Below are 54,174 nucleotides of genomic sequence, written 5' to 3'. Positions count from 1 at the left end.
TGGCTACGCGGCTTATGATGGTCTGCATCAAGTCACTAATGTGGGGTGCTTAGCGCATGCTCGGCGCAAGTTCATGGATGCGAAGAAGCTTCAAGGGAAAGGTAAATCGGGCAAGGCTGATAAGGCGCTGGCTAAAATCCAAAAACTCTACGGGATAGAATCACGCTTAAAAGGTGCGCCTGCCGAAGAGCGAAAAGCAGAGCGTCAAGCGTATGCCAAGCCGATACTGGATGAGCTTTATCAATGGATGACAACCCAGAAGGTGATAGGCTCTAGCCCACTAGGCAAAGCGATAAAATACACGCTCGGGCAGTGGTCAAAGCTCATTCGTTATATCGACGATGGTCACTTATCTATTGATAATAATCGCGCTGAACGCGCAATTAAACCACTGGTCATTGGCAGGAAGAACTGGCTGTTCTCTAATACACCAAACGGTGCTGATGCGAGCGCGATGCTTTACAGCATCATCGAGACCGCGAAAGCCAACGGCCTTATTCTTTACGACTACATGGTCAAGTGCATGAAAGAGTTGGCGAAAGCAGAGCCTGATATCGACGCACTCCTACCTTGGAACTTCAAACACTGACAAGTCGCCCCGTGGGTTCGTGGGGCGGATACCTTGTTTTGGTCAATTTTATCGTAATGACGTATTAGGTTTTCCCGAGAACACTGACCATCAAAATATTCGTAACTTCATGACTCATGGCTGGAGCGGAGTACAGTTTTCTCAGCCTGCGCTGATTGCAAAATCGAAGTAACCACTAACTAGATAACTATTAGTAAGTAGTAGGTCGAAACTTAATGTCGTATCTTGAAGCGAGAGACCAACCTCTCGCTTTTTTGTATATGATGAACAGGCTCGCAAACTCTTGACTAGCTTCGTAAGCTACTGAATAGGCAAGGCAGACAGGCATTTACGGCACATGCAAGCACCAGTTTTTGGAATATTGCTAGTATCACGCTTCTCTAACTCAAAGCACCAACACGTCTCTTTACCCGCACTAATATCGCATTGAGCTGGCTCATGACACTGCGGACATTGGTGAGTCGAACTCTCGCCACTAAGGTTATCCATGACTGACGTTCGTTCGTCTTCAGATAAGCCTTTCCAACCTATAATTTCATCCATTGTTCGAAAGCAGCCACTGCACATTCCGCCATTATTTTTACAAGCCGCTCGGCAAGGTGTTTTCATCTATCTAACCTATGATTCATTTGGGCTGAAATGTAGCATATTTGTTTCCTTTTTAAGAGTCATCAAACCAAAAACACAAGGGTCTGTTGATCTTTCGAGCTGATTTTTGCAGCACTTTGTGGGAAATTTCTACAAGGCAGAGGCTTTGAAGTGTAGCTAGCCTACATGAGAAGCCGATAACACAGTAGAAATGAACCACAAAGGCTGCCCGAAGGGTTCGGTTAGAATCGTTTTATACTTTGTTAAGATGTATTTACTTAGAATGACTAGGCTACATACATCTTGCCGCGCCTAAAACGATTCTATCTCGAACAAAAATTTAACCACGAAAGGTCAACAGACCCTAAGTAAAATCGACAAATGACCTCGTAATTTAAAGGCTTTTCATGTAGCATCTCGCCCCTTTTGTTGAGTGGGGGATATTATGTTTATTGGGTTTGATTATGGAACAGCGAACTGTTCTGTCGCGGCGATGGTTGATGGAGAACCAAGCCTGTTACCATTAGAAGGTAGCAACCATTATATTCCCTCAACGGTATTTGCACCTACTCGTGAGAGCGTTTCTGAGCACCTATTTCGCCATTTGAATATCAAACCGAGTGATGCGATTGGTGAGCAGGTGTTGCGACGTGCTATCGCTCTGAACCGAGAAGAGAGTATCGACCTAGTGCCAGAAGACATGGCATTTGGTCAGGCTGCATTGGACCTTTATTTGGAAGACCCTCGTGACGTTTATTACGTTAAGTCCCCTAAGTCTTTCCTTGGTGCCAGTGGATTGCATGATGTTCAGGTGAGTTTCTTCGAAGATTTAGTGTGCGCCATGATGGCGAATATCAAGCATCAAGCTGAAATCACGACTCAAGAGCCGATCAAACAAGTTGTTATTGGGCGACCAATTAACTTCCACGGTCGTGGTGGTGAAGAAGCAAACCGACAAGCCGAAGATATACTCTCACGTGCAGCCAAACGTGCAGGTTTCCTTGATATCGCTTTTCAGTTTGAACCGGTCGCTGCAGGCCTTGATTACGAAAGTACTCTGACTGAGAACCAAACGGTATTGGTTGTCGATATTGGTGGTGGTACCACCGATTGCTCATTGTTAGAAATGGGGCCAAGTTGGTCTGGTAAAGCGAACCGCACCCAAAGCTTGTTAGCACACAGTGGACAAAGGGTAGGGGGTAATGATCTTGATATTTACCTTGCCTTCAAACAATTGATGTCACCTTTCGGTATGGGTAGTAAGGGTATTTCGGGTATCGATATGCCGTTGACTCAATTCTGGAATCCAATTGCGATAAACAATGTAGAAGCTCAAAAAAACTTCTATTCAAGGGAAAACCTAGCCGCGTTAAAGTTACTTCGTAAAGAAGCTTCAGAGCCTCAAAAGTTAGACCGTTTAATGAAGGTCTATCACGATACTTTAGGTTACAGCATTGTGCGTCGGGCGGAAGAAGCCAAGATTGCATTGGCAGAATCCTCCCAATATCGAACAGCAATCAATGTTGCATCAGAGCTGATTGAAGTGGATATCTCCGTTGATCAGATGATAGAAGCGATTGACACGCCAAAATCTAAGATGATTGAATTGGTTAAAGAAGCGATTCAACAAGGTCAGAAAAAGCCAGATGTCATCTACATGACGGGCGGTTCTGCCCGTTCTCCTATTCTTCGAGAAGCAGTACAACAAGCCGTACCGAATGTGCCAATTGTGAGTGGTAACTATTTTGGTTCCGTAACTTCAGGCCTAGCACGTTGGGCTGAGGTTTGCTTCAAATAAGAATGTACTAACTTGTATTAGGGCAACCAGTCACGGATTGGTTGCCCTTTTTTTGTATTTTCTCTAGTGAACTTTCAATAAAGCAATAGCCAATAATTAATAAAGCAACTTATCCTAGTTCAAATTGGGAATTGTTTCACAAGGCTAAATATTTCAGTACGGCTCATTATGTTACAGGATGTTTCTAAGTTAATGGTATGTCGCAGAATGGTCTGGAAAGTCGTTTGTAGCTTAAGTGTCTAATGCTGTTTTTATGATTGGAAAATCAAAAAATCAAAGGTTTTTATATCAAAGAATACCAAAAATTAGCTTGAGGTTTGTTTTTAATTCTTTGTTTTTAATGGTATTTTTTGTTTTTATAGCACGATTTTTTTTATTTTATATATTTTAATGCAACTTTTTTGTCAGTCGTATATTAGTGTTTTCCCACTTGTTAAATGCAGGTAACAACCTCTTCGTAAGTACGAGGTTGTTATGGAATCACTCTCCCAGTTACAAATGGATATGACAATGAATAAGAAACTTTTAGCGCTAGCAATTTCTGGTGCAGTATTTGGTACACAGGCAGTTGCGGTAGAGCTTTATAACGAAGACGGTACAGCCTTCTCTGTTGGTGGTCACGTTTCTGTAAACCTGAATGGTTCAGAGAAAGGCGATACGGATGTTGGTACAAACTCACCACGTATCAACTTTAATGCTACGCAAGAATTAGGTAATGGCTTCACAGCTGACGCTAAAGGCGAATGGGCGCTTAATTACCTAAACGGTGGTGATGAGTCGTTTACTACTCGTCTTGGTTACGTAGGTTTAACTCATGATGAGCTAGGTCGTGCTGTTGCAGGTACGCAGTGGGCGCCATACTACGATGTAGCTTCAGCTACTGATATGCCGATCGCTTTCGCGAACGATTTCTTATACGACAACCACGGTGCGCTAGGTACTGGTCGTGCAGACAAAATGGCAAGTTACCGCAACGGATTTGATTTTGGTGAAGCGGGTGAGCTTAGCTTTGGTCTAGGTTGGCAGGGTAGTAACACAGTAACGACAGACGTTTACGATGACACAGATATCAACGATATCATTCACTCTCGTACAACAGTTGCGTACGATGATCGTATTCAAGCGACTCTTGGTTACTCAATCGCTGGTGTTAAATTGGGTTATGCCTTCAACACTGGTGACTTCAAAGAGGGTGGTGTTTCTAAGACGGCTGAATCTCACCTAGTTTCTGCTGCATACGGTTCTTACGGTTCAGGTTTATACCTAGCAGGTATCTACGCTTCAAACGAAAACATGAACGTAGGTCTTGAAGAAAGTGATGCATATGAATTGCTAGCGGCTTACGCTTTAGCGAACAGCTTAAACTTAAGCGTTAACTACGAAGTTGTTGAAGGCGAAGCGACGAAAGGCGCGGCAACACAAACTGACCGTGAAGAGCTAGCTCTACAAGCTGAATACAACTTTACTAGCAATGTTGTTGGCTACACTGGCTATCAGTTTGATCTAAACGATGCAGACAACAGAAAAACTGACGACAAGTGGACTATTGGTGCTCGTTTCTACCTATAAGTCGCGACTCATTTAGTTTGACCACTATTATGCATAGTGTTTACTCCTTAAATTTACCTTTTTGGATACTGTCCTAGACACCATGCTAAGCCCTCTCAAGCCTTTTGGTTTGAGAGGGCTGCTTTCGTTCTATACGCATCTTTTTTAGCTTTTCCTTCATGTTACCCAGCCATTCATTTCATCTACGTAGCTATGGCTCTTGTCATCAGTTCTTATACGTCGCGATCTTCGGATAAAAGTATTTAAATCATTTAATTGAGCTAAAGATCAGAATTTAGATATTGATAACCATCTTGTCGAAGATTCTCTTTTAATGATGCGGTAAACTCTGCGCTCCAAAAAACAGTTTAGGGACAAACTATGAGCAGCGTTGTAGATCAGGAGCAATTGATGAATTCGAAACGAACAGCAACACCCAGCAAAGTACTGTGTATTGGGCGCAATTATGTTGATCACATCGAAGAGCTTAATAATGTTATCCCTGACTCTATGGTGGTGTTTAATAAGCCGAGCACTAGCGTTACGTCTTCTCTATCATCTTTCCATCAAGAAACGTTACATTATGAAGCTGAAATCTGCTTCATTGTTGAAAACGGTGAATACTCTGCCGTGGGGCTAGGTTTAGACCTTACCAAACGCGAGTTACAAAGTAGTTTGAAGGCAAAAGGTCTGCCTTGGGAACGTGCTAAAGCTTTTGATGGTTCTGCTGTTTTTAGTCGCTTTGTTCCCATAGATAACTTGGACCTCTCTGACTTAAACATAGAGTTATTTATTAACTGTGTCCGCGTTCAAAAAGGGCATGTTGAACAGATGCTTTATTCCCCACAGACCATCCTCGAAGAGTTATCTTCTTATACGACTTTGCTTGACGGTGATGTTGTGATGACGGGCACTCCGAAAGGTGTTGGAGAGGTACATCAAGGTGATATTTTCCTTGGTCGTCTAAAGTGTGGCGAAACCACTGTGATTGAGATCGAGTGGGTTGCACGTTAATTAGTCTTTTGTATTTAGTTAATAAATTGGTTTTACTGTTCATTGATGGTGTTTAATTCGATCAATTTAACACCTAGCAACTGATTGCATCTGGAAGGGTGTTAGTAATTGATATAAAATTCGCCTCCATTTTTATCAATACTGAAACCCATGATCGATTTAACCATCCTACCTGTTTACCTGACGGCCGTTGTAGCTCTTCTCCTTTTACCAGGCCCTGATATGTTACTCATCGCAAGCTCAAGCATGAGCTATGGCCGTAAAGTCGGTGTGTTTGCGAGCTTAGGTAATGCGACTTCTGGAATTATCCTGACAGTATTGGCAGCAATGGGCGTTTCAGCATTGATTGCGATGAGTCCAGTGGCTTTAAAAGCCCTTCATCTATTAGGCGGTGCATACTTATTAAAGATGGGGTGGGATTGTCTTCGAACAGAACAGGGCAATGCGCCTGAGTTAAGCGACAACCGTGCTGCAAAAGCGTACTACCAACGAGCACTTATTAGTAACCTGCTTAATCCTAAAGCGTTGGTTTTTTTCGTGATGTTCTTACCGCAGTTTGTATCGACGAGTATTGAAGCGACTTCGGGTGAGCAGATGCTCGTTCTGGGTTTATTGCTGAATGTGCTAGGTTTGACGTTCAACTTTTTACTTGTGGCATTAGTGGGTACTATTGGTAAATCTTTGGTAGAAAATGCTAAGTTTCGTACCTATCAGCAAAAAGTGATGGGCGGAGTTTTTATCGTGCTAGCGGTGTGGATGTTGTCTTCTTTCTTTACCTCGTAGACTGCAACTCAAACAGTTTGTCGCGGTTAGCCGCCGATACAAAAATGGACGCTTCGAGCGTCCATTTTTTATGTCTATCAGTTACATATTGCACTTCATGGAACTGATTTTTTGAAAGAATGATGATCTAAGAGTTCAACTCCTTCTGGTGTTGTTCGATGAGCCTATCCATGTACTCTTCACCGCGCTTGCGAGTATCGTCATAGGTTTCTGTCCCTTCGAACTTTGTTACCGTCTCATAATAAACCTTAACTTTTGGTTCTGTTCCTGAAGGGCGGACGATAATGCGTGAACCATCCTCGAGATGATAGATGAGTACGTCACTTGCTGGCAGGTTAATCGCCTCGGTAGCCCCACCGACAATAAAGCGCAAAGAAGACTGCAGATCTTCAATCACAGAGATAGTGACACCGTTTATTACTTTTGGTTGTGCCGAGCGGAGTTTAGAACCAATCGATGGTGAATCTGGGTCTAGGGCAATACTTCGTTGCGCGTTGGTATGAACCCCATGTTCAAATGAAATTTGAGCGAGAAGATCCCAAACGGTTCGCCCTTGAGATTTTAACTCCTCAACCAGTTGAGCAAACACGACGATAGCAGACAGTCCATCTTTGTCTCGTACCTGAGTGCCAATTGTGTAGCCTAACGCTTCTTCATAGGCGAACAAGAACTCGTTTTTCTCATCTTCTAATTGCATGCCAATATTCGCTAACCATTTAAAGCCAGTTAGTGTTTGGAAGTAAGTCGCACCGTGAGAATTAGCCACTTTCTCAAGTAGAGTTGAAGATACGATACTGTTACCAACTAACTGGTTTTTAGTGTGTGGCTTTGATAGCAAGTAGTGCGCGAATAACACACCCACTTGGTCACCTGTTAGCATTTTGTAGGAAGCATCTTCAGTTCTGACTTTATCATCGGTTCGAACGGCAACGGCAAATCGGTCTGCATCTGGGTCATTAGCGCAAGCGATGTCGGCATCGACACTTTTTGCTAAGTTAACCACAAGATCCATCGCGCCTTTTTCTTCCGGGTTGGGGAAGTTTACGGTTGGGAAGTGACCATCTGGTTCTCTCTGTTCGGCAACACTGAACACCTTATGGAATCCAGAATCATGAAGTAGATCTTCCGCCATTTGTGCGCCGACACCATGCATAGCGGTATAGGTGATGGTGGTGTTCGCCGATTCGATCTCTTTACTCACGTGTGGGCTCTGGTTGATCGCAGCGCGGTACGTTTGATAATAGCCTTCAGTTAACCATACCAACTTACCCTGTGTTTCAGCGTCACTAAGGCTCATCAATGGGATGGCCTTGGTCGATGCGATGTCTATTTCAGCAGCAATGCCTGCATCATGAGGGGGAATGATTTGAGCGCCATTCTCCCAGTACACTTTGAAGCCATTGTACTCCGGCGGGTTGTGGCTGGCCGTCACGACAACCGCCGCTGCCGCGTTGAAGTGCTCAATACCAAAGGCAACGATAGGTGTCGCAGCAACATTCGAAGTTAGGTAAACCTTAATACCTAAAGCGGTGAGTACAGAAGCTGTATCAATTGCGAATTGCTTTGAATCTAAACGGCCGTCGTAGCCAACCACTACACCACGCATAGAGGCATTTGCGACATGTTCAATTAAATAGTGGCCAAGGCCTGTGGCCGTTTCTTGTATGACCAGGCAGTTCATTCTATTTGGGCCGCATCCGACTTTGCCGCGCAGTCCCGCTGTTCCGAATTCTAATCGTTGAATAAAGCGGTCTTCAAGTTCGTCGTGCATTCCCTCATCGATAAGGTATTGAAGCTCTTCACGAGTTCTTGGGTCTGGGTCTCTCGCTAACCAGTTCATTGCATCTTGCATAATCACTAAACCTTTTAATATCGGGGTGTCTTTCTGTTGATTTAATTTAAATGATACTGATTATCATTTCTATGAAAGCAATCGTAAAACTCGATTTAAAATAAATTCCAACAGCAAGGGAAAGGCATATGGGTAAAGCCACTTCAAATAATTGACTGTTTAATAAGTAAACTTACCTTGAACAATTGGATATCACTAACTAGCCTTTTACATAAATATAACAAAACTTAACAAGTTCGTCGTTTTTGAATCTTTAGTGGAAACTTACAACGCTTATGATCCGTATAGGTTCTTAAGTTCAGATGATGTCAGCAGCCCGTTTACAGGCTAGCTCCATGTGAGTTGTAGATTGAGATTCAGCTTTTCATGTTCAGCTGGAATAACAATGAATGTTGTCTGGCTCGGAATGACACATAGCTCGTAATGACATGTAGTTCGTAATGAAACGTAGCTCGCAACGAATATAGCTCGTAACGAAACACAGCTCGCAACGACATTTAGGTCGCAAGTATCCAATTAGGAAGGATAAGGAGAGATCTTTTGAAAAGATTACTGGTTAGGCTAGCGTGGCTTTTGAAAAGTTTTGTTGTGGTTTTGGTGTCGCCTTTGGTGCATGCAAGCAGTGAATACAACATGACTCAAGGTGTCACTGAGATCAGCGGTAAGGTATACGAGCTTCATATGCTGATCTTCTATATCTGCTGTGCGATTGCCTTTGTTGTTTTTGGAGTGATGTTCTATTCGATTCTGAGGCACAGAAAGTCGAAGGGTGCGGTTGCTGCCCATTTTCACGAAAGCACGAAAGTAGAAATTCTTTGGACCATCATTCCTATTATTATCCTTATCGCTATGGCGATACCCGCCACTAAAACCTTAATAGCGATGGAAGACACCTCCCAATCAGATCTGACCGTAAAAATCACAGGGTCACAATGGAAATGGCACTACAGCTATTTTGGTGAAGACGTTGAGTTTTTCAGCCTCCTAGCAACCAGTGACAAAGAGATTGAAGGCATCGAAGTGAAAGGCGCGCATTACCTGCTAGAAGTTGATAAGCCACTTGTACTGCCTATCAATCGTAAAGTCCGCTTTTTGATGACTTCCGATGATGTGATTCACTCATGGTGGGTGCCAGCATTCGCCGTTAAGAAAGATACCATTCCAGGTTTTATTAATGAGGCTTGGACAAAGATAGATGAGCCCGGCGTCTACCGCGGGCAGTGTGCAGAGTTGTGTGGCCGCGCTCATGGTTTCATGCCGATAGTGGTGCATGCCATGGAAGAAGACGAGTTTGACGCATGGCTAGCAGAACAGAAAGAGTTGGCGATAGCCGAACAACAAGCCGCGAAAGATGCATTAGATGCGTCACTTTCTTTGGAAGAGTTGAATACCATCGGTGAAGAGGTTTACAAAACTCGTTGTGCGGTGTGTCACCAAGTTAACGGCGAAGGTATTCCCGGAGCATTTCCTGCCATAAAAGGAAGCCCTATTGCGCTTGGCGATGTGGATGTTCATATCGACACTATTGTTTATGGTCGTGGCGGGACGGCGATGCAAGCATTCGATAATCAGTTAACTGAGAAAGAGATCGCAGCGGTAGTGACTTATCAACGAAACGCTTGGGGTAATGACACTGGCGATATTGTTCAGGCTTCAGATGTGAACGCTTATAAAGCCAAGCAAGAAGGCGGGGAACAAGCTTCTGACGAACAAGGTTCAACGGATGAAACGAAAGGCTCAACGGATGGAACGCAAGGTTCAACGGATCAAGCACAAAACGATGCTAAGGAGTAGTTATGAGTTCACCAATCAATAAGCCGGTGAAATCGGCTCCAGCAGAAGACCAAGCACTGAGCCATTCTACGGAAGGTACACTAGGCAATAATGATTTTCCTGTTGATGATCACGACTCACATGCGGCACCCAAAGGTTGGGCGCGTTGGCTGTACTCAACCAATCATAAAGACATTGGTACATTATATCTTTGGTTCAGTTTTGCGATGTTCTTAACGGGTGGTGCGATGGCGATGGTCATCCGTGCTGAGCTATTCCAACCGGGTTTGCAACTCGTTGAGCCCGATTTCTTTAATCAGATGACCACAGTCCACGGTTTAATCATGGTATTTGGTGCGGTGATGCCGGCATTTACGGGCTTGGCTAACTGGATGATCCCGATGATGATCGGTGCTCCAGATATGGCGCTGCCGAGAATGAACAACCTCAGTTTCTGGATTCTGCCTTTTGCATTTTTAATCTTGATCGGATCTTTGTTTACTGAGGGAGGCGGGCCGAGTTTTGGTTGGACATTTTATGCTCCGCTCTCAACAACTTATGGTCCAGACAGCACCGCGCTATTCGTATTCTCAGTTCATATTATGGGGATCAGTTCGATCATGGGGGCGATTAACGTCATCGTAACCATAGTGAACATGCGTGCGCCGGGCATGACTTGGTTCAAGCTACCGATGTTCGTATGGACTTGGTTAATTACCGCTTTCTTGCTAATAGCCGTGATGCCCGTTCTCGCGGGTGCCGTCACCATGGTACTGACCGATAAATACTTTGGGACGAGCTTCTTTGATGCCGCAGGTGGTGGGGACCCGGTGATGTTCCAGCACATATTCTGGTTCTTTGGACACCCCGAAGTGTACATCATGATCTTGCCGTCTTTTGGTATTGTCTCGGCGATCATTCCTGCATTCAGTGGCAAGCGTCTGTTTGGTTACCACTCTATGGTGTACGCGACTTGTAGTATCGCATTGTTGTCATTCTTGGTTTGGGCGCACCACATGTTCACCACAGGTATGCCAGTATTTGCCGAGCTGTTCTTCATGTATTGCACCATGCTGATTGCGGTGCCGACCGGTGTGAAAGTCTTCAACTGGGTGGCGACCATGTGGCGCGGGGCTTTGACCTTTGAGACGCCAATGCTGTTTGCGATTGCCTTCATTGTTCTGTTTACGATAGGTGGGTTATCCGGATTGATGCTCGCTATCGTGCCTGCTGATTTCCAATATCACGATACTTACTTTGTGGTGGCTCATTTCCACTATGTTCTGGTGACAGGCGCCGTGTTCTCTATTATGGCTGCTGCCTATTATTGGCTGCCTAAGTGGACTGGGCATATGTACGATCACAAGCTCAGCCTGTGGCATTTCTGGACGTCGGTGATTTCAGTCAATGTACTGTTCTTCCCTATGCACTTTTTAGGGTTAGCGGGTATGCCGCGTCGTATTCCAGATTACGCCATTCAGTTTGCTGATGTTAACCAAGTCGTGTCGATTGGTGGCTTTGCCTTTGGGTTGTCTCAGTTGATTTTCTTATGGCTAGCTATTAAGTGCGTAAGGGGCGGAGAGCCTGCACCAAGCAAGCCTTGGGATAGGGCTGAAGGGCTAGAATGGACAGTACCAAGCCCAGCGCCTCACCACACCTTTACTCATCCACCTAAAGTAGATTAGAGGGATGAGCTATGAGTGATAAGCAAAGCGATCCCAATCAAGATAAAAAGCAACCAAAGCGCCTGTCTAATAAGCGATCGATTAAAAAGCTGACGGGCTACTTGGTGTTGAGCGTGGTGGCGATGTTTGGCTTCGGTTTCGCTTTGGTGCCGCTCTACGATGTGATGTGCGAGGCCTTAGGCATTAATGGCAAAACTAATACTGTTTCAGCGGTGCAACCTCAGGGAATGCAGCCTGATTACTCTCGTACTGTTCGTGTTGAATTCATGTCGCACATTAAGCCAGATATGCCGTGGCAGTTCTCGCCTGAAGTTCGAGTGTTAGAGGTTCACCCTGGTGAAGTGGTTCAAACTAACTACATATCAAAAAACCTATCTGGAGCCTCATTGGTTGGCCAAGCCGTACCATCGGTTTCTCCAGGTATGGGGGCAACTTACTTCAATAAGATGGAATGCTTTTGCTTTAATCAGCAGCCATTGGACGGGCACAAGAGCGCAGAAATGGGTTTGATATTTTACATTGAGCCAGATATTCCAGAATCGATACATACACTCACGCTCTCATATACGCTGTTTAACATCACGAGTCAGGTGAGTGGAAAGGCAAGTAAGCCTGAAGTGAGTACATCAACATTGAGCACACTACAATCTGGCTCACCAAAAGCGAGCACACTCGCAAGTAACTAGGGATTTACAGAACCAGTATCAACATAAGGAGTTGAGCGATGAGTTCTAAAAAGGAAGTTTATTTCGTTCCACACCAAAGCCACTGGCCATTGGTGGGTGCTGTAGCACTGTTTTTGGTCGCGGTTGGCGCTGGCTTGACGGTGCAAAACATGGGCACCGACGCTGCTGGCGGCGTGTTTGGCAAAGCGGTGTTGTTAGTCGGGTTTGCTGTGCTGCTTTACATGCTCGCAGGTTGGTTTAGCAATGTGATCACAGAATCATTGAGTGGTCTCTATTCTGAGCAGATTTCTCGTTCTTTTAGACAAGGAATGAGTTGGTTTATTTTCTCTGAAATCATGTTCTTTGGCGCTTTCTTTGGCGCGCTTTTCTATGCTCGAATGATTTCTGTGCCTTGGATTGGTGGCGCGGGTAATAATGAAATGACCCATGAAGTATTGTGGCCGATGTTCCAATCAATATGGCCACTAACTACTACCCCTGATGGTGTGACGACACAAGCCATGCCTTGGCAAGGTATCCCTCTTAAGAACACCATTATTCTGCTGCTTTCCTCTGTGACGCTGCACATGGCACATATCAGTCTTGAACAAAATAAGCGTATGGCTTTGATCGTCTGGTTGGAGATAACCATTGTTCTGGCTGGCTTCTTCCTGTTCTTCCAAGTTGAAGAGTATCTTCACGCTTATCAAGAAATGGGGCTGACACTTCAGTCTGGTATCTATGGCAACACCTTCTTCTTGTTGACCGGATTCCATGGCTTGCATGTCTGTTTAGGGACGATCTTTTTGATTGTGTTACTGGCGAGAGTTGCGAAAGACCACTTCACTCCGAAAGACCACTTTGCGTTCCAAGCGGGCAGTTGGTATTGGCACTTTGTTGATGTGGTTTGGTTAGGTCTGTTCGTGTTTGTCTATGTACTTTGATGATGTACGGGGCTGCTTTAAGTCGTGTTTTGAAGAATAAATAAGTTTGAAAACTTGAATGCCTTAGTAAGGTCTTGGATTTGGAGTGATGGTGCCTGAGGCTAGGGCAAGTAACAATAATAGCACTACGATGGCAGACAGCATCACACGGCGACCTAAGAAGTGACTCAGTCTTTTGCCATTGTGTTTACCAGAGGCGATTTGAATTAGGCCTTTCATCAAATTGAAAGCGATGAAGAACAGCAAAGCGACTAACACAATTTTAAATAACAACACAAAGGTAGATGACGCCATAGTGATAACTCCAAACCGATTGATTGATGATGAACACAAGTTCCGCAGTAAAGGTTTTTGGATAGCGGTTGTTTTAACTGTGGTTTCAGTCGGCATTTTAATCAAGTTGGGTTTGTGGCAGTTAGATCGAGGTAACGAGAAATTGCGCTATGAAATGCAGCTATCAGAAAGAGCGCAGCAATCGTCTAGGTCATTGGATACGGTTATCTCTGAATGGAAGGGCTCGCGTACACAAATGCAAGGTGCATCTGAACTGCCGTCTTTAAATGGTTTGAGAGTTGACGTGGAGCTGGAAGCACCCAGTGGATTAGTGGTTTTGTTAGACAACCAGATTAACCAAGGAACGGTAGGGTATGTGATTTACATGTTGGGCGAAGTTCCAACACAAGATGGAAGAAAACAACTGTTGATCGATCTTGGGTTCGTTGCAGCGAGCCGTGACAGAAGAGAGCTACCCCAATTAGGAAGCATCACACTACCAACCAATATGTCAGGGCGTTTGTACACACGTTCGTTGAACCCTCTAAGTCATGAGTTGGGATTAGAAAATACGACACCGAATAGAATTCAAAACTTAAACATAACAGCGCTATCACAGTACACCGGGCAAGAAGTGCTGCCCTTTGTCTTCCAACCTCAGAGTTTAGATGCATGGCCCTATGAAATGTTATGGCGTCCAACGGCGATGAAATCTGAGAAGCACTTTGGTTACTCATTTCAATGGTTTGTTATGGCTGCGGTACTTTTGTTTTTGACGATGTTGATTGGCTATCGGTACCTAAAGGCAACACCTATCACGAGGAATAAGGATGGATAAATCTCAAGCACAAGTGAACAGGGAAATTACCGAGGCAAACATGGCTGAGCTCAGAAGCCGTCGTACTAAAGGGCGCTTGGTATTAATTGGACTTGTTTTAATTTTCGCTTTGCCAGCCATTATCGCCAAAGCTGTGCTGGACCAGAATTGGTATACCTCAGGTGTCACTAACTCAGGCGAATTGGTAGAACCAAGAACCACGCTTGCGGATTTCGGCGTAACGGTACCCATGGCTGGAGAGGGTTGGGTTGTGGGTTATATCGCTCCTACAGAGTGTGAAAGCTTGTGCGAACAACAACTCCATTATTTGAATCAAAGCTATTTGGCGTTAGGGAAAAACAAAGAGCGCGTGACCGCCGTTGTTTTTGTCTCAGAAGGTAATTCGTTGTCGGGTTCGTTCAACAAGCCGGATTTATCTTTGTTAGCTGGTGGTGATCAGTTAAGTACTGAGTTTTCGCCTGCTTCGATTATCATTATTGACCCACTAGGGCAGTTGGTCATGAAGTACAAAAGCGTTTCTGACCCGTCTCAGTTAGTTAGTCAATCTAAAGGCATGATTCATGATCTAAGAAAGCTGCTTAAGCTGTCACGAGTTGGGTAGTTAATCAGCTTAAGTTGATAAGCTTGAGTCACTAAGCTTGAATTGATGAGCTTTAGCAAATTGCGTTAATGCTGAGTGTTGTTAGCGAAAAGGGAATAAATATAGGGAGATAAACGATGCAGAATAGAGCCCCTGATTTACTCATACACATGATGAGATTAACGATCTTATTAACCCTTACCGTGATCGTGCTCGGCGCTTATACCCGTTTGTCGGATGCTGGCCTTGGCTGTCCTGATTGGCCAGGGTGTTACGGCAAGATAACCGTTCCTTCTGATGCCCAAGCAGTGAATCAAGCCAATCTACAATTTCCAGAACGTGTTCTCGAAGCAGACAAAGCGTGGATAGAGATGATTCATCGCTACTTTGCCGGAACATTAGGGCTGCTTATCTTTGTAGTCGTCGCTTGGTGTATTAAGAAGAACATTACTTCAGCTGGGCTACCATTACTTATCTCGGCAACCGTAATATTTCAGGCTTTGCTTGGAATGTGGACGGTGACTCTCAAGTTGATGCCCGTTGTGGTTATGGCACATTTGATGGGGGGCTTCACGCTACTGTCGCTATTGTGTCTGCTCTACTGTCGTTTGTCTCAATTTCAAAGCCGTTTTGGTGAGGCTACGTATACTTCGTCACTTAAGGCTTGGGCGCTGTTCGGGCTACTCATTGTGGTCGGGCAGATACTGCTTGGTGGTTGGACATCGTCGAACTATGCCGCGTTGGTGTGTACACAGTTACCCATATGTGAAGGTAACTGGATGAGCTATCTCGACTTCAAAAATGCGTTTGATTTTGCTCAACACGGCCATGATAACTATGAGTTTGGTGTGTTGGAATATCCCGCAAGGCTCACCATCCATGTCATGCACAGGTTCGGGGCTATTTTGGCGACGTTAACGGTGCTGATGATCGTGTACCAGCTATGGAAATTTGGCCAAGTGCCTCACCAAAAGCTGAGCGTGATTGTCGCATTAGTATTGTTTACTCAAATCAGCCTTGGGATCAGTAACGTATGGTTTCATTTACCCATTTCAGTTGCGGTTTCGCATAACCTAGTCGCAGCGATGTTGCTAATCAGCATGGTGGTGACCAATTTTGTGGTCTGGCAACGCAAACCGAGTGAGAGCTTGGTGAAGAACAGTGTATTACAAGGAGGTAATCATGGTCATTAGAACGTCAACACAACATGGAGTGGTGGTTCAAGGCGTAGCCTCAAGTCCTAAGATAGCAGCTAGCAATGACATCGCTTTAAATAACGAAACGGCTGCAAAAAACAAAGCTGTTTGGAAGGTCTATTTAACACTGACCAAGCCGAAAGTGGTGGCTTTGATGCTGCTAACTGCATTGGTTGGAATGTGTTTGGCTGTGCCGAATGGATTGCCTTTGCAACAAACTCTGTTCGGGATGATTGGGATAGGGTTAATGGCTGGTTCGGCAGCTGCGTTTAACCATTTGATCGACAAAAAGATCGATGGACAAATGACTCGAACAAATCGACGACCTTTACCATCCGGTGAACTGAGTAGTGCGCGCGTGTTCAGCTTTGCCGCGGGTATTGGCTTACTTGGTTTCGTCACGCTTGTGGTGTGGGTCAATCAACTCACCGCTTGGTTAACCTTTGCAAGCTTATTGGGCTACGCGGTGATCTATACCATGTACTTGAAGCGAGCGACGCCACAGAACATCGTAATTGCAGGGATCGCAGGCGCTATGCCTCCGCTTTTGGGCTGGACGGCAGTTACTAATGAGCTTCATTCAAACGCTTGGTTGTTGGTGATGATCATCTTTATCTGGACCCCTCCGCACTTTTGGGCGTTGGCGATTCATCGTCGTGATGAGTATGCCAAAGTAAACATCCCTATGCTGCCCGTGACCCACGGAATCGAATACACCAAGACTTCTATTTTGCTCTATACCTTGTTGCTTAGCATCGTATGTATATTGCCTGTATTGGTTGGTATGAGTAGTTGGATATATTTGAGCGCGTCCTTGATATTAAACGGTGGGTTTGTTTATCACGCTTGGGTACTTAAGTATCGTGATGAGCCTAACATGGCGATGAAGACCTTCAAGTTCTCCATTTATCATCTTATGATTTTGTTTGTTGCTTTGTTGGCGGATCATTATCTGCTCTGATAGCTCTGATAGCTCTGAACAGATCAAACAAGGTTATTCCCATATCAAAACCAAACCTTTGGTTTCCACTAACCAAACCCTGACATGTCATGTATGAAAAGCCGGACAATTGATTGGCATGAATTATATAAAGGAACCGGTAATGGAATTCACTGAGCAAGATAGAGATGCTTTGTACCAAACGTGGATGTCACAAAAATCTCGAATGCGAATTACGCAGATGGAGTTTTCAAAAAAGCTAGGGATGAACCAGTTGGATTTTTCGCGAGTGCTAAGAGGGGAGAAAGCATTAACCATGTCTTTCGTTAGTCACTTCTGTCGTTTGCTTCATTTGGAGCCAAGGAATGTGCTCCCTTCACTTAAAGAAGACAATGAATCCGGGCCCAAAGTGGTTTATCTGAAAAGTAGAATGAGTGTTGATGGTGAGATCCAAAATGCTTATATCGAAGGCAATCAGGTGATCGTAGAGTATGCACATACTGTTCAGAACCATTGATTTTAGATCGAGCTCTGAGTTTTACCTCTTTTTCTACAACTTTTAACTTAGGGTATGGCATACTTAGTTAATTCCTTGATTTACTTAAGTGCGTTATGAAACCTTTAAAAGTCCTTTTGCTTGTTGCAACCAGCATGTTTTTGTTTGGTTGTGCAGGCGGCCCAATTAAAACCGCTACTAAATTCACCAGTTATGAAGATTTTCGGCCTGGCCCTGATGGAGGCGTTGATTTAGTTTGGGCAAGGATAGGGCTGCGTGACGAACAACGTTTGAAATCCAAGTTAGACGCTTATGACTCTGTGGTGATCGACCAAATCTTTGTGTTGGCAGAAGAAGGCACAGTAGATCAGGAAGACATTCAGGAGCTCACTGACCATATGGTGAGTCGTTTGGAAGCGAAGATATCGCCTCACAAAACGATTGTCGATGAACCAACAGGGAACACGCTGCGCTTAAGCATTGCTTTGAGCAACGTTGAAACGCCTAACCCGATCTTAGCGGTGACAAGCAGTGTGCTGCCGTTTGGCCTTGCGATGTCGACCATATCTAAGGTGACGACAGGTGAGCACACCAACGTTGGGAGCGCCAGTGTTGAGCTATTGGTCAGTGATGCGCAAGACGGCACTCCGTTGTTTGCGGCCATCGACCGCGAAGCGGGTAATAAAGACTTTTCTACTATGATTGATTCGTTAGATGATGCCAAAGATGCGATCAACTATTGGGTTGAACGTTTAGGTGATACTCTACAGAGCATCGACGACGTCTAGAAAGAGCTTGTAATGCTAGAGAAAGAGAACCTAATTAAGCTAGCCAGAATGCAAATGCCATTTGGCAAATACGCTGGCCGCACCTTGATTGACCTGCCTGAAGAATACTTGCTGTGGTTCGATAAAAAGGGCTTCCCACAAGGTGAGTTGGGCGATCTAATGCAGCTATGTTTAGCTCTCAAGATTGAGGGCTTAGATTCTGTGGTGCAACCGCTTAAATATGACTATTAGCCCTAGTCGCATCCCACACTTAGTAACTAAAATCCCATCCAAATAAGTGACGAGTAGTGGTGATTTTCTGAGGAACACTCAATACAGAGGCAAGAACTGAATCTTGCCTTTTGAATGTTTATGAACCCAGATTCGCCGTAACTTTAATATTACTCCCAACACCTCCCTCAAAGAGCCCGTCTTAATTGTTAATAATTATTAGTCATCCACTATGTTCATTAATGACGAGTTCAGAATCGACTAGCTTTAGCTTCCCCTCAGTGACCTGTACACACAGACAGTTTATTACTTATTGAATCAATCATGGCTTAAAGAAGAGTGGTTTTGAACTCTGAATGAGCACGGGTTTAACGAGAGTTTGATTTTAAGTTTCTGATTAATAGATAAATTGGTGGGTGGTTAAAAATGATAACGAGCGTTACATAGGCGGCAATGTGTGCTTGCACGATATTAAAATGTTATCTGATGTTAATGTTGGGCGCATTGCCCAACACTAATTATTTATTGTCAGTTTTAGAAAATCGCATTGTGTTAGAGTTGACCAATTCGAAATAATCAAGGCGCTCTATTTCAAGCCAACATTCTCGTTCTTGACCGTATAGCTCCTGAATAATCGCTGAATCTTCAATTTGACACATAAATTCTGAGCTGATCAAATGTACGCTCTTGGACTCTCCCGGTGATAGAATTAAAGTGTCAGTTACTTTTTCTGTTTCAATATCAAACATGCTTGCTGAAATTGTTAAATTTTTATCGATTCTGTTCGAAAATTTTCGGCCATCTATTTCATTAATTGATTCATAGCCTTCTGACTTAAGATGTAGTTTTGCCAGCCCCTTAAGTGAAATTGCAGTCTTTCCTGAGTTTGTAATGGTTGCAGTGACAATCAAATCTTTGAAACGCTCAATTTCTTTGTCCACCAAATCCAGTATCAAGTCAATTTCAGAATCGCTCCAATCAATACTTTCAATATAACTAGTAATCGCTTTTAAGTTATCAGTGTGAGTTGTTGAAAACGAAAGAGCGATCAGGTGGCATTTTTCTTCTAATTTTTTTTGTAGCTCTTTGTGTCGAGACCAGTTAAATGCTAATCGTCTCGAACCGACAGCTACGACAGGACCGCGATCAGTTATATCTTGGTAATGTTTTTTGTCTGTGTCATCGTCAATATCTTCGAGCTCTAACATTTTACAGTCGTTATCGATCATTTCGTTCAGTATTTGTGACCAAAATGTCGAGTGAAGCCTATGCCAAAGGGTATAGAACTCGTCTATCATCCCTGAATATAATAATGACTTAAGCTCCGGAAGTGTTTGGCGAATATCTTTTCTGAGTAAAGATTCCTGCTTTAGTCTTTTTGAGGTTTCAATCAAATATTCAACGTAGTCACGATGATTTTGGTAAAAACGACTTGGAGACTTAATTAGCCGACAGTTACTTAGTGAATGGTATACGTCACTAGGTGTTCTCAATACGTCAGTACTTACCGTGTGATATGCTTCCTTTTCTTTGTTAATTAGCGCAATAGAAACGGAAGTCAATAAAATTTTAGGTTTCCCTTGCATAAAGCGTACGGTAGCATAGCTACTGCACAGCCCACCCAATATGGTTCCGCCTATGCCTCCTAACCCAATCAATGTTGCTGTATCCATTAGTCTCTCTATAACGTTTAATTATACTGTGCACATGGTAACATACGCGCACTAAATCATATATACAATAAGGACTAAGGTGTTGCGCAGTCAACACTAAATCCCGAGTGTTGAACAAGCCCGAAGCCACTTTGTTAAGTAAAAATTGTACGATTGCATTTGAAGGGCACATCGCTTTGAGGCTTTTCTCAAGGCGAGCGAGGTCAAGATAAGGTTGCGATAGCAATCTTATCAACCGGTTAGCTGTTTTTCGTTTCTTTCGTCGTCACATCTCCTCTGTTTTTTTTTGATGCCATTCTCCCTATTATCAATGCCTTTTGGCCAGGTGGCTCCGCTCACTTCTACGCATGTCAAAATCGACAACCATAAATTGGGCATCGTGACCGAGTTTATTGAGTGTTGTTACCTAATAATGTGCAGATGTGGATGCAAGTTTCGTTGTTGGCTGTGGGTATGCAGGCGTTATAGCTCAGGTCAGATTCACCTTCTGAAAAGTCATAACTACGTTAATCACGTATAGTTTTGCTATGTGTACGTCACTTGCGTATACTCTGTGTATGAAAAGTGTATTTGTCGAATCGACCATATTTGAAAAGTACCGTAATGAATATCTCAGCGATGATGAGTTTAGGCTTTTTCAAGCTGAGTTAATGTCTAACCCAAAACAGGGGGACGTGATTCAAGGTACAGGTGGTTTGCGAAAGATTCGAGTTGCAAGTAAAGGTAAGGGCAAGCGTGGCGGCTCTCGTGTTATCTATTACTTCCTCGATGAAAAGCGTCGTTTCTACTTGCTGACAATTTATGGCAAGAATGAAATGTCCGATTTAACTGAAGATCAAAAGAAACAATTAAAGGCTTTTATGGAGGCGTGGCGTAATGAGCAATCGTGACCTATTTGCAGAGTTAAGTACTGCTCTTGTTGAGGCTAAAGAGCATTCAGAGGGTAAACTCACTCTTAAAACTCATCAAGTTAACGATATCAGTGAGTTAGATATTTCACCTAATGAAATCGTGAGTATCCGTGAACAGTTTAATATGTCGCGTGGTGTGTTTGCGCGTTTACTGCATACATCATCCCGAACATTAGAAAACTGGGAACAAGGGCGTAGCGCACCAAATGGACAAGCTGTGACCCTTCTAAAATTGGTTCAGCGTCATCCGGAAACTCTTTCGCACATCGCTGAGCTATAACAAATAAGGGCTAGGGTGTTGCGCAGCCAACACTAAATCCCAAGTGTTGAACAAGCCCGAAGCCACTTTATTAAGTAAATTGTACCATTGAGTATGAAGGGCGCACCGCTTTGAGGCTTTTCTCAAGGCGAGCGAGGCCAAGATAAGGTTACGATAGCAATCTTATCAACCAGCTAGCTGTTTTTCGTTTCTTTCTTCGTCGCATCTCCTCTGACTTCGTCAATGCCATTCTCCTTATTATCAATGCCTTTCGGCCAACCGCACGATAATAGGCATCAATAGTCGCAGGTCGTTTACCTTGCAGCTTTAGGTTGGTAAGGTGTTGTTCATAAAGGGTGTTGTAGCGTTCTAAGTCGGTGGGATTCATAAGTTACTCCTGTGATTGACCATCAAGATGATGGTGTGACAAGAGTATGGCTTGCACTCGTTTACTCTGCCGCGCAGCGGCTTCGTTCAACAAGCAATCAAGGGTGGCACGTTACACCCGGCGGTTTTGGTTCGAAGTGTATTAGGTTTGGTAAGTTCAGCGTTGGCGCACCTTATTGCAGGTGTTATATGCTTGGAAGAACCTGTAAGGAAGTAGGTGTAAGTTTTTGGATAAAATCACATTTTTCACAAAATTAGAGCGTCAAATCCTATCAGGTAAAAAGACCGCAACGATTCGAGATGAATCAGAAAGCCATTATTTCTCGGGGCAGGTCGTAGAAGCTTTTACTCTCGAAGACGACCGGAAAATCTGTAAACTAGAGATAATTGGTGTTGAGCATGTGGAGTTTGAGCTGCTTAATCGAAAGCATGCTAAAGCCGAAAATTTGCCATTTGTATTTATGCTCAAATGGATTTTGCGGAAAATATATCCAACAGAAAATAGTTTGTGTTTTATCAGATTCAAAGTTGTTGCGTAGCCAACACTAAATCCCGAGTGTTGAACAAGCCCGAAGCCACATTATTATGTAAATTGTACGATTGAACTTGAGTTACTCCTGTGAATGACCATCAAGATGATGCTCATTCACAGGAGTATGGCTTGCACTCGTTTTACTCTGCCGCGCAGCGGCTTTGTTCAATAAGGCAATTAAACGGAACTAAAACGGTGGGTTACGCTTCGATTCGCTCCACATTTTAACCCGCTATTTTAGTCCGCTTATTGCTGCGTTAGGTTTTCAATCAATTTCATCACAGGAATCAAGGTGCTAAATGAGAATAATAAAACTGAGCTCTTCAGATCCGGATATGGTTACAATTGAAGCAGTTCATGAGTACTTCAACGATAAACTTGCGACAAGGCTGCCTCAAGGTAGGTTTTTGCTTACGAAAGGCAGAATTAAATCAGATGGGTTATCTATTGGTGAAATTGTTGTTTTTACGTACAAAGCAAATTTGGTGTACTTCGCTTTCGTTAGTCAGGAAGTAACGCAAAACGAAGATCCTGACAGCAGTGAGTATCCTTCGTACTTTTGTATTGACCTCGCTACACTTGCACCTTGCACTGGTACATTGAATGAATTTAATCAGCGTCTTATTGAGCAAGGAGTTACTGATAAAAAATTTGGCGGGCAAGGTTGGGTTCAAGTCCCTAGTGCTGAAAGTAACCCTAATCTAGAAAGTTTACTTATCCCTTTTATAAGCCAAGATGCAACTAACGTTACTGTTACAGGTCGCCTTACTGAAACGGTGGCTAGGGTAGGTCAACAAAAATTCAAGAAGAACCTTATCGAAATGTGGGGTTGTTGTGCAGTAACAGGTTTAGACATAGAAACATTATTAGTCGCATCTCATATTAAGCCGTGGTCTAAGGCAAATAGCATTGAGAAACTAGATTGTTACAATGGCTTACTGTTAGCTCCTCATTTAGATGCCCTGTTTGACAAGGGTTTCATTACGTTTGACTCAAATGGAAAAATTCAAATATCTAATGAGTTAATTGGTAAAGAAAAAATGTTGGGCATTACACCATTACTCAAGCTTTCAAAAGTAACTGAAAATAATAAAAAATACTTATCTTGGCACAGAAATGAACTCTTTCGTGGCAAGATAACCTAACTAATAAAGATTAAGGTGTTGCGCAGCCAACACTAAATCCTGAGTGTTGAACAAGCCCGAAGCCACTTTATTAAGTAAATTGTACGATTGAACTTGAAGGGCTCATCGGTTTGAGGCTTTTCTCAAAGCGAGCGAGGCCAAGATAAGGTTGCGATAGCAATCTTATCAACCAGTTAGCTATTTTTCGTTTCTTTCGTCGTCACATCTTCTGTTGTTTCGCCTGTACAATTCTCCATATACCGTTCCTGCGCAGAAATTGCCAAATTTGATCGGTTCTATTCTTCGATGAGTAACATCCAAACCAAGGTTGTGGTGCTAGTTCCCATTTTTCTCTATGTGACGAAAAGTCTTTAGCTCTCTATTTTTGTGTATGCGTTTTGTAAAGGCTGTAGTGTGGTAAAGAGCTTTTATCTATCGTTGCGTAAGACATTATCTAGCCAGGATAGTTTGAAGAGCTGTGTTCTTACTGTGTCTGATAACTGCGCAATCGATAGTGTGTAAATAATGTTGTACGGGGTGTTTTAAATATAAAACACAAAATAAATTGCGTTTTTTTTCAATTAGTGATTGAAACTGTGGTTTTTACTAGTTAAGTTACAGGGAACAAGAAGATAAATGCTGATGGAAAGTGACGTGAGATAACGTGCATTCAGCCTCAAGGATAGAAAATAGGAAGAAGTAAGCAATGTTCCAGACTGATGATGTAAGAATTAACAAAGTAAAAGAGTTATTACCACCTGTTGCTGTTTTAGAAAAGTTTCCAGCGACAGAAATTGCTTCTTCTACAACCTTTGAAAGCCGCAAAGCGATCCACAATATTTTAGAAGATAGCGATGATCGCTTACTTGTTATTGTTGGCCCATGTTCTATTCATGATACAGAAGCTGCGCTTGAGTACGGTAAACGTTTGAAAGTGCTACGCGACGAACTAGGCGATAACCTTGAAATCGTAATGCGTGTTTACTTTGAAAAACCACGTACCACTGTTGGCTGGAAAGGCCTAATCAATGACCCGTACATGAACGACACGTTCAAACTAAATGACGGTCTTCGTCTAGGACGTAAGTTACTACTTGATCTAACTGACATGGGAATGCCTACGGCGAGTGAATTCCTAGATATGATCACGCCGCAATACGTTGCCGATCTAATCAGCTGGGGCGCAATTGGCGCACGTACTACTGAATCTCAAGTTCACCGTGAACTGGCTTCTGGCTTATCTTGCCCAGTTGGCTTTAAGAATGGTACGGATGGCAATATCAAGATCGCAACAGACGCTATTCGTTCGGCAAGTGCTTCGCACCACTTCTTGTCGGTAACTAAATACGGCCACTCAGCAATCGTTGAAACAGCAGGTAACCCTGATTGTCATATCATCCTACGCGGTGGTAAAGAGCCAAACTACAGTGCAGAGCACGTTGGTAAGATTAAAGAAGAGCTAGAAGCTTCAGGTCTTCCACAGAAGGTGATGATTGATTTCAGCCACGCGAACAGCTCAAAGCAGTTCAAACGCCAAATGAACGTTTCTGATGACGTAAGCGCACAGATCTCTGGCGGTGACAAAGCTATCTTTGGTGTGATGATTGAATCTCACTTAGTTGAAGGTCGCCAAGATCTTGTTGATGGCAAAGCTGCAACCTACGGCCAATCTGTTACTGATGCATGTATTGGTTGGGAAGATACTGAAACAGTTCTTCGCCAACTTGCAGGTGCTGTTGAAGCGCGTCGTAACAAGTAATCTAATTATTACAGCCAGTCGCTAAGCGGCTAAAAATTCAAAGCCCTTATTAGCAATCGCTAGTAAGGGCTTTTTTGTGGATCTTAACTACTAGCTAGAAGTCATTGGTATTGCTTCTTAATGACCTTCTGAGTTGGAAATGACCATACCTTGAGCTTCGCCAAAATCTTGAGGATCGATCTTGAGCGTTTGTGTTGGGAAGGCGATATCAGCATTGTGCTTATGAATAATCGCCAACACCTGCAGCAGGACATCTTGCTTAACTTCGTGGTATCTCACCCAGTTAACCGTTTTGGTGAAGGTGTAGATAAAGAAATTAAGGGTTGATGGACCAAACTTATCAAAGTTAACGATCAGCGTCTGTTTTGCATCAATGTCAGGGTGTGTTTCGAGCATGGATCTAACTTCATCAACAATTAGAGCTAGCTTGTCTGCATCTTGATAACGAAGACCGAAGGTTTCATTGATTCTGCGGTTCAACATTCTTGATGGGTTCTCCACCACAATGTTACTGAATACCGAATTTGGCACGTATAAAGGTCGCTTATCAAAAGTGCGAATGATGGTCATGCGCCAACCAATGCGTTCGACTGTACCTTCGATTTGGCGGTCTGGTGAGCGTATCCAATCACCGACTTTAAAAGGACGGTCGAAGTAAATCATCATGCCGCCAAAGAAATTCGACAGTAGATCCTTTGCTGCCAAACCGACGATTAAGCCACCCACACCACCGAAGGTGAGTAAGCCAGATAGGCTCAGACCAAATGCCTGCATGATGGTCAGGCCGCCCATCACCATAAAGAACAAGCGAGCGACTTTAGCGATAGCTTGTACTGTGGTTTCGTCTCTGGTTTTTTGTTCTAAGACGTACGCTTCAGTGTTGGTGATCATTCGCAAGGTAAACCAAACGAAGGTACAGATAATTAATATGTGCTTAAGTGTTTTTAACCAATTAATTTCATTACCAAACTGGTCTTGAAGGATTAACCCCACAGAGACAGTTGCAGGCCAACACCAGAGTAATGTACTGACAGGTGTTTTTAGCGCCTCTAGCAGTAGGTCATCCCAGTGGAATGGGGTTTTCTGAACCAGAATTTCTAAGCGATTATGGATAATTCGCCAAGCGACCCAAGCGAGAAAGCTCGCAATAGTGATGAATAGGACGCTGTTTGCCCAATCACTATGGCTCTGGTTAATGTAGGTTTGTACTTGGGTTATGAATTCATTCATTGTGTGTACTGCCGCAGAAATAGTGGGTTAGAAATTAGCAGAAATCACTTTTGTTCTCTACCTTTATAAATCAAGCGATTAGCTGACAATTGTATCTCTATATGGATATATAGTCGTTTTTTTGTATGAAGACAATTTCATTATTTGTTTTCGATGCTACATAGCTTTGTAAGTGGAGTAATAAATGAGTGACAAACAATATGCAGTTATTGGCTTGGGACGTTTTGGTCTCTCAGTCTGTAAAGAGCTACAAAGTTCAGGCTCACAGGTACTCGCCGTTGATATTGATGAAGAGCGAGTGAAAGATGCGGCGGCTTTTGTTTCTCAAGCGATTGTTGCGAACTGTACAAGCGAAGAGACAGTTAAAGAGTTAAGGCTCGATGAATACGACATGGTGATGGTGTCGATAGGCTCTGACGTTAATTCCAGTATTCTCACAACGTTGGTCGTTAAAGAGTCAGGCGCAAAAGCAGTCTGGGTGAAGGCGAATGATAAGTTCCACGGCAAGATTCTCTCTAAGATTGGTGCCGACCACATCATTATGCCCGAGCGAGACATGGGTATTCGTGTCGCGCGTAAAATGTTGGATAGACGCGTTCTTGAGTTTATCGACCTTGGCAGTGGCTTAGCGATGACGGAAATCGTTATTGGATCCAAGTTCTTGGGTAAGCAACTTCGCGATCTTAAGCTGTGCAAAGAGGTTGGTGTGGAGGTACTTGGCTTCAAGCGAGGCCCGAACTTAACGAAAGCACCAGAACTGGATGTGAGTTTAGAAATTGGGGATGTGGTGATCATCGCTGGGCCGAAAGATACTTTATCTAGAAAGCTACGCAATTGGTAATTGGCAATCGGTAAGTAAGGTAACAGTATGAATTCGGTAAAACGAAAAGGTACTTTCTACACCCTTAAAAGTGATAAGAAGCCACGCAAAGGCTCTGAACCTAAGATTATCCTTACGAGCTTCTTAGGTGTTCTTATCCCCTCAGCAATCTTTCTGACGCTGCCTGTGTTCTCTGTGACAGGGCTAAGCTTTACGGATGCTCTGTTTACTGCCACGTCAGCGATCAGTGTGACAGGATTAGGTGTTGTCGATACTGGCCAGCACTTCACCTTGGCAGGCAAAATCTTACTGATGTTCTTGATGCAAGTCGGCGGGTTAGGGCAGATGACTCTATCTGCGGTGCTGCTTTACATGTTCGGTGTTAGGTTAAGCCTTAAACAACAAGCACTTGCGAAAGAAGCATTGGGGCAAGATCGTAAGATTAACCTCAGGAAGTTAGTGAAGAAGATCATCACCTTTGCATTGGTGGCAGAGTTTGTCGGGTTTGTGTTGCTCTGTTTCCGTTGGGTTCCAGAAATGGGATGGGCAATGGGAAGCTTTTATGCACTCTTTCACGCTATATCTGCATTCAATAACGCAGGCTTTGCGCTGTTTTCAGACAGTATGATGAGCTTTGTTGACGATCCACTGGTGATATTTACATTAGCAGGTTTGTTTATTTTTGGTGGCCTTGGTTTTACAGTCGTCGGCGACTTATCGAGTAACTGGCGTAAAGGTTTTCGACACCTACATTTACATACCAAGATAATGCTAACTGCAACACCAGCGCTGTTGTTGGTTGGTACGGTATTGTTTTGGCTGTTGGAGAGGAATAACTCAGCGACTATGGAAGGTTTATCGGTGCAAGGTCAGTGGTTAGCGGCATTTTTCCAGTCTGCGAGTGCTCGTACTGCTGGTTTCAATAGTGTCGATTTGTCTCAATACACCCAGCCTGCATTGTTGGTAATGATTGTACTGATGTTGATTGGTGCTGGTTCAACTTCCACTGGTGGTGGTATTAAGGTCTCGACTTTCGCGGTTGCGTTTGTTGCAACTTGGACCTTCTTACGTCAGAAAAAGCATGTAGTGATGTTTAAACGTACTGTGACCTGGCAAGCGGTAACAAAGTCATTGGCCATTATTGTGGTAAGTGGAGCACTGTTAACCACCGCAATGTTTTTGTTAATGCTTACTGAAAAGGCCGCGTTTGACCGCGTGATGTTTGAAGTGATTTCTGCTTTTGCAACCGTCGGTCTAACAGCGGGACTCACTGCAAATCTCACTGAGCCGGGCAAATACATTATGATTGTGGTGATGGTAATCGGACGTATTGGTCCTCTCACTTTGGCGTACATGTTAGCTCGTCCAGAACCTTCTTTGTTGAAATACCCAGAAGATACGGTGCTAACAGGTTAATAAGGTTAACAGGCTAAGTTAACCCTTCTTGTTAGTGCGTTAGAAAAACAAAGCCAGCGAATATGCTGGCTTTGTTGGTATAGGTGCCGCACTAATTTCTTAGCACTTAGCCTTCGAACATTTCCATATATTCTTCGTAGCCTTCCTCAGCCAATTTATCTGCTGGGATAAAGCGCATAGCGGCTGAATTCATGCAGTAGCGTAAACCTGTTGGCTTTGGACCATCTTTAAATACATGCCCTAGGTGAGAGTCACCAAATTTACTACGAACCTCTGTTCTTGGGTAAAGTAGCTTGTAGTCAGTAGTTGTTACCACATAAGCTTCGCTGATTGGTTGTGTAAAGCTCGGCCAACCTGTACCTGACTTGTATTTGTCTTTTGAAGAGAACAAAGGTTCACCCGTTACGATATCAACGTAAATACCTTCTTGCTTGTTATCCCAGTATTTGTTGTCAAATGGGCGCTCTGTTGCGTCGTCTTGTGTGACATCGTATTGCAGTGAAGTTAGAGATGCTTTGATCTCTGCATCAGACGGCTTGGTGTATGTTTTAGCATTAGCTGTCGCATTTTTGCCATCGATGATTTGGCGGATCGTTTTCGGATTTTCTTTTCTATCATCACCGAAGATTTTATCTAGGTACTGATCACGACCAGAAGCGTAGCGGTAGTAGTTATAACGAACTTTGCTCTTCTTGTAATAATCTTGATGGTATTCTTCTGCTGGCCAGAATTTTTCAAACTTAATCAGCTCTGTTTTTAGTGGCTCACCAAAGATCTGAGCTTTGTCTATTTCCATCATGAAATTCTGAGCAACGTCTTTTTGCTCTTGGTTATGATAGAAAATAGCAGGTCGATATTGAGGACCTCTATCTACGAATGAGCCTTTATCATCGGTAGGATCGATGTGTCTGAAGAATTGGTCAAGTACCTGCTCATAGCTAACGACATCTGGATTGTAAGTCACGTTGATCACTTCGATGTGTCCAGACTTACCCGAGGAAACTTGTTTGTAGGTTGGATTTTCTAATTCACCACCGGAATAACCAGAGATAACGTCGGTGACGCCGGTCAGTTTTTCTAGGTCGGATTCTGTACACCAAAAACAACCACCAGCCAGTGTCGCGATTTCACTTTTACCTGAATCCATCGCTTTATCCATTGTATTGGCAGTGCCAGTCTGGCTTACAAATAGCGAAGTCAGTGGTAATGCAACCACGAGTGATACCAATATTTTAGATAATTTATTCATAGATACCTCATCTTGACGTTTTCTCATTCGATTTTGAATGTACGAATAGAGACAGGGTTTAGATGGAAAAAATTACACTATTCATGAAAAAATATCTCAAACAGAAAATCTTGCTCATAAATGCTGCCAGTAGTAGGGTGTCCATTATTGATATAATAGATAATGATGGCGGTTTCCGTACATCTAAGGAACAACATGCAAGCAGAAGTTAAATGGGTCGAAGGCTTTAAATTCCTAGGTCAATCTCAATCAGGTCACTCTGTCGTTATGGATGGCAGTGGCGGTGCTACCGCGCCAAGCCCTATGGAAATGGTGCTAATGGCTGCTGGCGGTTGTAGCTCTGTTGATGTGGTTGATGGCTTGAAATCTGCAGGCCAAAACATCACGGGCTGTAATGCAAAGCTTGAAACCACACGTCGTGAAACGGCGCCAAAAATCTTTACTGTGATTAACATTCACTTCGAAGTGTCGGGTGAAAATCTTGATCCCGAGCTTGTAGCTAAGGTCTGTGCGGATTCATTAGAAAAGTACTGTTCAGTATGCTTAATGCTGGGTGCTGGTGTAGAGATGACCCACAGCTGGGAAATAGTCTAGTCTCTGATTGTACAGTTTGGCGGTAGACTGATTTTTACGGCTTCTACTTATAGCTGACGGCATATGGGGAGAGCCTGATAAAGAAAAGGGCGGAGCACTTGAAAGTGCTCCGCCCTTATTATTTTAATTAAGGTAGAGTGCTATTATTCAGCAGTTTCTACGATAACTTCTTCCATTTGCGCTTTTTCTTGGTATTCGAAGCTTGGGATCGTTGCGTCAACACGACGGTTTTGCGCACGACCTTCAGCTGTAGCGTTTGATGCTACAGGGTTTTCTTCCCCTTCACCTGAAGCTGTAATGCGGTCCGCTTCAATGCCTTGCTCTTCAATGTATGCGGCTACAGCAGCAGCACGCTTCTTAGAGATCATCATGTTGTACTCTGCCGCACCTGTTGAATCCGTGTGACCAACAACATTAACTGATGATTGAGGGTGAGCTTGCAGTACTTCAACTAATGGCATTAATGCAGTTTTGCCTTCTGAAGATAATTCAGTGCTGTTTGTCTCAAACATACCTTGAGAGAAGCTTTCAGTTTTCGCTTTAGTAACCACAACTTCTTCTTCAACAACAACGACTTCTGGTTCGGCAATTGGCTCTGCAGGAGCCTGTGTTACAACGGCTGCAGAAGCGGCTGCTGCTGAAGCCGTTGTGTTACCTGTACCAAAGTTGTAGCTAAGGCCAACGGTAACAAAGTTAGAGTTTAAGTCTTGAACATAGTTGTCATCGAAATCATCGAAGTATTGGTATTCAACACGAACAGCCCAATCTGAGGAAAGCTGCTTCTCTAGACCGATACCGGCTGAAAGAACAACGTCTGTTTCACCGCCGTGCGAGATGTAAGCTGGGCCAGCTTTGAAGAATACATCGAATTCTTGTTGTACTGGTAGGCGGTACATTGGCGTTAGTGAGATAGCAATTATAGGGTCGCTAAAGTCACTTGTAACCCCATTTTTGGAAAAGCTTGTATTGTAGTCACCTAAGAAATCAGAACTTAACTCGATACCTAGTCTGTCAGTGAAGTTATAGCCAGAGTATATCCCTGCACCAATTGCATCATCATCACACTTTTCACCGCTTACGCATGCGCTATCTAGCCAACCCATGCCTACTTTTGCACCAACATAAGTGGTTGCAGCAATAGAAGGAGCTGCCGCTAAGCCGGAAGCTGCGACGACAGCACACATGATTTTAGAAAGTTTTTTCATAATCTTATCCTTGGATTAATTTTTATTGTTATCTGAACTGACCTGGAAAGCGATCACTTACTGGCTAAGACACTGCGACCGTAAGTAAATCAAGGCGTTGATTCAGGTAGAGCTTTTAAAGTACTACTAATATATTGTTAGTCTGATTGCGTATGATAGTCAATCAGATTGTTGGTATTCATAGTTTTCAAGGCGCTATTTATAGCTTTTTTGTTGATCAATTGTTGTCTTAAATGTTGGAAACAATGAAACCTCGTATCATTTTAAGGCGGTACGAGGTTTCATCTTTTTGTGTGAACGGATTATATGGCTACATAGCCTGAGTTGTAAGGTGGAGCGGAGGCTTAGCTGTTACGGACGCTCACCGGCTAACAAACGCTTTTCGATATCTGCAATCACTCTAGGTAAGTCGGCGATGGTATCGATCAGGTAGTGCGGGTTTGATTTGTTTAGCTTAATGCTTGCTTTTTCTCGCGCAGCTGCAAGTGTCGCTTCGTCGGCATCCACATATTCTTGGTAGGTTAAGCCTGCTTCGTTGCCTGATAATACAAGGCCTACTGTCCACATGCCTGCGTTGTGACCTTCATCGATACCCGGTGCAGCGTCATCCACTTTCACACACGCAGCGACGTTCGTCACACCTAGGTCAATGACGTTTTTAAGTGCCATGAATGGAGCAGGGCGACCGCCTTGCGGTAAGTCGTCAGTTGCAACTACGTTGTCAGGAAGATAACCGTAATCTGCTGCAGCTGGAATTAGTACGTCCATCACCTCTCGTGGGTAACCAGAACAAGAGCCGATTTTTACGTTCTTTTCTTTTAAGTTATTCACGACTTCAATCGCGTTTAAAATTGGTGCTGCGTGGTCTGCTACTTTTGCTTTCTGAAGAGGCATGAATGCCGCGTAGATCGCATCAACGTCTTCACTGGTCATCGAGCGTCCGAATTGAGCATTCCAACGAGCGTTAACAGCTGGGATTCGACCAACTGCTTGGATGTGGTCCCATTTGCCGATCCCCATGGGTTCTCGCGCTTCTGCTAAGTCGATATCAAAGTCGAAACCTTGTCTGAATGCTTCAACGAAAATACTGGTTGGAGCAAATGATCCAAAATCAACGATAGTGCCAGCCCAGTCAAAGATAACCGCTTGGATAGGTGATGTTGTGTTCATAATAGTATCCTATTTTTGTGTCGCTCCCAGTGCAAAGTTCTGGGAGGACGAATGATTGTTTTAGGTTATTGGTCTAAATGTTGATTTAAAGAATGAATTAAAGGTATTCAAAGTCTTTGCAGACTTTTGCTATCGCTTTTTCGAATACAGACAGAGCGACTTCTAGTTCGCTGCGACTGATGATCAAGGGCGGGCTCAATTGAATCACGTTACCTTGTGACACCTTAAAGCTCAGGCCATCGTTCAGACATTGATAAAGTACGGCTTCTGCTTCATCGAACGCTCGGCTTTTGGTGATATGGTCGGTGACCAACTCCACGCCCCAAAGTAGACCGATGCCGCGAACGTCGCCAATGACTGGGTATTTCTCTTTCATCTGAAGCAGTTGTTCACGCACGAACAGGCTGTCTTTTTGCACTTTTTCGAGCAGATTCTCTTGTTCAATCACTTCCATGGTCGCGAGTGCTGCCGCACAACCAATTGGGCTTTTCTCGTGGGTGTAGTGACCAAGAGATACTTGCGCTGCCGTGTTGTATTTGTCTTTAGTGATCATGGCTGCGATTGGTACTAAGCCGCCGCCAAAACCTTTACCGATACATAGGATGTCAGGTTCGATATCAAACGCTTGGTGAGTGAACCACTCGCCACTGCGACCCATACCGTTTGGAATGTCGTCGATGATCAACATGACGTTATGCTTATCACAAATCTCACGGATGCGCTTCCAGTAAGCTTTGCTTGGTACTTGCACGTCTGTGTTACGAACCGCTTCTGCAATGAAGGCTCCAATACCGCCTTCTTTTTCAATCACGTACTCTAGGTAATCCGCATAATGCACATCACATGCGGTCTCGTTCGCATCGCCGGAGTTTTGCCCGCGAAGCAATAAAGAGTCATTAAGCGGGAAAGCACCACGATAAGAGACGGCTGGTGGAATACGTTCTACACCAGCCATTAACGGCCCCATACCCTCGCGAAAACAAGCTTCACCACCCACTGAAATTGCATCGAGTGACGCGCCGTGGAATGAATCCCATAGCGACACTACTTTAAAGTTGTTGGTGACATGTCGAGCCAGTTTGAGTGCCATGCCGATCACCGATGTACCACCCGGAGCAAACAACACGCGATTCAAATCACCACCGCAGATCTGTGTGAGTTTCTCAGCACACTGAACCGCAGTTTCATTGGTAAAGCGACGCGGTGAAAACGGTAATGACGCCATTTGTTGAGTCACCTTATTGATGATGTGTGGGTGACCATAACCTAGCTGGTGAACATTATTGCCGTGAAAGTCCATGTACTTCTTGCCAGTTGCATCTTGAATGTAGATGCCTTCGGCTGCTTCAAGTGTGTCTAGGCAAGGCGTTGACATGGCTTGATGAAGAAACACGTCAGCATCACGCTTTAACATCACTTGAGTCGCATCATCGTTTAGCGATTCGTTCCATTTTTCGCGTGCTGGCGTGGTGTTCACATCGCCTTCGCTTCGAAAGTGCGTGGCCTTTAGAATCGGCTCTTGATTGGTCGTCGTCATTATTTGATGTCCCAGTACATAGCGTTTTTCACCGCGCCAATGAGAGCTTCAATGTCTGACGGGTAAACTTCACCGATGTTACCTATACGGAAGCAGTCTGCGTTTGAAACCTTGCCCGGATAAATCACAAATCCTTGCTCTTTCAAACGGTCATAGAATTCCTTGAATTGGTAATCGCTATGAGTTGGAGAATAGAAAGAAGTGATGATAGGTGAATGAAGATCATCATTAAGCAGTGGTTCAAAGCCAAGAGAACGCATACCTGCAACCAATGTGGTTTGGTTGGTTTGGTAGCGACTATGACGAGCTTCGATGCCGCCTTCTTGTTCCAATTCAAGTAGGGCTTGGTAGAAAGCGCGCACTGTATGAGTCGGAGAGGTGAAACGCCATTTACCATGGTTGCTTTCCATGCAGTGCCATTGGTCAAACAGGTCAAGGCTTAATGAACGAGCTTGGCCTTTGCATTTTTCCAGTTCCGATTGCTTCGCAATAACAAAGCCGAATCCAGGTACACCTTGAATACACTTGTTTGCCGAGCTGATCATGTAATCGATACCTAAGTCAGCAATATCCATAGGAATGCCACCAAAGCTCGACATCGCATCTAGAATGACAGTTTTGTTGTGCTGTTTTGCCAATTTGGCAATCTCTTCAATTGGATTCAGCATGCCAGTGGTGGTCTCACAGTGGACAATCGCCACGTGAGTAATGTCTGAATCCATGGTCAATGCCGTTTCCATTTCGTTCAAGTCAGGTTGTGATGTTTCACCTGGGGAAACGACATGGCATGGAATGTTTAAGTATTCTGCGATTTGAGCAATCCGAGCCCCATACGCACCGTTGTCAACAACAAGAAGCTTACCGCTTTTAGAGATAACGCTACCGATTGTTGCTTCAACTGAAGCGGTGCCGCTACCTTGCATTAGTACGCTCGTGTAACCCGTTTGCTTAGTCGCCAAAGTCACTAGCTTGCTACGAATCACTTCAACAACGTCTTTGTTGTATTCATCATCCCAAGTACACCAATCTTTTAGCATCGCTTGGCGAACGGTTTCAGAAGTAGATAGAGGACCCGGTGTCAGTAGTAGGTATTCGTTTCTCATGTTCAATTCTCGTGATTTATATTTTGGACTATACCAATATTTGCGGTTACTTTAACAACCAATTTAAACGGTCGTAAATAGCCCAAACGTTATTTTCACAAAAGCTTCATATTAAAATTTGTCACTTGTGTTGAGAAATTTTCCGATCTTTAAACTGCCATTTTTTGTTCATTTAACCGTCATAAAAGCAAGTTAGCTTAATACTCGAAATTTGGTACATACCAATATGAAGATGTGTGCTAACAACCTAAATGAATTTATGGATATAGAAGCCTCTAGATGGAGCTTCTAGCCTTAACAACTTTAACCTTGGCAATTCCTAACCTTGGCATCGGGCCTGACTGGAGAAAATGATGAAAAACCGTTTTATGAAAGGATCACTTGCAGCATTAGTTACTCTACTAGCTGGTAATGCTTATGCAGCACAGGAAGTGACGGTTTACACCGCTTTTGAAACTGACATTTTAGCGAAATACAAAAACGCATTTGAAAGTGAAAACCCAGACATCAACATCAAATGGGTTCGTGATTCAACTGGGATCATGACGGCAAAATTATTGGCCGAGAAAAACAACCCTCGTGCAGAAGTGGTGTGGGGTCTTGCTGGTTCTTCAATGGCACTGCTTAAAGAAGAGGGCATTCTTAAGCCTTACACTCCTCAAGGTGTAGAAGCGTTGCGTGTAAACCTTAACGACCCGCAATCTACTCAAGCTTGGTACGGCAATGACGCATTCTTCAATGCAGTTTGCTTTAACGAAGTAGTGGCTAAGCAATTGAACCTACCGGCACCTAAATCTTGGGATGACCTAACGAAGCCTATCTACAAAGGCCACATTGCAATGCCAAACCCAGCGTCTTCTGGTACGGGCTACATGCAGGTTTCGGCTTGGTTACAAAACATGGGTGAAGACCAAGGTTGGAACTACATGCAGAAGCTAGATCAAAACATTGCTCACTACACGCACTCTGGTTCTAAGCCATGTGTTCAAGCCGGTATGGGTGAAGTCGCTATCGGTATTTCTATGGCGAGCCGTGGCGCTAAGCTGAAAACTCAAGGCGCGCCACTTTCAGTTATTACGCCTGAAGGCATCGGCTGGGAATCTGAAGCGGTAGGCCTTGTTAAGCCTTCTGATGCAGCACAACGTGTTATCGATTGGTCTATTTCTAAAGCGGCAAACGAGCTTTACATCGAAATGTACCCAGTTGTTGGCCACCAAGATGTAACAGGTAAAGCAGAGAACTTCCCGAACGTAGAAAAGAACATGGCAAAAATGGACTTCGCTCGCATGGGCAGTGAACGTGCAGACGTTCTTAAAACATGGTCTGAGAAGTTTGACGCTAAATCAGAGCCAAAATCTTAATCTGCTGAGCTAGTTAGTTTATTGGCTACTTAGTTAATTATCTACTGAGCTTATTAGATTACAGAGTTTATTCGACACATGGTTTATTAGACACGTAGTCCAATAGATATGCAGCTCATTAGAAGTTAGGAATCAGTAAAGGAAGGCTTCGGTCTTCCTTTTTTAGTTTTACACCTTTAGGTTTTAAGTAAGGTACAACAAATGACAAAGCACTACTCATATTGGTTCAAGCAAGCGTTAGAACAAGAATTTGGTAACATCAATGCGGGACTAGATTCGGCTAAGCCGCTTCAAAAAGACGTTAACTGTGATATCGCCATTGTCGGCGGTGGTTACACTGGTTTATGGACGGCGATTTTAATCAAACAACAACAGCCTCAAAAGCACGTTGTGGTGATTGAAAAAGGTTTGTGTGGCAGCGGTGCTTCTGGCGCGAACGGAGGGTGTATGCTGACGTGGTCGACAAAGTATCCAACGCTGAAAAAGCTCTACGGAAGAGAGCAGGCGAAATGGCTGGTTAAGGAATCTGAAAAGGTCATTTACGAGATCGAAACTTTCTGTAACGAACACGACATCGACGCGCATCTGTATCGAAGTGGTACTTATTACACGGCGACCAATCAAGCTCAGAAGGGTGGAATGGAGCCAGTGGTTAATGAGCTGGTTAAGCAGGGTATCAATAGCTGGAAGAAGTGCGACAATTCTTTGGCTGAGAAAGCGGGATCTGATCGCCACATTGAGGGTTACTACTCAGAAGCTGCGGGTAGTGTTCAGCCTGCGCTATTGGCGAGAGGTTTGCGCCGAGTCGCACTTGAACTGGGTGTTGAAATGCACGAAAACACAGAGATGACTTCTCTTGATTACGGCTCACCAGTTCGCGTCCAAACTAAGGGTGGGACGATAACTTCCGATAAAGTGATCTTAGCGCTCAATGCATGGATGCTCGATCACTTTAAAGAGTTCAAACGCAGCATTGTTGTTGTCTCTTCAGATATGGTGGTGACCAAGCCTATTCCTGAAAAGCTCAAGCAATTTGGCCCAGAGAAAGGGGTGGCGGTGGTGGATTCGCGTATCTTTGTCCACTACTACCGAGATACCCAGGACGGACGACTCATGTTGGGCAAAGGCGGTAATAAATTCTCGTTTGCGAATCAGGTTGAAAGCATGTTCAACCAAACGACTAACTACCTACCGATTCTCAATCAATCCTTCCAGAAATTGTTCCCTAAACTGGAGCAGAATGAATTCGATTACAACTGGTCGGGCGGTTCAGACCGATCCGTCACAGGATTGCCATTTTTCGGTAATCTAAAAGGCCAAAGCAATATCTATTATGGGCTTGGTTACTCAGGTAATGGTGTGGCTCAAACTCGCATGGGAGGCAAAATTTTGTCTTCAATGGTGTTAGGAGTTGATAACGAATGGACTCGTAGTGGTTTAACTAGTGGTCCACGAGGCTATTTCCCAACAGAGCCATTTCGTTGGGCTGGGGCAATGATGGTTAGAGATGCTGTTCGACGAAAAGAGAACGCGGAAGATTCTGGTAACACGCCATTGTGGCTAGATAAGCAATTGGCAAAGCTCGCGGGGGCGGCAGGTAAAGCCGACAAGGTTGAATCATAAATTGATTTAAGGTTCAAATTAGAGGTATACACTAAGGCTCTCTGTGACTTATGGGCTAGTCATTGAGGGCTTTCTGAATTAACTTTCAAAGCCGAGCAAATAGCAATCTTTAATGCTTATTATATCTGCAATATAACTGTCATTTAGCTACTATAAATTTGTCACTCAACTGCAATATTCTCAGTTTAAATTTGGTATATACCATATAGAGAGTGCTGTAGTATGAGCAACCAAACTTATTTGAATATTGAAAACGTTGTAAAGCAATTTGGCCAATTTACAGCGTTAAAAGACATCTCCCTATCGATAGATAAAGGCGAGTTCGTCTGCTTCCTTGGCCCATCTGGCTGTGGAAAAACCACCTTATTACGTGCGATTGCAGGTCTAGACTTGCCAACTTCAGGTTCTATTGAGCAGAACGGTAATGATACGACCTTCTTGCCGCCAGAAAAGCGCGACTTTGGCATCGTGTTCCAATCTTACGCTTTGTTTCCTAACCTCACTGTGGAAGAGAACATCGCGATTGGTCTGAAAAACCAAGGGATGTCGACCAAAGAAGCTCTGGAAGCGGTAGAATCTTGGTTAGAAACCATTGGTTTACCAACATCTGGCCAGAAATACCCGAATCAACTGTCTGGTGGACAACAGCAACGCGTGGCTCTCGCTCGTGCATTGGCCTTGTCTCCAGGTTTGCTACTCCTCGATGAACCGCTGTCTGCGTTGGATGCGAAGGTAAGAACACATCTGCGTGACGAGATCTGCCAACTGCAACGCAAGTTGGGTATCACCACTATCATGGTGACGCACGACCAAGATGAAGCACTAACGATGGCTGACCGTATCGTGGTGATGAATCATGGTGTTATCGAGCAGGTCGGTGCTCCTCAAGAGATCTACCAAAAACCTGTCAGTCGTTTTGTGGCTGAGTTTGTTGGCAGTATGAATTTCATTCAAGCTTCTGTTGCAGCTCAAGGTAAGATGCGTATTGCTGAGTCAATGCTGCCGTTACCTGGCTTAGATAATCTCACGCCAAACCTAGGTGATGTTTTCGATATTGCCGTTCGTCCAGAGCAAATCCAGTTTGTGGATCGTTTTAGTGAGTCATTACCCGTGAGAATCGTATCAAGCGAATTCTTAGGGGCGTTTTATCGTGTTGAGTGTCAATTGCAACATGACTCCACGGCGAAAGAGATCATCGTTGATGTATCAGTCAAAGAGTTCAATCGATTGAAGCTGCGTCGCAGTGATATTCGTTATGTGGCGTTTGACCACGAAGGCCTGAGAGCTTACCCATCGAAAAGCCTGCAAGTGATGAAAGACGAGGCGGCGTAAATAATCATGGAATCGACTCAAATGATGCAATCTAAGCTGCTAATTCAACGACGAGTACAGCCTTTTCTTGCTCGGTTAAGTAAAGACAACGTAATCCTATTCGGGCTTCTGGCTTTTTTGTCAGTGGTCATGACGCTATTCATTCTGATGCCACTGTGGGCAATGTTGAAAAAAAGTGTTCAGAACGCAGACGGTGAATTTGTAGGATTACAGAATTTCGCAACGTATTTTGCTTCGCAGAGCCTCTGGCAGTCGGTAGGCAATACGTTCACGCTTGGGTTGTTAGTGACCGTTGTCGTGGGAGTATTAGCGTTTGGTTATGCCTATGCGTTGACTCGTTCATGTATGCCTTTCAAGGGGCTTTTTCAGGTGTTGGGTTCAGCGCCGATTCTAGCTCCGTCGTTGCTTCCTGCGATCAGTTTGATCTTCTTATTTGGTAACCAAGGTATCGCCAAAGAAGTGTTAGGGGGGAATTCGGTATACGGTTTGATTGGTATATCACTCGGCTTAATATTCTGGACTTTTCCACACGCCTTGATGATTCTGACCACCTCGTTAAGAACCTCTGATGCTCGTCTGTATGAGGCGGCACGTGCACTCAATACTTCATCTTTAAAAACCTTTTTCATGGTGACGCTACCTGCGGCAAAGTATGGTTTGATCAGCACGCTGATCGTTGTATTTACGCTGGTGGTTTGTGACTTTGGTGTGCCAAAGGTGATTGGTGGCAGTTATAACGTTCTATCGACTGACATCTTTAAGCAGGTGGTAGGGCAACAGAATTTCTCTATGGGTGCAGTGACCAGTATTTTGTTGCTGTTGCCTGCGTTGCTTGCGTTTACAGTGGATCGCTGGGTTCAAAAGAAACAGAAGAGCTTGTTTGATACTCGATCCGTCGCGTACCAACCTGAACCAAACACTCTACGTGATGGCGTGTGTTTGCTCTATTGCACCATCATCTCTGCTGCTGTTGTTATCGTGCTAGTCATGGCGATATACGGTTCTATGGTCACGTTCTGGCCTTGGAACAAAGCACTCACCTTGAATAACTATAATTTCTCAGAAATGAGTACCTACGGTTGGACGCCGTTCTTCAACTCTTTAACGCTGGGTGCATGGACTGCTATTATCGGTACAGTGCTGATTTTCCTTGGTGCATATTGCATTGAGAAAGGCAGAGCATTTGGTCCCGTTCGTCAGGCAATGCAGATGCTCAGTGTTGTGCCGATGGCGGTTCCGGGTATGGTGTTGGGTTTGGGGTACATCTTCTACTTTAATGACTTGAGCAACCCACTTAACTTCTTGTATGGCACGATGGCGTTCTTGGTGATCAACACCGTGGTTCACTACTACACGGTAGGGCACATGACGGCATTAACCGCATTAAAACAGCTGCCTGAAGAGATAGAAGCAACGGCGGCTTCAGTTAACCTACCGCAATACAAGCTGTTCTTTAAGGTAACGGTGCCGGTTTGTTTGCCTGCGATTTTAGATATTGCGACATACTTGTTTATTAATGCACTTACCACGACATCTGCGGTAGTATTCTTGTATTCTACCGATACGATACCTGCGTCAGTTTCAGTACTGAATATGGACGATGCGGGACAAACCGGTGCAGCAGCAGCCATGGCCGTCATGATCATGATATCGGCGGCAAGTGCGAAGTTGATTCATATGCTAATCAACAAGTTATTTGAGAAGCGCACCCAAGCTTGGCGTAAACGCTAGCGAACCATTTTATATTGCAGTTGGCCAAGGAGTGGCTGACGACAAGAACAATAATAAAAGGAAATGAAGTGCAGTACGTAAAAATCAAAGACGTCATCGTAGAGCAGATAGAGTCGGGCATGTTAACGCCACGACAGAAGCTGCCTGCGGAGCGCAAACTGGCTGAATCGTTTGATACAACACGAGTAACGTTGCGTGAAGCGCTGTCTTCACTTGAAGCGGAAGGGCGTATTTATCGAGAAGACCGCCGTGGTTGGTTTATCTCTCCAGCGCCACTGCGCTACGATCCAACGCAAACGCTGAACTTCACTAATATGGCTTTGTCGCAGAATCGTAAGCCGAAAACAGAATTAGTGGCAGCGAAAGGCATGTTAGCAACCAAGGAAGCAACTAAGCTTCTTGAGCTGCAACCTTTTTCGGATGTTTATCGAGTGGACAGAGTTCGTTACCTTGAAGACAGGCCAGTTGTGTATGTGACCAACTACATTCGACCTGAACTGTTCCCTAACTTGCTTGACTACGACTTGTCTAAATCGTTGACGGACATATACCGAGAGCACTTTGGCGTGGTGTATCAGAAGATACGTTATCGTGTGAGCACAACGTCTTTGCTGGGTGAAACTGCGCAAGCACTGCGTGCGACTTCGGGTTCTCCTGCAATGGTGGTCGAGCGTGTTAACTACAATCAGAACGGTGATTTGATTGACTGCGATATTGAGTATTGGCGTCATGATGCGATCAGCATTGAGTCGATAGCCCAGCTAGAGCGCTAGTCATACTTTAGAATGAATTATTCAATTATGCACCAACGCCCAATTGAAACGATCAAAGGCCTCTTATTCGGAGGCCTTTTTTATCACCGGTTGTCAGCCGTTGTGCTAATTCATCAATAATTTAGGAATGAAATGGAATTCTCTGCCATTGTCATCGTGATTGTTTCGGCTTTGCTTCATGCGGGTTGGAACGTTCTAGGTAAATCTAATCAAGGATCGGGTTCGTCATTCTTCTTAGCCTCTGGCTTTGCCGCCGCAGCGATATTGACGCCTTACTTGCTCTGGTATGTTCACAGTGTAGGGCTATCAAATATCTCACTTCCATTCTGGCAACTGGTTTTCTTGAGTGGGATCTGTCAAATCATCTATTTGATTGGGCTAGGCGCGGCCTACAAACAAGCTGATATCGGTGTGATTTACCCAATGGCACGGGCACTGCCTGTGTTGATGGTGGGTTTAGGCACGGTGTTGATAGGCTATGAATTGTCGGCGAATCAATGGATTGGGTTCACTTTAATAACATTAGGCTGCTTGTTTGTACCACTTAAGCAGTTTTCAGATCTTAGGTTAAAAGCGTATCTCAACCTTGGCGTACTGTGGGCGTTGATCGCGGCCATTGGTACCACGGGCTATTCCATTATTGATAAAGAAGCGCTTTTGTTACTCGATCCTTTGAGCACACCCACCGTTACTAACAAACACACTGCGATTTTCTACCTAGGCATTCAGTTTTGGGCGATTGTGATTCCGCTGAGTGTTTGGTTATTCGTAACCAACCAAAGAATCGAATTTCATAATGCTTGGATACTGCGAAAGAAAGCCACTGTGGCCGGCATCATGATGGCTTCGACTTATGGTTTGGTGTTGTTTGCGATGACCATGACTGAGAACGTCAGCTTGGTTGTTGCTCTTAGGCAAGTAAGTATCATCTTCGGCGTAGTGATGGGGATCTACTTTTTAAAGGAAAAGTGGCACGTTACACGTGGTGTAGGCGTCGTTTTTATCATTGCAGGTTTAGTTATCTCACTGACTTAAAAAGAAATTAAATCCTACCTCCAACCTATAATGTGACTTTTCAGTCGCATTTTTCTTATTGATAGCAAACGTTTTACTAATGTTAAAGATGTGATCCTTCTCATAGACAAGGCTGTAAAGTTACCGGTAACATCCACCTCAATGTTACCGGTAACATATAATTACAAACCGGACTCTGTGAAACTCATAAGGATACCCAAATGAAAGCTCTGACTAAAACGCTGATTGCTGCCTCCCTCACTGGTCTATTTGCTACTTCAGCAATGGCTGCAGACTTTAAACTTAAAATTCAATCTTCAGATCCTTCTGGCGACTTGAACTTCAAAGTTCAGCAGAAGTGGGCTGAGCGCGTAGAGACGATGTCTAACGGACGTATTGATATCGATCTTCTGCCTGTAGGCGCTGTGGTTAAGCACACAGAAACGCTAGGCGCGATCAAAATGGGCATCCTAGATGGTCACATCACAGCAACAGGTTACTTCTCTGGTAAAGATCCAGCATTTGGTCTTATCGGTAACATGGTTGGCGCATGGTCAGACACAACACAACTGCTTCAGTACATGAACTACGGTGGTGGTAATGAGCTAATGACCGAACTGTACAAGCCTTACGGTGTTCAGTTTGTTGGTGCTTCTACGACGGGTGTTGAATCTTTCATTTCTAAAAAGCCAATCGATGGTGTTGCGGATCTTAAAGGCCTGAAATTACGTGCGCCTGAAGGCCTAGTTCAACAAGTATTTGCAGCCGCGGGTGCAACTCCAGTAAACCTGCCGGGTTCTGAAGTATTTACTGGCCTAAGCAAAGGCGTAATTGATGCCGCGGACTACACGGTATTCTCTACCAACCAAAAAGCGGGCATGAACGATATTGCAACACATCCAGTTCAACCGGGCTTCCACTCACTGCCTCTAATCGATATCTCTGTTTCTCAGAAGAAATGGGACAAGATGCCAGCTGATCTACAAACAATTCTGCAAACATCAGTGCGTGACTTCTCTTACGACATGACGACTCAGCTGAAAATGGCTGACCAAGCGGCACTGAAAGAAGCTCAAGCGAACCCAGAAATTACTATCCACGACTGGTCTCAAGAAGAGCGTAAGAAGTTCCGTGAAATCGCGAAAGGCCAATGGAAGGTATTTGCAGAGCGTTCTGATAACGCAGGGAAAGTTTACACCTCAGTGACTGTGTTCCTAGAAGAAAACGGCTTACTGTAATTCAAACTTAGTTTACTGACGGGGGAGGGCTCTGCTCTCCCGTATTCTCCCAGGAAATTTGGCTCATGACCGATAAAATCCCCCACGCCCCAGCTGAAAACGACGAGCAACCAAGAAATGCGCTTGATCGTTTTGTTATAAAGTTCAGTAATCTCGTTAGCTGGTTGTTTATTTTTACTGTATTGATTTCATTTTATGAAGTTGTGATGCGTTACGCATTCGATGCCCCGACCACATGGGTACATGAAACAGCTTCTTTCATCGGTGGTTCTTTATTCATTATTGGTGGTATCTACGCGTTTGCTGCGAATAAGCATGTACGTGTGGTTCTTATCTACGATTCAGTGTCTAACCAAGCACGCAAATATCTTAATCTTGTTCACCACATTGTTGGTTTGGCCTTTGCTGGCATGCTGGCTTACGCGGCTTACTTCACTGCGGAAGAAGCGTGGTTTGCACCATGGGGTGAATTCCGCCTTGAAACATCAGGTTCAGTGTTAAACGCGCCTTATCCTGCGTTGCTGAAAGGCCTGATTTTTGTCGTTTTGTGTGTTCTTGTTGTCCAGTTTGTATTGCACCTAATCCAAGAGTTGATGGGTCTAAGGAAGAATGACGATGTTTGATTTATCTTCTATTGGTATCGCATGGGGCAGTTTGCTCATGCTGGTTATGATGATTGGTTTGCTACTGACCGGTATGCAGCTAGCGTTCGTAACAGGCTTTGTCGCGATTTTCTTCACTCTGTGTTGGTTTGGTCCTGATGCCTTACCTTTGATCGCAAGCCGTACCTACAGTTTTGCTTCTGGTTATGTGTTCTTAGCAGTACCGATGTTCGTTTTGATGGCGGCTTTATTAGACCGTTCGGGCATTGCTCGCGATTTGTTTGATGCAATGAAATCTGTCGGCCGTAAAGTTCGCGGTGGTGTGGCAGTACAAACCTTATTAGTCGCGGTTCTATTGGCTTCGATGTCGGGCGTTATCGGTGGTGAAACGGTACTACTGGGTATTCTTGCACTGCCACAAATGCTTCGTTTAGGTTATGACCGTAAGCTTGCTATTGGTACAACCTGTGCAGGTGGCGCACTTGGTACCATGCTTCCGCCAAGTATCGTACTGATCATCTACGGTATGACAGCCAGCGTATCGATCGGCGACTTGTTCAAAGCTTCTTTCCTACCTGCGTTTATTCTTGCGGGCTGTTACATCGGCTACGTATTGATTCGCTGTAAGCTCAACCCTTCTCTTGCGCCAATTCCAAGTGATGACGAGACAGAAGAAGACATCGCCAATCAGCCAAGCTACTTCAAAGCTCTGTTCTTCCCATTGCTTTCTGTCGCAACGGTTTTGGGCAGTATCTACACAGGTATCGCATCAGTAACAGAAGCGTCTGCTTTGGGTGTAGTTGGCATCATGATCAGTGCACTAATCCGTGGTGAGCTGAACTACAACATGCTGAAAGAGAGTGCCATCGCAACCATGCGTACTTGCGGCATGATCATGTGGATTGGTATCGGTGCAAGCGCATTGGTTGGTATCTACAACCTGATGGGCGGCATTGATTTTGTTGAAGAAACCATCCTTGCGCTCAGTGGCGGTAACGCGACAGTAACGCTATTAATCATGATGGCTATTTTGTTGGTACTAGGCATGTTCCTTGACTGGGTAGGTGTAGCACTTCTAACAATGCCAATCTTCGTTCCAATCATCACTGGCCTTGGTTTTGACCCAGTATGGTTCGGCGTTGTGTTCTGCCTAAACATGCAGGTGTCGTTCTTGTCACCGCCGTTTGGTCCTGCGGCATTCTACTTGAAATCAGTAGCACCAAAAGACATCAGCTTAGGTGAGATTTTCTCTTCATTACTGCCGTTTATTGCACTTCAAGTATTGGTTCTGGCATTGGTTATTATCTTCCCTCAGCTCGCGCTTTGGTGGCAATAACAGCAAAGGTTCCTGAGTGAGTATAACGTTCAGGAACCTATCAACAGCAACACAAGTTTAACTATTAGATTCGATTGTCAGCCCCTGTTTTGGTGGGGCTTAGGGAAGGCTTGCCTTATGAAAAGCAAAAAAATACTAGTGATGGGCGTATCTGGATGCGGAAAAAGCCTGATTGGTAGCCGTATCGCGCAGGCTTTAGAATTTCAATTCTTTGATGGCGATGACTTCCATCCACAAAGCAATGTAGAAAAAATGCGTCAAGGTATCCCGCTGACTGACGAAGATCGTCAAGGATGGCTAGAAACACTGAATAAGCAATACATCGAACAACCAAGTGCTGTGATTGCATGCTCTGCATTGAAACCTCAATACCGCGAGATTCTGCGCGAGAACAATGAAGACTTAGTGATTATATACCTTCAGGGCAGTTTCGATACGATTTGGAATCGCCATAAAGCTCGCGAAAACCATTACTTTAATGGTCAAGAAATGTTGAAAAGCCAATTCGCAACTTTGGTTGAGCCTGAGCTAGGTGAAGCGTTATTTGTCGATATATCGCAAGATGTTGAGCAAGTCGTAGAAAGTGCACTCAAACAAATTAAGCAGATAGGCTAAATCATGACTCAGATAAAAAACGATATCGCGATGATTGGTTTAGGAGTGATGGGTAAAAGCCTTGCACTCAACCTACTTGATAATGGATTCAACGTAGCAGGTTTTGATTTGAACGCCGACAACATTGATCGCGCCAGTTCAGAAGCCAAGCTGCTGAATGAATCGTTTACTGGTAAAGGTCAGTTCACACAAGGGACTAGCCTTGAACATGTGCTGCAAGGGCTCGCGAAGCCGCGTGTAATCGCTTTGTCGGTTCCTGCTGGAAAACCTGTCGATATCGTCGTGAATAGCTTGCTTGATGCTGGCTTAGAAAATGACGACATTGTTATCGATACAGGCAACAGCCTTTGGACAGATACCGAAGCACGCGAAGTGAACTACAAAGGCAAGCTTCGTTTCTTTAGCACCGCCGTTTCTGGTGGTGAAGAAGGCGCTCGTGTTGGCCCAGCGCTCATGGCCAGTGGTGACCAATCAGCTTGGCAGTATGTAAAGCCGATGTGGGAAGCGATTGCTGCTAAAGTCGATGCGAATGGACTACCGGTTGCTCAGTTTGAAGCGGGTGAAGCGTGCGCGGCGTATGTTGGTCCTTCTGGTACAGGGCACTATGTGAAAATGGTACATAATGGTATTGAATATGCCGATATGCAGCTTATTTGCGAAGTGTACCATTTCATGCGTGATGTGCTTGAAATGCCAGCTCAAGAGATTGGACAAGTCTTTGAACAATGGAACAACGGTGTACTTAATAGTTACCTGATGGAAATCAGTGCCGATATTCTTCAACAAGAAGATGTTGTAACGGGTAAGCCGTTCGTTGAGGTTGTGCTTGATAAAGCAGGGCAGAAAGGCACGGGTTTGTGGACAGCAGTTAACAGCCTGCAAGAAGGTTGTCCAACGCCAACCATTGCACAGGCGGTTTATGCACGTGCGATGAGCGGTCAAAAATCACAACGTATTCAAGGTAGTCAGCTTCTAAAAGGCAGTATTGCTGATGCCAGTCGGCTGGATAAAACAGAGGCTATTTCTGAGCTTCACGATGCTCTATATTGCGCCAAGTTGTCTGTTTACGCGCAAGGTTTTGATTTACTGAAAACAGCGTCAGACAAAGAGGGATGGAATCTCGATTTCACTCAAATAGCTAAGATTTGGCGAGCTGGTTGTATTATTCGTGCCGCTTTCTTGCAAAGTATCACATCGGCTTATCAACAAAATGGTGAGCTGGCGAACCTGTTGTTTGATGAGGCTTTCATCAAACAAGTGGAAGAGCGTGAGCTTGCTTGGCGCATCGCCGTTGCTAACTCAGCTTTGTATGGTGTGCCGATGCCGGGGATCAGCTCTGCTTTGAGTTACTTCGACTCATTACGTTGTGAGGTGTTGCCTGCAAATCTGCTGCAAGCGCAACGTGACTATTTTGGTTCTCATACTTATTCGCGAGTCGATAGAGATGAAGCTGAAAAGTTTCACGTGACTTGGAGTCAGTCTCCAAGAGCTGAAGTAAAAGTGAACGCTTAAACAATCAATAACGCCCTCAAATAAGAGGGCGTTATTTTTATTCGTTTTAAACCAAAACAAACATGTCGAACAATGTTGAACAAATCTATTAACTACTGACGTCACCATAACGTATGACCATCATCTCAACATGACTATCATCTCAACATGACTATCATCTCAACATGACTATCATAGGTTGCGCACCTTTGGTTGTGGGGATAATAGATTCCCTTGATTACTTCATGGTTGTTATAGAAAAGTTTTCCCAAATTGAAAAGATGTTTAATGATTTCGATTATTACAATAATGCTGGAATAGAAATGCGTTCAATTCTTTCGCGTTATGGTTATGACGGGACTGTTTTATTTCAAAAGGTCATTCCTTTTCCGAACTTGTTTACTGGCGCACATTACTTCCCCTCAATTTATGAATACTTACCCGTAGAGCCTTTGAAAGCAGCAAGCGCTGTAGTTCAAGAGAATATCAAAATAATATATAGTAAATTTGCAAATTGTAGTGAGGTTGTAATGAATGTAATGCTATTTAGTAACGGTAAGTTACCAGGTGACACATCACTTTTAGAGTATGGTAAAGAGTGGATTCGTCCAATGATGGAAAAGACTCAGCCTAAAAAAATGTTGTTTATTCCATTCGCAATGATTCGAGGGCAATACTCGGATCGCACGCAGCAATTGCAGCAAGTGTTCGATGAATATGATTGCGAAGTGGTGAGTATTCATGAAGCCGAAGACCCAGTGCAAGCCTTGAAAGAGGTTGATGGTATCATCATTAGTGGCGGTAATACGTGGGTACTTAACCGTATGCTTCACGACCTAGGCTTGGTAACACCGATGCGTGATGCTGTGATCAACAAAGGTAAGCTGTTTATTGGTTGGAGTGCGGGAACAAATGTCGCAACCCCAACGATCCGTACTACTAATGATATGCCAATTGTCAGTGCTGCTATCTTGCCTGCGCTTAATTTTGTGCCATTTCAGATTAACCCTCACTATATAGAAGCATCCATTTCTGGGCATATGGGCGAAACACGTGATGAACGTATTGAAGAGTTCTTGTGCATGAACCCAAGTGAAGTCGTTGTTGGTATCCCTGAAGGGACGATGCTGCAAGTGTGTGAAGGAAAATTAACGTACCACACCGCGACAGGCAAGCCAATGAAGCTCTTTAAGCATGGTCAACTTGCTGAAACGTTCACGGCGGACAGCGATCTTGCATTCTTGATGGACATCGGTTGCTAGATAACCAATAGACTAGATAACCAATAGAGACAGGCTACTGCCTCTTAATAGGGGTTGGCTATGTACGCAATTGCAATGGGTTAAACCAAGCCCCAATCTTGATCATCCAAGGTTGGGGTTTTTAATACGTAATATACACATCAAGTGTAAGTTGAGAACTTATTGAACATCGTCTTCGAAAATAAGTATTGTTAGTTTTATTGGTGGCAAAGCGACGTGTGTGTTTATGATCTGATATCAAGTTTTAGGTGTTTAGTTCTTCTAAAGTAGTCGAAATTCGTTACTATGTTACCAGTAACATTAATCGTAACCATGATGCTGTCAGTATGCTAAGTAAGAAAAAACGTCCCACATTACAAGATGTTGCCAACCTAGTTGGTGTCACCAAAATGACCGTCAGTCGCTGCCTGAGAGACTCTTCACAGGTATCAGAAGCACTGCGAGATAAGATCAGCGCTGCAGTCGACGAGTTAGGTTACATCCCTAATCGTGCGCCAGACATTCTTTCTAACGCAAAAAGCAATGCTATCGGTGTTCTTGTTCCCTCGTTAACTAACCAAGTTTTCGCCGAAGTTATCCGTGGCATTGAACAAGTCACCGCGCCTGCAGGCTACCAAACCATGATTGCCCACTATGGCTATAGCGCAGAACTGGAAGAGCAAAGCATCGCTTCACTGCTTTCTTACAACGTTGACGCGATTATCCTGTCAGAAAATGTGCACACAGATAGAGCGCGTAAAATGCTGCAGACTGTTTCTATCCCTGTGATTGAAATTATGGATTCGGTGTCTCCCCGTATTGAACAAGCAGTGGGCTTTGATAACTTTGAAGCGGCTAGAGCGATGACCAAAACCATGCTCGATCGAGGGCGTACCAATATCGCTTATTTGGCTGCTCGAATGGATGAGCGTACTCGCTTGAAAATGGCGGGCTATGAGCATGCGATGCAAGAAGCCGACAAAACGCCAGTAACGCTGCAAACGGAAGACGCGTCCTCGTTTACTTTAGGCGCAAAACTGATTGGTGAGTTACTTGATAAGCATCCTGAAGTGAATGGTATTTTCTGTACCAACGATGATTTGGCCATTGGTGCTTTTTACGAATGCGTACGACGTGGTATTCAAGTTCCCGAGAAGATGGCGATTGCGGGTTTCCACGGACACGACATCACAGTGGCGATGACGCCGCGTTTAGCGACTGTAGTAACACCAAGGGAGCAGATCGGTAAAGTCGCTGCACAGCAAGTTGTAGCGCGTCTACAAGGCAACAAAGAATGGGTGGCGAAGCTAGATCTCGGTTACGAGATTGAAGTGGGTGAGAGTATCTAATTTTACATGTCAGCTTTGATCTTCATCGGGCTCAAACTAAAACGCCCTTAACGAGACGAACTTCGCTAAGGGCGTTTTTTATTTATCTGGCAAAAGATGTATGTAGTAACAGACTTAACCCGTTAAAGCTTGAGCATCTTGTTGCTTCAACACTTTGTGGCCATCTTCAGTGACGCCACGCTTCCAATAACTGCTAATGTAGATGTTCTCTTTCGCGACTTCTTTTTCGTTTCGGAAGTATTGTCTCAGCTCGCGCATGCTTTCAAATTCACACGCTGTCCAAATCGAAACCTGACCGTCTAACCATTCTAAATTGCGAACCGTTTGTGAAAGTGTTTCTTCAGTTTCATCTTCAATTAACCAAGTGACTTTTATACCTTGAGGTGCTTCAAGCGTTTGTTTATCTGCTGCTGAATTGATCTGGATGACGGCGTGCCCTACGGCGTGCTCTGGAAGCGATTTTACTTTTGCAGAAAGCGCAGGTAGGGATGTCATATCTGCAACTAAGAAGAACCAGTCTGACTCTAGGTTAAGTCCTTGAATTAAACCTGGGCCAGCCACTGAAACTGTGTCACCCACTTTCGCGTTCATTGCCCACCTTGCTGCAAAACCACACTGCAAATCTGTAGTGATGTGGCGAACGAAATCAACCTCAATAAACTTCTCTGAAGGGTTGTACTGACGAATGGTGTAAGTGCGCATGGTTGGGCGCTCACCGTCATTCAGTTGGCTTAAATCGGTTGTGCCCAATGGCGAGAACAAAAGCTTGATGTAGCCGCCGGCACATTCGGTTGGGTACTTACTTAATCCTTCACCGCTAAGCGTTATACGCTGCATGTTCGGTGTAATGGTTGAGGTTTGAGTAACAGTTAATGTGATAGGGCTAGGCTTGCTCATATAAGGCTCTCTTAGATTTTGATTCCGACATCATAATCCTGAACTAAAAAACACTCAATACTAATAGTTATCATTTACTTTGATTTACACAGAGCAACGTAACTTGAATCACCTATCTATTTACCCTGGCATCCATACCGACAAAAAAGCCCTTTAGAAAACTAAAGGGCTTGAAGTGTTAGAGCTATTTAACGTGAGCAGAATTAGCTGTTTGCTTGCTCTAGTTCAATCGTCTCATCTGCGGCTTTCGCTGCGTCTAGCATCTTACGAATAATGAACGATGCTGCCATTGCGATACCCACCATTACAACCGCTAGAACAGTCAGCATTTGGAAGTAATCACCGTAAACCGTTTGAACGATCTCTTGTGTGATCTCTTGGCCTTTCTCAAGTGCAATAGACGTTGAGAAAACGGCACCAACAATGCCTGACATTGCGATTGCTACAGAGAATAAGCTTACTGAGAAGTTCTCGATGTGCTTAGGTGCAACAGACAGAATGAAGGCTACAACCATAGAACCAACAATAACTTCACCAAATGCTAGGAAGAAGTGGATTGCTAAGAACACTTCAGGGCGAATCAGAATATCTTCACCTACGGTCGTTACTGCCATCGTTAAGATACCGAAAGCGATCGCCGTCAGAATGAAAGAGAAACCTACTTTGGTTGCGGTAGAGAAGTGAATGTTTTTCTTTTCTAGCTTAGAGAAGATACCCGTAATAATAGGGCCTGCAACCATACACCAAAGTGGGTTCATTGCCATTGAAGCTTCCGGGGCTACAGGGATGAATCCGAGTAGATCGCCACGCATTGTGTTGATCGCTACCATTGTCATTGACGTCATCATTTGGCCGTAGTACACGAAGAAGCATGTCGTCAGGAATGTGATGATTAAGATAGTACCCATTTTCAGCATGTCTGATTTCTTCGATTTCAGCATCAAAGAGACAAAGTAGACGATTGCTGCTGCGCCGATCGCGTAAACGATGTTCTGACCAATATCCATGTTAGAGAACATGAAAAATACCAAGCCGATCATCGCCGCCGAAAGACCAAGGAACGCAGCCCAGTTTTTCGTGCTAACTGGTTTTTGGTCGATTTCAGCACTTGCTTCAACAAGGCCCTTGCGAACAAAGAGCATCATCAGAAGCGCAGCACCGGCTAGAACACCTGAAAGAAGGAAGCCACCGTGGAAACCGACAACTAGCACTAGCATTGGGAACAAGTATTGACCTAATAGAGCACCAATATTGTTTACTGAGTAGTTGATTGGGTAGCAATTTTCGAAATCTTCTTGAGTTTTGAACGTGCGTTTGTAAAGACTTGGGTAAGAAGGGGACATCAAACCACGCGCATAACTCGCTAAAGCAATACCACATAAAGCCATTGGAACATTAGTCGCTGCGGCACCGAGTACCAGTAGACCGTAACCACTTGCGAATCCGAGAAAGGCAATGGTCAATGATCGGTATGCGCCTAAAAATTTGTCGGCGATGAAACCGCCTGCGATAGCAAATAGCGGCCCGATTGCAGAGAAAGCACCAACAACCATCATGGTGTCGGCTTCGTTGTAGTTCAGATCTTCAAGGAAGAAACGAGTCAAGATCACCATGACGCCATAGAACGAAAGTCCGAACATCATCTGGCAGAACATCATTGATTTGTTTAATCTATTCCACATTATTTTATTCTCACATTTGTGTTGATATGTAGTGTAATTACCCAATTATAATATCATTAATAGCAATACATAAAATGAAACATTTGCTGTGTTCGTTACTTTGCTCTCTATATCTTTTCTTATCGGGCGATTCATTTTTCTCATGCGTTAAATATGCAATATTAGATTTTGCTAGTGGATGGTTGTGTAAATGTCGGTCAGATTTATTTGTTGCTAATTCGCGAGCCAATAACGGAAAGTTACAGGTGGTAATCTTGTAAAATATTCAAGTGAGTATCACTTTCAATTAGCTGTTGGATTTTAGCCAATAAAAAAGGTTCATCGCGGCTTTCCGGGGAAAGCCGCTTTTATCTTCAAGAA

The 54,174-nt window shown here is 44.1% G+C and carries 49 protein-coding genes and 2 pseudogenes; 38 read left to right on the top strand and 13 right to left on the bottom strand.

All coding sequences use genetic code 11. From position 1 onward, the window contains the following. Together ACED42_RS14215 and ACED42_RS14210 are read left to right on the top strand one after the other, a co-directional pair. A partial coding sequence (locus ACED42_RS14215; protein ID WP_371703003.1) for an IS66 family transposase occupies nt 1-589 on the top strand: 589 nt, incomplete at its 5' end. 28 nt (nt 590-617) lie between these two features. After that, nucleotides 618-761: pseudogene (locus ACED42_RS14210) on the top strand (HopJ type III effector protein); the annotation flags it as partial. A 128-nt stretch (nt 762-889) separates the two neighbouring features. Here ACED42_RS14210 and ACED42_RS14205 read toward each other — a convergent pair. After that, nucleotides 890-1,198 (bottom strand): DUF1289 domain-containing protein, encoded by a 309-nt coding sequence (locus tag ACED42_RS14205; RefSeq protein WP_009845670.1) that lies wholly within the window; start codon nt 1,196-1,198, stop codon nt 890-892. 424 nt (nt 1,199-1,622) lie between these two features. On the opposite strand from ACED42_RS14205, the gene yegD reads away from it, so the two are divergent. The 4 genes from yegD to ACED42_RS14185 all read left to right on the top strand — a co-directional run bounded on the left by yegD (nt 1,623) and on the right by ACED42_RS14185 (nt 6,320). Then, on the top strand, nt 1,623-2,975 hold the full coding sequence (yegD, locus tag ACED42_RS14200; protein WP_371703001.1) for a molecular chaperone: 1,353 nt from the start codon (nt 1,623-1,625) through the stop codon (nt 2,973-2,975). A gap of 510 nt (nt 2,976-3,485) precedes the next feature. Continuing rightward, nucleotides 3,486-4,544, top strand: coding sequence for a porin (locus ACED42_RS14195; protein ID WP_102249374.1), 1,059 nt, complete (start codon nt 3,486-3,488; stop codon nt 4,542-4,544). A 360-nt stretch (nt 4,545-4,904) separates the two neighbouring features. Beyond that, nucleotides 4,905-5,537 (top strand): fumarylacetoacetate hydrolase family protein, encoded by a 633-nt coding sequence (locus tag ACED42_RS14190; protein WP_009845667.1) that lies wholly within the window; start codon nt 4,905-4,907, stop codon nt 5,535-5,537. A 150-nt stretch (nt 5,538-5,687) separates the two neighbouring features. Next, nucleotides 5,688-6,320: a LysE family translocator gene (locus ACED42_RS14185; RefSeq protein WP_009845666.1), complete on the top strand. Its 633-nt coding sequence runs from the start codon at nt 5,688-5,690 to the stop codon at nt 6,318-6,320. A gap of 127 nt (nt 6,321-6,447) precedes the next feature. Here ACED42_RS14185 and ACED42_RS14180 read toward each other — a convergent pair whose 3' ends face one another. Then, nucleotides 6,448-8,172, bottom strand: coding sequence for a phospho-sugar mutase (locus ACED42_RS14180; protein ID WP_371702998.1), 1,725 nt, complete (start codon nt 8,170-8,172; stop codon nt 6,448-6,450). A 540-nt stretch (nt 8,173-8,712) separates the two neighbouring features. Between ACED42_RS14180 and coxB the strand changes: the two genes are divergently transcribed. Genes coxB through ACED42_RS14160 form a run of 4 tightly spaced genes read left to right on the top strand, consistent with a single transcriptional unit; the run spans nt 8,713 to nt 13,239 of the window. Further along, nucleotides 8,713-9,966, top strand: a complete 1,254-nt coding sequence (coxB, locus tag ACED42_RS14175; protein WP_371702996.1) for a cytochrome c oxidase subunit II — start codon at nt 8,713-8,715, stop codon at nt 9,964-9,966. A 2-nt stretch (nt 9,967-9,968) separates the two neighbouring features. Then, nucleotides 9,969-11,630 (top strand): cytochrome c oxidase subunit I, encoded by a 1,662-nt coding sequence (gene ctaD, locus ACED42_RS14170; RefSeq protein ID WP_371702995.1) that lies wholly within the window; start codon nt 9,969-9,971, stop codon nt 11,628-11,630. A gap of 11 nt (nt 11,631-11,641) precedes the next feature. Next, on the top strand, nt 11,642-12,316 hold the full coding sequence (locus ACED42_RS14165) for a cytochrome c oxidase assembly protein (protein ID WP_371702993.1): 675 nt from the start codon (nt 11,642-11,644) through the stop codon (nt 12,314-12,316). 38 nt (nt 12,317-12,354) lie between these two features. Beyond that, on the top strand, nt 12,355-13,239 hold the full coding sequence (locus ACED42_RS14160; RefSeq protein ID WP_009845661.1) for a cytochrome c oxidase subunit 3: 885 nt from the start codon (nt 12,355-12,357) through the stop codon (nt 13,237-13,239). Nucleotides 13,240-13,302: 63 nt separating this feature from the next. Here ACED42_RS14160 and ACED42_RS14155 read toward each other — a convergent pair whose 3' ends face one another. Continuing rightward, on the bottom strand, nt 13,303-13,533 hold the full coding sequence (locus ACED42_RS14155) for a DUF2909 family protein (protein ID WP_009845660.1): 231 nt from the start codon (nt 13,531-13,533) through the stop codon (nt 13,303-13,305). On the opposite strand from ACED42_RS14155, the gene ACED42_RS14150 reads away from it, so the two are divergent. The 7 genes from ACED42_RS14150 (at nt 13,472) to ACED42_RS14120 (ending at nt 18,581) form a co-directional block, all read left to right on the top strand. After that, nucleotides 13,472-14,350, top strand: coding sequence for an SURF1 family protein (locus tag ACED42_RS14150; protein ID WP_371702992.1), 879 nt, complete (start codon nt 13,472-13,474; stop codon nt 14,348-14,350). The genes ACED42_RS14155 and ACED42_RS14150 overlap by 62 nt on opposite strands. Continuing rightward, nucleotides 14,343-14,951 (top strand): hypothetical protein, encoded by a 609-nt coding sequence (locus ACED42_RS14145; protein WP_371702991.1) that lies wholly within the window; start codon nt 14,343-14,345, stop codon nt 14,949-14,951. The genes ACED42_RS14150 and ACED42_RS14145 overlap by 8 nt, the downstream gene beginning before the upstream one ends. Before the next feature lie 116 nt (nt 14,952-15,067). Continuing rightward, nucleotides 15,068-16,123, top strand: coding sequence for a heme A synthase (locus ACED42_RS14140; protein WP_371702990.1), 1,056 nt, complete (start codon nt 15,068-15,070; stop codon nt 16,121-16,123). Further along, nucleotides 16,113-17,087, top strand: a complete 975-nt coding sequence (gene cyoE / locus ACED42_RS14135) for a heme o synthase (RefSeq protein WP_371702988.1) — start codon at nt 16,113-16,115, stop codon at nt 17,085-17,087. Before ACED42_RS14140 ends, cyoE begins: the two co-directional genes overlap by 11 nt. 142 nt (nt 17,088-17,229) lie before the next feature. Further along, a complete protein-coding gene (locus tag ACED42_RS14130; RefSeq protein WP_009845655.1) occupies nt 17,230-17,583 on the top strand; it encodes a hypothetical protein in 354 nt (117 codons plus the stop codon). Between the two features lie 95 nt (nt 17,584-17,678). Beyond that, nucleotides 17,679-18,350: a DUF3313 domain-containing protein gene (locus ACED42_RS14125; protein WP_371702986.1), complete on the top strand. Its 672-nt coding sequence runs from the start codon at nt 17,679-17,681 to the stop codon at nt 18,348-18,350. 12 nt (nt 18,351-18,362) lie between these two features. After that, nucleotides 18,363-18,581 (top strand): DUF3820 family protein, encoded by a 219-nt coding sequence (locus ACED42_RS14120; protein WP_009845653.1) that lies wholly within the window; start codon nt 18,363-18,365, stop codon nt 18,579-18,581. 497 nt (nt 18,582-19,078) lie between these two features. Here ACED42_RS14120 and ACED42_RS14115 read toward each other — a convergent pair whose 3' ends face one another. Then, entirely contained in the window at nt 19,079-20,233 is a 1,155-nt protein-coding gene (locus ACED42_RS14115; RefSeq protein WP_371702984.1) for a hypothetical protein, read from the bottom strand. Nucleotides 20,234-20,790: 557 nt separating this feature from the next. On the opposite strand from ACED42_RS14115, the gene ACED42_RS14110 reads away from it, so the two are divergent. After that, the gene (locus tag ACED42_RS14110) at nt 20,791-21,123 is read left to right on the top strand and encodes a type II toxin-antitoxin system RelE/ParE family toxin (RefSeq protein ID WP_135383697.1); all 333 of its coding nucleotides are present in this window, start codon (nt 20,791-20,793) and stop codon (nt 21,121-21,123) included. Beyond that, on the top strand, nt 21,110-21,424 hold the full coding sequence (locus ACED42_RS14105) for a DNA-binding transcriptional regulator (RefSeq protein WP_009845645.1): 315 nt from the start codon (nt 21,110-21,112) through the stop codon (nt 21,422-21,424). Before ACED42_RS14110 ends, ACED42_RS14105 begins: the two co-directional genes overlap by 14 nt. Before the next feature lie 250 nt (nt 21,425-21,674). Here the strand turns inward: ACED42_RS14105 and ACED42_RS14100 are convergent. Further along, a pseudogene (locus ACED42_RS14100) lies at nt 21,675-21,791 on the bottom strand (integrase); the annotation flags it as partial. Nucleotides 21,792-22,017: 226 nt separating this feature from the next. Here ACED42_RS14100 and yqfB point away from each other — a divergent pair. From yqfB to aroG, 3 genes are all read left to right on the top strand, one after another. Next, the gene (yqfB, locus tag ACED42_RS14095) at nt 22,018-22,329 is read left to right on the top strand and encodes a N(4)-acetylcytidine aminohydrolase (RefSeq protein ID WP_240798268.1); all 312 of its coding nucleotides are present in this window, start codon (nt 22,018-22,020) and stop codon (nt 22,327-22,329) included. Between the two features lie 292 nt (nt 22,330-22,621). Beyond that, complete coding sequence (locus ACED42_RS14090; protein ID WP_371702982.1) at nt 22,622-23,467, top strand: HNH endonuclease; 846 nt, start codon at nt 22,622-22,624, stop codon at nt 23,465-23,467. Between the two features lie 685 nt (nt 23,468-24,152). Continuing rightward, nucleotides 24,153-25,205 (top strand): 3-deoxy-7-phosphoheptulonate synthase AroG, encoded by a 1,053-nt coding sequence (aroG, locus tag ACED42_RS14085; RefSeq protein ID WP_012600346.1) that lies wholly within the window; start codon nt 24,153-24,155, stop codon nt 25,203-25,205. 117 nt (nt 25,206-25,322) lie between these two features. On the opposite strand, the gene ACED42_RS14080 is transcribed toward aroG, so the two are convergent. Then, entirely contained in the window at nt 25,323-26,435 is a 1,113-nt protein-coding gene (locus ACED42_RS14080; RefSeq protein ID WP_009845641.1) for a mechanosensitive ion channel family protein, read from the bottom strand. A 184-nt stretch (nt 26,436-26,619) separates the two neighbouring features. Between ACED42_RS14080 and ACED42_RS14075 the strand changes: the two genes are divergently transcribed. Continuing rightward, a complete protein-coding gene (locus ACED42_RS14075) occupies nt 26,620-27,276 on the top strand; it encodes a TrkA family potassium uptake protein (protein ID WP_371702981.1) in 657 nt (218 codons plus the stop codon). A gap of 27 nt (nt 27,277-27,303) precedes the next feature. Beyond that, nucleotides 27,304-28,671: a TrkH family potassium uptake protein gene (locus ACED42_RS14070; protein WP_371702979.1), complete on the top strand. Its 1,368-nt coding sequence runs from the start codon at nt 27,304-27,306 to the stop codon at nt 28,669-28,671. 106 nt (nt 28,672-28,777) lie between these two features. Here the strand turns inward: ACED42_RS14070 and msrB are convergent, their stop codons facing one another. Beyond that, the gene (msrB, locus tag ACED42_RS14065) at nt 28,778-29,920 is read right to left on the bottom strand and encodes a peptide-methionine (R)-S-oxide reductase MsrB (RefSeq protein ID WP_012600351.1); all 1,143 of its coding nucleotides are present in this window, start codon (nt 29,918-29,920) and stop codon (nt 28,778-28,780) included. A gap of 195 nt (nt 29,921-30,115) precedes the next feature. Between msrB and ACED42_RS14060 the strand changes: the two genes are divergently transcribed. Continuing rightward, nucleotides 30,116-30,514: an OsmC family protein gene (locus ACED42_RS14060; protein WP_009845637.1), complete on the top strand. Its 399-nt coding sequence runs from the start codon at nt 30,116-30,118 to the stop codon at nt 30,512-30,514. 143 nt (nt 30,515-30,657) lie between these two features. On the opposite strand, the gene ACED42_RS14055 is transcribed toward ACED42_RS14060, so the two are convergent. From ACED42_RS14055 to phnW, 4 genes are all read right to left on the bottom strand, one after another. After that, entirely contained in the window at nt 30,658-31,719 is a 1,062-nt protein-coding gene (locus ACED42_RS14055) for an OmpA family protein (RefSeq protein ID WP_371702976.1), read from the bottom strand. Nucleotides 31,720-32,070: 351 nt separating this feature from the next. Then, nucleotides 32,071-32,889: a phosphonoacetaldehyde hydrolase gene (phnX, locus tag ACED42_RS14050; RefSeq protein ID WP_012600354.1), complete on the bottom strand. Its 819-nt coding sequence runs from the start codon at nt 32,887-32,889 to the stop codon at nt 32,071-32,073. Nucleotides 32,890-32,986: 97 nt separating this feature from the next. Further along, nucleotides 32,987-34,426 (bottom strand): aspartate aminotransferase family protein, encoded by a 1,440-nt coding sequence (locus ACED42_RS14045; protein WP_371702975.1) that lies wholly within the window; start codon nt 34,424-34,426, stop codon nt 32,987-32,989. Next, nucleotides 34,426-35,529: a 2-aminoethylphosphonate--pyruvate transaminase gene (gene phnW, locus ACED42_RS14040; protein ID WP_371702974.1), complete on the bottom strand. Its 1,104-nt coding sequence runs from the start codon at nt 35,527-35,529 to the stop codon at nt 34,426-34,428. Before phnW ends, ACED42_RS14045 begins: the two co-directional genes overlap by 1 nt. 350 nt (nt 35,530-35,879) lie before the next feature. Here phnW and ACED42_RS14035 point away from each other — a divergent pair, with 350 nt between their 5' ends. From ACED42_RS14035 to gntR, 13 genes are all read left to right on the top strand, one after another. Then, nucleotides 35,880-36,890, top strand: coding sequence for a putative 2-aminoethylphosphonate ABC transporter substrate-binding protein (locus ACED42_RS14035; protein ID WP_192853037.1), 1,011 nt, complete (start codon nt 35,880-35,882; stop codon nt 36,888-36,890). Nucleotides 36,891-37,091: 201 nt separating this feature from the next. Then, nucleotides 37,092-38,513, top strand: coding sequence for an FAD-dependent oxidoreductase (locus ACED42_RS14030; RefSeq protein ID WP_371702972.1), 1,422 nt, complete (start codon nt 37,092-37,094; stop codon nt 38,511-38,513). Between the two features lie 222 nt (nt 38,514-38,735). Then, entirely contained in the window at nt 38,736-39,845 is a 1,110-nt protein-coding gene (locus tag ACED42_RS14025; protein WP_371702970.1) for a putative 2-aminoethylphosphonate ABC transporter ATP-binding protein, read from the top strand. A gap of 21 nt (nt 39,846-39,866) precedes the next feature. Continuing rightward, the gene (locus tag ACED42_RS14020; protein WP_371703005.1) at nt 39,867-41,576 is read left to right on the top strand and encodes a putative 2-aminoethylphosphonate ABC transporter permease subunit; all 1,710 of its coding nucleotides are present in this window, start codon (nt 39,867-39,869) and stop codon (nt 41,574-41,576) included. A 68-nt stretch (nt 41,577-41,644) separates the two neighbouring features. Beyond that, entirely contained in the window at nt 41,645-42,349 is a 705-nt protein-coding gene (gene phnR / locus ACED42_RS14015; RefSeq protein ID WP_016789432.1) for a phosphonate utilization transcriptional regulator PhnR, read from the top strand. Nucleotides 42,350-42,481: 132 nt separating this feature from the next. Next, the gene (locus ACED42_RS14010; protein WP_371702968.1) at nt 42,482-43,384 is read left to right on the top strand and encodes a multidrug transporter; all 903 of its coding nucleotides are present in this window, start codon (nt 42,482-42,484) and stop codon (nt 43,382-43,384) included. 200 nt (nt 43,385-43,584) lie between these two features. After that, nucleotides 43,585-44,601, top strand: a complete 1,017-nt coding sequence (locus ACED42_RS14005; RefSeq protein WP_016797095.1) for a TRAP transporter substrate-binding protein — start codon at nt 43,585-43,587, stop codon at nt 44,599-44,601. Between the two features lie 65 nt (nt 44,602-44,666). After that, nucleotides 44,667-45,224, top strand: a complete 558-nt coding sequence (locus tag ACED42_RS14000) for a TRAP transporter small permease subunit (RefSeq protein ID WP_004730132.1) — start codon at nt 44,667-44,669, stop codon at nt 45,222-45,224. Continuing rightward, a complete protein-coding gene (locus tag ACED42_RS13995) occupies nt 45,217-46,539 on the top strand; it encodes a TRAP transporter large permease subunit (protein ID WP_012600364.1) in 1,323 nt (440 codons plus the stop codon). Before ACED42_RS14000 ends, ACED42_RS13995 begins: the two co-directional genes overlap by 8 nt. 117 nt (nt 46,540-46,656) lie before the next feature. After that, nucleotides 46,657-47,154, top strand: a complete 498-nt coding sequence (locus ACED42_RS13990) for a gluconokinase (RefSeq protein WP_065679300.1) — start codon at nt 46,657-46,659, stop codon at nt 47,152-47,154. Between the two features lie 3 nt (nt 47,155-47,157). Further along, on the top strand, nt 47,158-48,666 hold the full coding sequence (gndA, locus tag ACED42_RS13985; protein ID WP_371702966.1) for an NADP-dependent phosphogluconate dehydrogenase: 1,509 nt from the start codon (nt 47,158-47,160) through the stop codon (nt 48,664-48,666). Between the two features lie 509 nt (nt 48,667-49,175). Further along, on the top strand, nt 49,176-49,907 hold the full coding sequence (gene pepE / locus ACED42_RS13980; RefSeq protein ID WP_012600367.1) for a dipeptidase PepE: 732 nt from the start codon (nt 49,176-49,178) through the stop codon (nt 49,905-49,907). 326 nt (nt 49,908-50,233) lie between these two features. Then, on the top strand, nt 50,234-51,235 hold the full coding sequence (gene gntR / locus ACED42_RS13975; RefSeq protein ID WP_029222988.1) for a gluconate operon transcriptional repressor GntR: 1,002 nt from the start codon (nt 50,234-50,236) through the stop codon (nt 51,233-51,235). A 114-nt stretch (nt 51,236-51,349) separates the two neighbouring features. On the opposite strand, the gene ACED42_RS13970 is transcribed toward gntR, so the two are convergent. Next, nucleotides 51,350-52,132 carry a siderophore-interacting protein gene (locus ACED42_RS13970; protein ID WP_371702964.1) on the bottom strand — a complete coding sequence of 261 codons (783 nt, stop codon included), beginning with the start codon at nt 52,130-52,132 and terminating at the stop codon, nt 51,350-51,352. A gap of 203 nt (nt 52,133-52,335) precedes the next feature. Continuing rightward, nucleotides 52,336-53,814, bottom strand: a complete 1,479-nt coding sequence (locus tag ACED42_RS13965; protein ID WP_371702961.1) for a peptide MFS transporter — start codon at nt 53,812-53,814, stop codon at nt 52,336-52,338. Between the last annotated feature and the right edge of the window lie 360 nt (nt 53,815-54,174).

Source organism: Vibrio sp. FF145, assembly GCF_041439075.1.
Classification (GTDB): Bacteria; Pseudomonadota; Gammaproteobacteria; order Enterobacterales; family Vibrionaceae; genus Vibrio; species Vibrio tasmaniensis_A.
This window is presented reverse-complemented; position numbering and strand designations above follow the sequence as displayed.

Bases quoted from the DNA above. Each gene is read 5' to 3' on its own strand.
- ACED42_RS14010 (WP_371702968.1), top strand. From the start codon at position 42,482: ATGGAATTCTCTGCCATTGTCATCGTGATTGTTTCGGCTTTGCTTCAT.
- ACED42_RS14130 (WP_009845655.1), top strand. From the start codon at position 17,230: ATGGAATTCACTGAGCAAGATAGAGATGCTTTGTACCAAACGTGGATG.
- ACED42_RS14110 (WP_135383697.1), top strand. From the start codon at position 20,791: ATGAAAAGTGTATTTGTCGAATCGACCATATTTGAAAAGTACCGTAAT.
- ctaD (WP_371702995.1), top strand. From the start codon at position 9,969: ATGAGTTCACCAATCAATAAGCCGGTGAAATCGGCTCCAGCAGAAGAC.
- ACED42_RS14005 (WP_016797095.1), top strand. From the start codon at position 43,585: ATGAAAGCTCTGACTAAAACGCTGATTGCTGCCTCCCTCACTGGTCTA.
- aroG (WP_012600346.1), top strand. From the start codon at position 24,153: ATGTTCCAGACTGATGATGTAAGAATTAACAAAGTAAAAGAGTTATTA.
- ACED42_RS14155 (WP_009845660.1), bottom strand. From the start codon at position 13,533: ATGGCGTCATCTACCTTTGTGTTGTTATTTAAAATTGTGTTAGTCGCT.
- ACED42_RS13990 (WP_065679300.1), top strand. From the start codon at position 46,657: ATGAAAAGCAAAAAAATACTAGTGATGGGCGTATCTGGATGCGGAAAA.
- ACED42_RS14020 (WP_371703005.1), top strand. From the start codon at position 39,867: ATGATGCAATCTAAGCTGCTAATTCAACGACGAGTACAGCCTTTTCTT.
- ACED42_RS14205 (WP_009845670.1), bottom strand. From the start codon at position 1,198: ATGAAAACACCTTGCCGAGCGGCTTGTAAAAATAATGGCGGAATGTGC.
- ACED42_RS14070 (WP_371702979.1), top strand. From the start codon at position 27,304: ATGAATTCGGTAAAACGAAAAGGTACTTTCTACACCCTTAAAAGTGAT.
- ACED42_RS14140 (WP_371702990.1), top strand. From the start codon at position 15,068: ATGCAGAATAGAGCCCCTGATTTACTCATACACATGATGAGATTAACG.
- ACED42_RS14160 (WP_009845661.1), top strand. From the start codon at position 12,355: ATGAGTTCTAAAAAGGAAGTTTATTTCGTTCCACACCAAAGCCACTGG.
- ACED42_RS14060 (WP_009845637.1), top strand. From the start codon at position 30,116: ATGCAAGCAGAAGTTAAATGGGTCGAAGGCTTTAAATTCCTAGGTCAA.
- ACED42_RS13965 (WP_371702961.1), bottom strand. From the start codon at position 53,814: ATGTGGAATAGATTAAACAAATCAATGATGTTCTGCCAGATGATGTTC.
- ACED42_RS14120 (WP_009845653.1), top strand. From the start codon at position 18,363: ATGCTAGAGAAAGAGAACCTAATTAAGCTAGCCAGAATGCAAATGCCA.
- yegD (WP_371703001.1), top strand. From the start codon at position 1,623: ATGTTTATTGGGTTTGATTATGGAACAGCGAACTGTTCTGTCGCGGCG.
- ACED42_RS14080 (WP_009845641.1), bottom strand. From the start codon at position 26,435: ATGAATGAATTCATAACCCAAGTACAAACCTACATTAACCAGAGCCAT.
- ACED42_RS14075 (WP_371702981.1), top strand. From the start codon at position 26,620: ATGAGTGACAAACAATATGCAGTTATTGGCTTGGGACGTTTTGGTCTC.
- ACED42_RS14125 (WP_371702986.1), top strand. From the start codon at position 17,679: ATGAAACCTTTAAAAGTCCTTTTGCTTGTTGCAACCAGCATGTTTTTG.
- phnX (WP_012600354.1), bottom strand. From the start codon at position 32,889: ATGAACACAACATCACCTATCCAAGCGGTTATCTTTGACTGGGCTGGC.
- ACED42_RS13995 (WP_012600364.1), top strand. From the start codon at position 45,217: ATGTTTGATTTATCTTCTATTGGTATCGCATGGGGCAGTTTGCTCATG.
- ACED42_RS14030 (WP_371702972.1), top strand. From the start codon at position 37,092: ATGACAAAGCACTACTCATATTGGTTCAAGCAAGCGTTAGAACAAGAA.
- ACED42_RS14190 (WP_009845667.1), top strand. From the start codon at position 4,905: ATGAGCAGCGTTGTAGATCAGGAGCAATTGATGAATTCGAAACGAACA.
- ACED42_RS14185 (WP_009845666.1), top strand. From the start codon at position 5,688: ATGATCGATTTAACCATCCTACCTGTTTACCTGACGGCCGTTGTAGCT.
- gntR (WP_029222988.1), top strand. From the start codon at position 50,234: ATGCTAAGTAAGAAAAAACGTCCCACATTACAAGATGTTGCCAACCTA.
- ACED42_RS13970 (WP_371702964.1), bottom strand. From the start codon at position 52,132: ATGAGCAAGCCTAGCCCTATCACATTAACTGTTACTCAAACCTCAACC.
- ACED42_RS14090 (WP_371702982.1), top strand. From the start codon at position 22,622: ATGAGAATAATAAAACTGAGCTCTTCAGATCCGGATATGGTTACAATT.
- msrB (WP_012600351.1), bottom strand. From the start codon at position 29,920: ATGAATAAATTATCTAAAATATTGGTATCACTCGTGGTTGCATTACCA.
- ACED42_RS14195 (WP_102249374.1), top strand. From the start codon at position 3,486: ATGAATAAGAAACTTTTAGCGCTAGCAATTTCTGGTGCAGTATTTGGT.
- ACED42_RS14045 (WP_371702975.1), bottom strand. From the start codon at position 34,426: ATGACGACGACCAATCAAGAGCCGATTCTAAAGGCCACGCACTTTCGA.
- ACED42_RS14035 (WP_192853037.1), top strand. From the start codon at position 35,880: ATGATGAAAAACCGTTTTATGAAAGGATCACTTGCAGCATTAGTTACT.
- ACED42_RS14115 (WP_371702984.1), bottom strand. From the start codon at position 20,233: ATGGATACAGCAACATTGATTGGGTTAGGAGGCATAGGCGGAACCATA.
- cyoE (WP_371702988.1), top strand. From the start codon at position 16,113: ATGGTCATTAGAACGTCAACACAACATGGAGTGGTGGTTCAAGGCGTA.
- ACED42_RS14105 (WP_009845645.1), top strand. From the start codon at position 21,110: ATGAGCAATCGTGACCTATTTGCAGAGTTAAGTACTGCTCTTGTTGAG.
- pepE (WP_012600367.1), top strand. From the start codon at position 49,176: ATGAATGTAATGCTATTTAGTAACGGTAAGTTACCAGGTGACACATCA.
- ACED42_RS14055 (WP_371702976.1), bottom strand. From the start codon at position 31,719: ATGAAAAAACTTTCTAAAATCATGTGTGCTGTCGTCGCAGCTTCCGGC.
- ACED42_RS14165 (WP_371702993.1), top strand. From the start codon at position 11,642: ATGAGTGATAAGCAAAGCGATCCCAATCAAGATAAAAAGCAACCAAAG.
- ACED42_RS14180 (WP_371702998.1), bottom strand. From the start codon at position 8,172: ATGCAAGATGCAATGAACTGGTTAGCGAGAGACCCAGACCCAAGAACT.
- phnW (WP_371702974.1), bottom strand. From the start codon at position 35,529: ATGAGAAACGAATACCTACTACTGACACCGGGTCCTCTATCTACTTCT.
- ACED42_RS14000 (WP_004730132.1), top strand. From the start codon at position 44,667: ATGACCGATAAAATCCCCCACGCCCCAGCTGAAAACGACGAGCAACCA.
- gndA (WP_371702966.1), top strand. From the start codon at position 47,158: ATGACTCAGATAAAAAACGATATCGCGATGATTGGTTTAGGAGTGATG.
- ACED42_RS14145 (WP_371702991.1), top strand. From the start codon at position 14,343: ATGGATAAATCTCAAGCACAAGTGAACAGGGAAATTACCGAGGCAAAC.
- ACED42_RS14025 (WP_371702970.1), top strand. From the start codon at position 38,736: ATGAGCAACCAAACTTATTTGAATATTGAAAACGTTGTAAAGCAATTT.
- ACED42_RS14150 (WP_371702992.1), top strand. From the start codon at position 13,472: ATGAAGAACAGCAAAGCGACTAACACAATTTTAAATAACAACACAAAG.